At 34.0% G+C, this 57,671-nt stretch carries 64 protein-coding genes and 1 pseudogene (2 of these 65 only partly in view); 64 read left to right on the top strand and 1 reads right to left on the bottom strand.

Annotated elements, in window-relative coordinates; translation table 11 throughout:
• From PF572_02440 to PF572_02225, 44 genes are all read left to right on the top strand, one after another.
• A protein-coding gene (locus PF572_02440) for a hypothetical protein (protein ID MDA3839924.1) crosses the window boundary here: on the top strand, positions 1–1,053 show its 3' portion. The gene continues 75 nt to the left of window position 1, outside the view; the window shows 1,053 of its 1,128 coding nt (coding positions 76–1,128); its start codon lies off the left edge, out of view; it ends in the stop codon at positions 1,051–1,053.
• A 3-nt stretch (positions 1,054–1,056) separates the two neighbouring features.
• Positions 1,057–1,464, top strand: coding sequence for an rRNA maturation RNase YbeY (gene ybeY / locus PF572_02435; protein MDA3839923.1), 408 nt, complete (start codon positions 1,057–1,059; stop codon positions 1,462–1,464).
• A gap of 2 nt (positions 1,465–1,466) precedes the next feature.
• Complete coding sequence (locus PF572_02430; GenBank protein ID MDA3839922.1) at positions 1,467–1,832, top strand: diacylglycerol kinase family protein; 366 nt, start codon at positions 1,467–1,469, stop codon at positions 1,830–1,832.
• 105 nt (positions 1,833–1,937) lie between these two features.
• Positions 1,938–3,197, top strand: coding sequence for a cell division protein FtsA (gene ftsA, locus PF572_02425; GenBank protein ID MDA3839921.1), 1,260 nt, complete (start codon positions 1,938–1,940; stop codon positions 3,195–3,197).
• 71 nt (positions 3,198–3,268) lie between these two features.
• Positions 3,269–4,462: a cell division protein FtsZ gene (ftsZ, locus tag PF572_02420; GenBank protein ID MDA3839920.1), complete on the top strand. Its 1,194-nt coding sequence runs from the start codon at positions 3,269–3,271 to the stop codon at positions 4,460–4,462.
• Between the two features lie 191 nt (positions 4,463–4,653).
• Positions 4,654–4,839, top strand: a complete 186-nt coding sequence (locus tag PF572_02415) for a hypothetical protein (GenBank protein ID MDA3839919.1) — start codon at positions 4,654–4,656, stop codon at positions 4,837–4,839.
• A 65-nt stretch (positions 4,840–4,904) separates the two neighbouring features.
• On the top strand, positions 4,905–5,048 hold the full coding sequence (locus PF572_02410) for a hypothetical protein (GenBank protein ID MDA3839918.1): 144 nt from the start codon (positions 4,905–4,907) through the stop codon (positions 5,046–5,048).
• A gap of 181 nt (positions 5,049–5,229) precedes the next feature.
• Complete coding sequence (locus PF572_02405) at positions 5,230–6,390, top strand: AAA family ATPase (GenBank protein ID MDA3839917.1); 1,161 nt, start codon at positions 5,230–5,232, stop codon at positions 6,388–6,390.
• On the top strand, positions 6,380–6,586 hold the full coding sequence (locus tag PF572_02400) for a hypothetical protein (GenBank protein ID MDA3839916.1): 207 nt from the start codon (positions 6,380–6,382) through the stop codon (positions 6,584–6,586). Before PF572_02405 ends, PF572_02400 begins: the two co-directional genes overlap by 11 nt.
• A gap of 120 nt (positions 6,587–6,706) precedes the next feature.
• On the top strand, positions 6,707–7,417 hold the full coding sequence (locus PF572_02395; GenBank protein MDA3839915.1) for a hypothetical protein: 711 nt from the start codon (positions 6,707–6,709) through the stop codon (positions 7,415–7,417).
• On the top strand, positions 7,414–7,800 hold the full coding sequence (locus PF572_02390; protein ID MDA3839914.1) for a hypothetical protein: 387 nt from the start codon (positions 7,414–7,416) through the stop codon (positions 7,798–7,800). The genes PF572_02395 and PF572_02390 overlap by 4 nt, the downstream gene beginning before the upstream one ends.
• Positions 7,790–9,028, top strand: coding sequence for a DNA methyltransferase (locus PF572_02385; protein MDA3839913.1), 1,239 nt, complete (start codon positions 7,790–7,792; stop codon positions 9,026–9,028). Before PF572_02390 ends, PF572_02385 begins: the two co-directional genes overlap by 11 nt.
• Positions 8,991–9,410, top strand: coding sequence for a hypothetical protein (locus PF572_02380; GenBank protein MDA3839912.1), 420 nt, complete (start codon positions 8,991–8,993; stop codon positions 9,408–9,410). The genes PF572_02385 and PF572_02380 overlap by 38 nt, the downstream gene beginning before the upstream one ends.
• Positions 9,373–10,737, top strand: a complete 1,365-nt coding sequence (locus tag PF572_02375) for a phage terminase large subunit (protein MDA3839911.1) — start codon at positions 9,373–9,375, stop codon at positions 10,735–10,737. Before PF572_02380 ends, PF572_02375 begins: the two co-directional genes overlap by 38 nt.
• Positions 10,734–12,785 carry a phage portal protein gene (locus PF572_02370; protein ID MDA3839910.1) on the top strand — a complete coding sequence of 684 codons (2,052 nt, stop codon included), beginning with the start codon at positions 10,734–10,736 and terminating at the stop codon, positions 12,783–12,785. Before PF572_02375 ends, PF572_02370 begins: the two co-directional genes overlap by 4 nt.
• Positions 12,786–12,802: 17 nt before the next feature.
• Entirely contained in the window at positions 12,803–13,552 is a 750-nt protein-coding gene (locus PF572_02365; GenBank protein MDA3839909.1) for an HK97 family phage prohead protease, read from the top strand.
• A 26-nt stretch (positions 13,553–13,578) separates the two neighbouring features.
• The gene (locus tag PF572_02360) at positions 13,579–14,649 is read left to right on the top strand and encodes a phage major capsid protein (protein ID MDA3839908.1); all 1,071 of its coding nucleotides are present in this window, start codon (positions 13,579–13,581) and stop codon (positions 14,647–14,649) included.
• A gap of 96 nt (positions 14,650–14,745) precedes the next feature.
• The gene (locus PF572_02355; GenBank protein MDA3839907.1) at positions 14,746–14,982 is read left to right on the top strand and encodes a hypothetical protein; all 237 of its coding nucleotides are present in this window, start codon (positions 14,746–14,748) and stop codon (positions 14,980–14,982) included.
• Between the two features lie 6 nt (positions 14,983–14,988).
• Complete coding sequence (locus PF572_02350; protein MDA3839906.1) at positions 14,989–15,528, top strand: hypothetical protein; 540 nt, start codon at positions 14,989–14,991, stop codon at positions 15,526–15,528.
• Entirely contained in the window at positions 15,525–15,833 is a 309-nt protein-coding gene (locus tag PF572_02345) for a hypothetical protein (GenBank protein ID MDA3839905.1), read from the top strand. The genes PF572_02350 and PF572_02345 overlap by 4 nt, the downstream gene beginning before the upstream one ends.
• 1 nt (position 15,834) lies before the next feature.
• Positions 15,835–16,296, top strand: coding sequence for a hypothetical protein (locus PF572_02340; GenBank protein ID MDA3839904.1), 462 nt, complete (start codon positions 15,835–15,837; stop codon positions 16,294–16,296).
• Positions 16,293–16,703: a hypothetical protein gene (locus PF572_02335; protein MDA3839903.1), complete on the top strand. Its 411-nt coding sequence runs from the start codon at positions 16,293–16,295 to the stop codon at positions 16,701–16,703. The genes PF572_02340 and PF572_02335 overlap by 4 nt, the downstream gene beginning before the upstream one ends.
• Positions 16,704–16,716: 13 nt before the next feature.
• The gene (locus tag PF572_02330; protein MDA3839902.1) at positions 16,717–16,896 is read left to right on the top strand and encodes a hypothetical protein; all 180 of its coding nucleotides are present in this window, start codon (positions 16,717–16,719) and stop codon (positions 16,894–16,896) included.
• Between the two features lie 5 nt (positions 16,897–16,901).
• A complete protein-coding gene (locus PF572_02325) occupies positions 16,902–17,876 on the top strand; it encodes a phage tail tube protein (GenBank protein ID MDA3839901.1) in 975 nt (324 codons plus the stop codon).
• Positions 17,877–17,880: 4 nt separating this feature from the next.
• Complete coding sequence (locus PF572_02320; GenBank protein ID MDA3839900.1) at positions 17,881–18,198, top strand: hypothetical protein; 318 nt, start codon at positions 17,881–17,883, stop codon at positions 18,196–18,198.
• A 153-nt stretch (positions 18,199–18,351) separates the two neighbouring features.
• Positions 18,352–19,992, top strand: a complete 1,641-nt coding sequence (locus PF572_02315; protein MDA3839899.1) for a hypothetical protein — start codon at positions 18,352–18,354, stop codon at positions 19,990–19,992.
• 1 nt (position 19,993) lies between these two features.
• On the top strand, positions 19,994–21,493 hold the full coding sequence (locus PF572_02310) for a hypothetical protein (GenBank protein MDA3839898.1): 1,500 nt from the start codon (positions 19,994–19,996) through the stop codon (positions 21,491–21,493).
• A gap of 4 nt (positions 21,494–21,497) precedes the next feature.
• A complete protein-coding gene (locus tag PF572_02305) occupies positions 21,498–22,064 on the top strand; it encodes a hypothetical protein (GenBank protein ID MDA3839897.1) in 567 nt (188 codons plus the stop codon).
• Positions 22,061–22,279 carry a hypothetical protein gene (locus tag PF572_02300; GenBank protein ID MDA3839896.1) on the top strand — a complete coding sequence of 73 codons (219 nt, stop codon included), beginning with the start codon at positions 22,061–22,063 and terminating at the stop codon, positions 22,277–22,279. Before PF572_02305 ends, PF572_02300 begins: the two co-directional genes overlap by 4 nt.
• The gene (locus tag PF572_02295) at positions 22,248–22,661 is read left to right on the top strand and encodes a hypothetical protein (protein MDA3839895.1); all 414 of its coding nucleotides are present in this window, start codon (positions 22,248–22,250) and stop codon (positions 22,659–22,661) included. The genes PF572_02300 and PF572_02295 overlap by 32 nt, the downstream gene beginning before the upstream one ends.
• An 11-nt stretch (positions 22,662–22,672) precedes the next feature.
• A complete protein-coding gene (locus tag PF572_02290; GenBank protein ID MDA3839894.1) occupies positions 22,673–24,397 on the top strand; it encodes a hypothetical protein in 1,725 nt (574 codons plus the stop codon).
• Positions 24,398–24,416: 19 nt separating this feature from the next.
• A complete protein-coding gene (locus tag PF572_02285; GenBank protein MDA3839893.1) occupies positions 24,417–24,581 on the top strand; it encodes a hypothetical protein in 165 nt (54 codons plus the stop codon).
• Between the two features lies 1 nt (position 24,582).
• A complete protein-coding gene (locus PF572_02280) occupies positions 24,583–24,810 on the top strand; it encodes a hypothetical protein (GenBank protein ID MDA3839892.1) in 228 nt (75 codons plus the stop codon).
• Positions 24,811–24,812: 2 nt separating this feature from the next.
• Positions 24,813–25,328, top strand: a complete 516-nt coding sequence (locus tag PF572_02275) for a peptidoglycan recognition family protein (GenBank protein MDA3839891.1) — start codon at positions 24,813–24,815, stop codon at positions 25,326–25,328.
• 72 nt (positions 25,329–25,400) lie between these two features.
• Positions 25,401–25,571 (top strand): hypothetical protein, encoded by a 171-nt coding sequence (locus PF572_02270; protein ID MDA3839890.1) that lies wholly within the window; start codon positions 25,401–25,403, stop codon positions 25,569–25,571.
• Complete coding sequence (locus PF572_02265; protein MDA3839889.1) at positions 25,540–25,887, top strand: hypothetical protein; 348 nt, start codon at positions 25,540–25,542, stop codon at positions 25,885–25,887. Before PF572_02270 ends, PF572_02265 begins: the two co-directional genes overlap by 32 nt.
• Before the next feature lie 185 nt (positions 25,888–26,072).
• A complete protein-coding gene (gene radC / locus PF572_02260) occupies positions 26,073–27,878 on the top strand; it encodes a DNA repair protein RadC (protein MDA3839888.1) in 1,806 nt (601 codons plus the stop codon).
• 1 nt (position 27,879) lies between these two features.
• Positions 27,880–28,785, top strand: a complete 906-nt coding sequence (locus PF572_02255; protein ID MDA3839887.1) for a Dam family site-specific DNA-(adenine-N6)-methyltransferase — start codon at positions 27,880–27,882, stop codon at positions 28,783–28,785.
• 4 nt (positions 28,786–28,789) lie between these two features.
• On the top strand, positions 28,790–30,319 hold the full coding sequence (locus tag PF572_02250; GenBank protein MDA3839886.1) for an AlwI family type II restriction endonuclease: 1,530 nt from the start codon (positions 28,790–28,792) through the stop codon (positions 30,317–30,319).
• 108 nt (positions 30,320–30,427) lie between these two features.
• The gene (locus PF572_02245) at positions 30,428–30,790 is read left to right on the top strand and encodes a hypothetical protein (GenBank protein MDA3839885.1); all 363 of its coding nucleotides are present in this window, start codon (positions 30,428–30,430) and stop codon (positions 30,788–30,790) included.
• A 139-nt stretch (positions 30,791–30,929) separates the two neighbouring features.
• On the top strand, positions 30,930–31,328 hold the full coding sequence (locus PF572_02240; GenBank protein ID MDA3839884.1) for a hypothetical protein: 399 nt from the start codon (positions 30,930–30,932) through the stop codon (positions 31,326–31,328).
• 228 nt (positions 31,329–31,556) lie between these two features.
• Positions 31,557–32,246 (top strand): hypothetical protein, encoded by a 690-nt coding sequence (locus tag PF572_02235; GenBank protein MDA3839883.1) that lies wholly within the window; start codon positions 31,557–31,559, stop codon positions 32,244–32,246.
• A gap of 838 nt (positions 32,247–33,084) precedes the next feature.
• Complete coding sequence (locus tag PF572_02230; protein ID MDA3839882.1) at positions 33,085–34,251, top strand: RNA-directed DNA polymerase; 1,167 nt, start codon at positions 33,085–33,087, stop codon at positions 34,249–34,251.
• Between the two features lie 12 nt (positions 34,252–34,263).
• Positions 34,264–37,194: a hypothetical protein gene (locus PF572_02225; GenBank protein MDA3839881.1), complete on the top strand. Its 2,931-nt coding sequence runs from the start codon at positions 34,264–34,266 to the stop codon at positions 37,192–37,194.
• On the opposite strand, the gene PF572_02220 is transcribed toward PF572_02225, so the two are convergent.
• Complete coding sequence (locus PF572_02220) at positions 37,187–37,615, bottom strand: DNA repair protein RadC (protein MDA3839880.1); 429 nt, start codon at positions 37,613–37,615, stop codon at positions 37,187–37,189. The genes PF572_02225 and PF572_02220 overlap by 8 nt on opposite strands.
• Before the next feature lie 708 nt (positions 37,616–38,323).
• On the opposite strand from PF572_02220, the gene PF572_02215 reads away from it, so the two are divergent.
• The 20 genes and pseudogenes from PF572_02215 to PF572_02120 form a co-directional block, all read left to right on the top strand.
• On the top strand, positions 38,324–39,232 hold the full coding sequence (locus tag PF572_02215; GenBank protein MDA3839879.1) for a tyrosine-type recombinase/integrase: 909 nt from the start codon (positions 38,324–38,326) through the stop codon (positions 39,230–39,232).
• A 280-nt stretch (positions 39,233–39,512) separates the two neighbouring features.
• A complete protein-coding gene (locus PF572_02210; GenBank protein MDA3839878.1) occupies positions 39,513–40,778 on the top strand; it encodes an ATP-binding protein in 1,266 nt (421 codons plus the stop codon).
• Positions 40,779–41,050: 272 nt separating this feature from the next.
• Positions 41,051–41,152, top strand: a pseudogene (locus PF572_02205) (modification methylase).
• Positions 41,153–41,277: 125 nt separating this feature from the next.
• Positions 41,278–42,477 (top strand): hypothetical protein, encoded by a 1,200-nt coding sequence (locus tag PF572_02200; GenBank protein MDA3839877.1) that lies wholly within the window; start codon positions 41,278–41,280, stop codon positions 42,475–42,477.
• A gap of 145 nt (positions 42,478–42,622) precedes the next feature.
• The gene (locus PF572_02195; GenBank protein ID MDA3839876.1) at positions 42,623–43,573 is read left to right on the top strand and encodes a hypothetical protein; all 951 of its coding nucleotides are present in this window, start codon (positions 42,623–42,625) and stop codon (positions 43,571–43,573) included.
• A gap of 500 nt (positions 43,574–44,073) precedes the next feature.
• Positions 44,074–44,553, top strand: a complete 480-nt coding sequence (gene nrdR, locus PF572_02190; GenBank protein MDA3839875.1) for a transcriptional regulator NrdR — start codon at positions 44,074–44,076, stop codon at positions 44,551–44,553.
• A 47-nt stretch (positions 44,554–44,600) separates the two neighbouring features.
• Positions 44,601–46,685 (top strand): ribonucleoside triphosphate reductase, encoded by a 2,085-nt coding sequence (locus PF572_02185; protein MDA3839874.1) that lies wholly within the window; start codon positions 44,601–44,603, stop codon positions 46,683–46,685.
• Between the two features lie 79 nt (positions 46,686–46,764).
• Positions 46,765–46,911 carry a hypothetical protein gene (locus PF572_02180; GenBank protein ID MDA3839873.1) on the top strand — a complete coding sequence of 49 codons (147 nt, stop codon included), beginning with the start codon at positions 46,765–46,767 and terminating at the stop codon, positions 46,909–46,911.
• Between the two features lie 25 nt (positions 46,912–46,936).
• Complete coding sequence (locus PF572_02175; protein ID MDA3839872.1) at positions 46,937–47,680, top strand: anaerobic ribonucleoside-triphosphate reductase activating protein; 744 nt, start codon at positions 46,937–46,939, stop codon at positions 47,678–47,680.
• A complete protein-coding gene (locus PF572_02170; GenBank protein ID MDA3839871.1) occupies positions 47,655–47,969 on the top strand; it encodes a hypothetical protein in 315 nt (104 codons plus the stop codon). The genes PF572_02175 and PF572_02170 overlap by 26 nt, the downstream gene beginning before the upstream one ends.
• A 141-nt stretch (positions 47,970–48,110) precedes the next feature.
• A complete protein-coding gene (gene prfB, locus PF572_02165; GenBank protein ID MDA3839870.1) occupies positions 48,111–49,217 on the top strand; it encodes a peptide chain release factor 2 in 1,107 nt (368 codons plus the stop codon).
• Positions 49,218–49,344: 127 nt separating this feature from the next.
• Positions 49,345–50,727, top strand: a complete 1,383-nt coding sequence (locus PF572_02160; GenBank protein MDA3839869.1) for a ComEC/Rec2 family competence protein — start codon at positions 49,345–49,347, stop codon at positions 50,725–50,727.
• A gap of 351 nt (positions 50,728–51,078) precedes the next feature.
• On the top strand, positions 51,079–51,717 hold the full coding sequence (locus tag PF572_02155) for a VTT domain-containing protein (GenBank protein MDA3839868.1): 639 nt from the start codon (positions 51,079–51,081) through the stop codon (positions 51,715–51,717).
• Positions 51,718–51,769: 52 nt separating this feature from the next.
• Positions 51,770–52,351 (top strand): RNA polymerase sigma factor, encoded by a 582-nt coding sequence (locus PF572_02150; protein ID MDA3839867.1) that lies wholly within the window; start codon positions 51,770–51,772, stop codon positions 52,349–52,351.
• Positions 52,352–52,355: 4 nt separating this feature from the next.
• Entirely contained in the window at positions 52,356–53,279 is a 924-nt protein-coding gene (locus PF572_02145) for a hypothetical protein (GenBank protein ID MDA3839866.1), read from the top strand.
• A gap of 131 nt (positions 53,280–53,410) precedes the next feature.
• Complete coding sequence (locus tag PF572_02140) at positions 53,411–54,055, top strand: hypothetical protein (protein MDA3839865.1); 645 nt, start codon at positions 53,411–53,413, stop codon at positions 54,053–54,055.
• A gap of 58 nt (positions 54,056–54,113) precedes the next feature.
• A complete protein-coding gene (locus PF572_02135; GenBank protein ID MDA3839864.1) occupies positions 54,114–54,695 on the top strand; it encodes a hypothetical protein in 582 nt (193 codons plus the stop codon).
• A 7-nt stretch (positions 54,696–54,702) separates the two neighbouring features.
• Complete coding sequence (locus PF572_02130; protein ID MDA3839863.1) at positions 54,703–56,571, top strand: efflux RND transporter periplasmic adaptor subunit; 1,869 nt, start codon at positions 54,703–54,705, stop codon at positions 56,569–56,571.
• Between the two features lie 6 nt (positions 56,572–56,577).
• Positions 56,578–57,288, top strand: a complete 711-nt coding sequence (locus PF572_02125) for an ABC transporter ATP-binding protein (GenBank protein ID MDA3839862.1) — start codon at positions 56,578–56,580, stop codon at positions 57,286–57,288.
• Positions 57,289–57,292: 4 nt separating this feature from the next.
• Positions 57,293–57,671, top strand: partial view of an ABC transporter permease gene (locus tag PF572_02120; protein MDA3839861.1) — the 5' portion only. Its footprint extends 815 nt past the window's final position; only the first 379 of its 1,194 coding nucleotides appear in the window; its start codon is at positions 57,293–57,295; its stop codon lies beyond the right edge, outside the window.

Below are 57,671 nucleotides of genomic sequence, written 5' to 3'. Positions count from 1 at the left end.
GATACTCATGTTTTCACAATGCCCAAGGGTTATAAGAAATCATCAGCTCACGTAGAGGGAGAAGCAGATAACGCAAAAAAGACAGGGTTTATTATTTTAATTTTTGGTTCCTTATTTCTAATTTTGTCTTTAGCTGGGTCTTATTATTATTTTATCATGAAGGGGGATGGTGCAAATGTGGCTAATCCTAGCATTGTCATCAATGAAGAGCAATCCAATAAGACAAATACGGAAACCAATATTGCAACACAAGACAAGGTGAATGACGAAGTCAGAGAGGGCGACCTGGGTCAAAAGGTTAAAGCTCCAGAAAAAACGAATAATCAGATTAAAGAAAATACCCCCGATACAGCAACCGTTAACTCAGAGAAAAAAAGAGAAGTTATAGCCGAGGAAATTGAGGGTGCAGTAGCTCAAGAAAAAGAAGTTGAAAACTTAATAGATCAAGATAGTGATATAGACTCAGAAGAGATGATTTCTGAGGAACAAGAGGTTCCTACTCCCACAATAATTTTAACAGATTATGATAAGGATGGCCTCTCGAAAGAAGAAGAAATAGCAGCAGGAACTAGTGATTCTTCCCCAGACACAGACAGCGACACTTATGCAGATTTAGCTGAAATGTTAAATGGATACAATCCTCTGGGAGAAGGTGAGATAAGTGATAACTTAAATTTTAAAAAATTTACAAACTCTAAATATCAATTTTCTTTTTATCATCCAGTATCTTTTACAGTAACCGCAAACACCAATGATGCTATAATTCTAGACTTAGGAGAAGAACAATTTTTTCAAATATTTATTGAAGCTAATGAAAAAAAACTAAGCATAGAAGACTGGTACAAAAGTCAATTTGGAGTTAATGTTATTGATAGCAACTTGGGTTTCGCTAAAGGTAGCTGGAGGGCAATAAAGAATGCAGATTCAAAAGCTATATTTTTTAAGAACAATATAGATAACTATGTTATTGCCCTGAATTACTCAAGCAATGATAACAATAAATATTTAAATATTTTTGAAATTGTTTTTAACACTTTCACGGTTCTGAATTAGAATATGCCTATTGATATTTCAAATAAGACTAGAACAAAGATAGATTTAAAGTTAGTTAAAAAAGTCTCTGAGCAATTTTTAACAAAATATAAAAAAAACAAATTTGAGTTGTCAGTGGTTTTCGTTGGTGACAGGCGCATGCAAACTATAAATAAAATATATAGAGGCTATAATAAAATAACGGATATATTATCATTTGAAGGAGAAGAAGAGTTCCTTGGAGAGTTGATTATTGATTATGCCCAAATAGAAAGACAGGCTAAGAATTTTAATAATAGCGTGAGGGAAGAGCTTGTTTTTATATTAGTACACGGTCTTCTTCATTTATTGGGTTATGATGATAAAACAGAGAAAGAGGAGTTTAAAATGATTGCTCTGGGGGAGAATTTTATTAAAACATTAAAATTATAACAATGATTAAAATACGCAGACTGTTTAAAAGTTTTAAATATGCCGTTAACGGACTGATCAAAATATTTAAGGAGGAACAGAATTTAAGAATTCAGTTTTTTTTAGGGCTTCTCGCTTTATCGCTTGCTTGGTTTTATAGAATAGACAAGATTGAATTATTGTTAATAGTTTTTTCGATAGGACTTGTTCTATTAATGGAAACCATAAACAGTGCTGTTGAAAGAGTAGCAGACGTCTTAAAACCGAGAATCAACACTTATGTTAAGGAAATTAAAGATATAACCGCTGCTGCAGTGATGCTCGCCTCAATTATTTCTTTAATAATAGGGATTTCTATATTTTGGCCTTATTTGATTGATACTTTGTAGTCTTTTCCTTAACTTGGCCAAAATCTATTGTTTTATTTTTCAATTTTTAGTATAATATATTATATAATTGTAGATGTATAAAAAATTTGTACATAATTTTTATTTATGAAAGATGACATAATTGCCGGACTAGATATTGGCTCAACTGAAGTTAGGTTAGTAGTAGGTCAAAGAATTAATAGTGACAGCGGTGACAAGGTTCAAATTATTGGTGCTGTCTCCGTTCCCTCCGAAGGAATTAATAAGGGAACAGTAAATAGCATAGAAGATGTTACATCTTCTATTTCTGCTTGTCTAGAAAAAGCTGAAAGGCTTGTCGGTGTCCCCATCTCAAGTGTTTGGGTGGGCATTAACGGCCCCCACATTAAATGTGAAAGAAGTAAGGGTGTTGTTGCTGTCTCAAAAAGTGATAATGAAATCGGTCGCGATGATGTAGAGCGCGCCATTGAGGCTGCTAGGGCTTTGTCGGTTCCTCCTAATTATGAAATATTACATGTTATCCCTGTAAAATATATTGTTGATAATCAAGAAGATATTAAAGACCCCATTGGGATGACTGGAGTCAGGTTAGAAGTTGAAGCTTTAATTATTCAAGGACTTTCATCTCAAATTAATAATCTAACAAAAGCGATATATAGAACTGGTCTTGGTATTGAAGATTTAGTTTTATCTCCATTGGCAGCCGCTGAAGCTGTTATTGGCTCAAAGCAAAAAGAGCTTGGTGCGATACTAGTTAATATTGGCTCATCAACAACTAGCTTGGCTGTTTTTGAAGAAGGTGAATTATTGCATACTGCAATCTTGCCTATTGGGTCAGAACACATCACTGCCGATGTTGCTATCGGGCTTAGGTGTCCTATCAATTTGGCTGAGAGAATAAAAATAGAACATGGTTCTGCTAATTCTGAAAAATTTGGGAAAAAAGACGAAGTGGATATTTCTGAAATGGCCAGAGAAGAAAACTCAGAAGAAGATTCTAGAGTAATTTCCAAAAAATATATTTCAGAAATTATTGAAGCTAGGGTCGAAGAGATATTTAAAAAAGTTGATATTGAGTTAAAAAAAGTTGATAGATCTGGCATGCTTCCAGCCGGAGTCTTCTTAGTTGGCGCCGGCACAAAACTGAATGATATTATTGATGTTGCAAAAAGAGAGTTAAGGCTTCCTGCTTGTATTGCTGTAAACAAAACAATCCCAACCGTTATCGAAAAAGTTAATGAGCAAAACTATTTAACAGCACTTGGACTTGTTGCTTGGGGTAACCAATTTATAGATGACGGTGGTTCTAGGGGTGTTGCCCTTAAAAAAACCCTTGATGGAGTGGTGAGAAATGTTCGAGATATTTTTTCAAAGTTCAAGCCATAAGATAGCTTGCCAATTTTAAACCTTTATATTAAGATTATATAGATTAAAAGATAAATTATTAATATTTTTATATGGCTGAAGTAAAACCAGCAATTGAAACTTTTGCTAAAATTAAAGTAGTTGGAGTTGGAGGAGGAGGAGGAACCGCTATTGATAGAATGATTGACGCCGGTGTTAAGGGTGTCGAGTTTATTGCGGTTAATACAGACGTTCAAGCACTGCACTACAATAAGGCAAACATCAAATTGCATATTGGAAAATCAATAACTAGAGGATTAGGCGCTGGAATGAATCCTGAATTGGGAGCACAAGCTGCCGAAGAATCACAAAATGAAATAAGAGACGCACTTAAAGACGCTGATATGGTTTTTGTTACCTGCGGTATGGGTGGTGGAACTGGTACAGGAGCTTCTCCTGTGGTGGCTGAGATTGCTCGTGACCTAGGTGCTCTAACAGTTGCTGTGATTACAAAGCCATTTGCTTTCGAAGGGGCACAAAGAAAAAATCTAGCAGAAAGAGGCTTAACAGAGCTATCTGATAAGGTTGATACAATAATTACAATTCCAAATGACAAACTTTTACAAAGCATAGATAAAAAAACATCACTTTTGGACGCTTTCCAAATAGTCGATGAGGTTTTAAGACAAGGTGTCCAAGGGATAGCAGAACTCATTACAGTTCCTGGTCTTATTAATGTTGACTTTGCTGATGTTAAGGCCGTTATGGCTAATGCAGGATCTGCTCTAATGGGTATTGGGCAGGCTAGTGGAGAGAATAAGGCTCTTGAGGCAGCAAAAGCAGCTATTAATTCACCTTTACTTGAAATGTCTATTGAAGGAGCTCGAGGAATACTCTTTACTATTACAGGGGGTCCTTCTCTCGGTATGGTTGAGGTTAGTGAAGCTTCAAAAATTATTACTGCCTCAGCAGACGAAGATGCCAAAATTATCTTTGGTACTGTAATTGATGAGAAAATGAAAGATGAAATTAAAATAACAGTGGTGGCTACAGGTTTTGACGGAAGGGTTGGGAGTAAAGGAGATTTAGGTTCTATTGATAGAGGATATACTCCAAGTGCTTTCTTGTCCAATGAACAAGATGAGGATGCAAAGCTAAAGAAAGAGGAGGAGAGCAAGCCATCTAAGTTTTCTCCTCTAAAAGAAGCTCAACAGGAGCCAGCCAAGAAAGAAACAATAGATACAGAAGGAGGCGAAGATGATGATGAAATAGGAATTCCAGCCTTTATTCGAAAAAAGATGATGTAAGGGTAAAATCGTTCAATATATTGCAATATTAGCATAAAAAAGGCTACAAAATAATATTTTGTAGCCTTTTTGATTGGTTTTAGAGCATTTTGGCACAAAATATTAGAGATACTATATTTTGTGGATAAAAACATAAATCCATAAGAAATTAATTAAAAAGGTGATTAATTAATTTTTTATGGATTTTTTTTATGGATAAGAAAAATTTACAATTCCATATTGAAAGTGATGATTATTTTGGGACCTTAGCCACAGTCATTGATTTGGTAAGACAGAATTTAAATCCATTCAAACAGAAGCAGGAAAAAAGTACATTGGAAGTAAAGGTTGAGGAATTAATATATTTACAGAAGAATTATAGGATAGTCAAAAAGTAGTTTAACAATTTAATAAAATAATTTATTTCGGCAGAGTCCGGGATAACTAGAAAGGGGGTGATTATATGAATCAAAAACCCCAAGAGGTCGCCGAAGTGGTTGAATGTTGCGAAGACTATCCATTAGGAGGATCTCTTGAACCTTATGATATTTGGCGTGATTTGCAAATGCTTGAAAACGCAAGACACAGGTTAGGTCAAATAAAATAAGACACCCGCCCTTTGTGGGAGCGGATGTCTTAGATGCGATGAATATCTCTTAGGAAAATAATGCAGTCTTCTCAAGAGATTTCAGTACAAACCTATCAATTTTGGCATTATTAGTCAAGCTAAAAATGATTTTAACAAATTAATAATATCCACCCTTTTAGGGGGTTGATCAAGAAAAATTATGCAAACTAAAACAATTACCAGAACTGCTTTAAAGCAGAAAACTGGTTATCTAGGTAACTTCTTTATGGAGGTTGCCAACACTAAACCGTATTTTAAGGCGGCGTTTGAAGGTTTTGCTGGGACAGGCAAAACATACACATCAGCAGTAGTGGCAATTGGTCTTCACAAAAAAATTAAGTCAAAGAAACCAGTTGTAATGTTCGACACAGAAAAGTCAGCTAAATTTTTAAAAACTATTTTTAAAGAAGCTGGCATAGAACTACTTGTAAAAGAATCAAGGACATTAGCAGACCTGAAAGAAACGATGAGACTATTGAAAGAAGAGCAAGTATCTGACATTTTGATAATCGATAGTATTTCTCATGTTTGGGAGGATACAGTTGAGGCCTTTAAAAGAAAGATGAAGAGGAATTATCTTCAATTTCAGGATTGGGGAATATTAAAGCCAATGTGGAAGTCTGAATTTTCCGATCCATTAGTAAGAGATCCATATAATATCATTATGTGCGGTCGAGCTGGGTTCGAGTATGAAAATGAGATAAACGCGGAAACTGGAAAAAGGGAAATCTTTAAATCTGGTATAAAAATGAAAGTTGAGGGTGAGACAGCTTATGAGCCTGATATATTAGTTTTAATGGAAAGATTTGAAGAAATTATGGGTAGAGATAAAAAAGTCTATAGACAGGCTACGATCGTAAAAGATAGATCAACTCTTATTGACGGCAAAACATTTATAAATCCTACCTTCAAAAACTTTGAACCGGCAATTGATGAGATGCTATCTGATCCTGATGAAAGAGAAGCTCAAGAAACCGATTCCAGCGGACTATTCAAGACAGAAGAGGATAAAAGAGATTATATCAGGAGTAAGGAAATAGTACTTGAAAAAATTACCAATGAATTAGTTAAGGCTTGGCCAAGCAGTGGTGCAGCTGATAAAAAATCAAGAATAGAAATATGCGAAAAGGTGTTTAACACAAATAGTTGGGAGGAGATTAAGCGGAAAGGATTAGCTGAGCTTGCACCCGGGCTTGAAAAACTAAAAGAGGCTATTATTAATTATTTTGCCGATCAATTTCCTGATAAAGCAGAAGAGAAGGTGATCCAAAAAAAAACGGTAAAAAGTAAAACTAGAAGGGGGGCAAAAGATGTTAAGTAAAACACCAAGCGTTCCGCATTTAATTTCGGAGAAGATTAGATTAAAATCAAGAATTCAATCAAGGAATTATTTGCTTGGTGAATTTAGGCAAATTGTGAAAAGAGAGAATGAAAGAGATAGTCAGCGGATTGCAGAAATTGAAAGAAAGCTTAATGTTGGAAAGCCTAGAACATATAAAACATTTTTGTTTTTTTAATAAAACACACAGGGCTTTATAGCCTTGTGAGGCAAGAGGTCGGCTTAGTCCGAGGATTCGGTTTCGACTGAATTCACCTCTTGTTTCATAAGTCTATAAATGTACTCACATGCTTGTCACATGAAATACAATATAAACATCAACCAAATGGCTTTAGCTAATACCTCGCTCGATATAGCAGATGGGGCGATTTTGGATTATTTGTATTATTTATGCTCATCACTTAGCGAAAGGGTGGAAAAACAGCGCAAGAACGGCTACACGTGGGTAAATTTTAACTATTTAATGGAGGAGATGCCGTTGCTTAGAGTTAAGTCAAAAAGCAGAATATCAGAAAGAATTAAAAAAATAAGCAATGAGGGATATTTAAAAACACAAAGGGAGGGAAATAAATTTTATGTAAAATTGACAGCTAAAGTTGATGAACTGTTCGTTAAATCGAACGCTTTATCCACACCGTTCGATAAAGCGAACGGTAGTGTTCGTCAAAACGAACGGATAACCCCCTCTACCGTTCGTGAAAAAGAACACAATCATTATACTAATAATCATATTATTAAATCCAACGTTAACGTTGTTAGAAAATATATAAAACCATTAACAGATATTAAAAGAGGACAACTGGAATATCACTTGGAAAGAATTAAAGATATAAAAAATATCAAGGCATGGGTTGAGGTGGTGAACCAGCTTGGATTTCAGACAACTATTAATATATTAATTGATGTCTCAGAAAGCACGGATGCAAAAAATAAAGGAGCATGTGCAATGGGGCTTGCTAAAAAAGCAGGTTATAAAAAGTTTTTTAGACCGAACAAAGACCGACTATGAAAAATTTAAAAACAATAATTAGAAATAATTTATATTTAAGAGTTGATTTCAACAATGAATATAAAAAGAAAAAAGGAGGAGTCAAACAGATCACAGATTTTTTCTTAATTGGCGTATTGCCGATTGCAATATTTTATAAGAATGGTGACCAAGAGAATGCGAGTATAAGCAAACATGTAAAAGTTAAACAGGATCCATTGCTTAGAGGGTTGCAAGGAGTCAAGGGCAATGACGGCAAAAGAGTTGGTCCTTATAAACCACAAGTTAGAGAGATAATAATTGAGCTTGAGAAAGTATTTAAAAACATATTAAAAGATGGAAAATTTAACAATAGAGAAATTGATAAACTCTTGGTTATAAAATTTACAAAAAATGAAAAATGAAAAATTGGTAAAAATTGAAGAGATTAAACCTTACGCGAAGAATGCAAAAAAGCACCCGGTTAAACAAATTAATCAGATTGCTAAAAGTATTAAAGATTTTGGTTTTAATCAGCCAATAGTTTTAGATAAAAAGAATATTATTATAGTCGGACATGGGAGGTATGAAGCAGCTCAAATTCTTGAATTAAAGGAAGTTCCTTGCATAGTTGTTGATTTAAACGAGCAAGAGGCAAGGGCTTATCGATTAGCAGATAATAAACTCAATGAGAGTGACTGGGATATGGATTTGGTTATTGAAGAATTAAAGTTGCTGGATAAAGAAAAGATTGAGATTACCGGCTTTGACATAGATTTAATTATTGAAATTAAAGAAGATGAGTTTGATGCACAAAAAGAATACGATGGCATAAAAGAGGCGGTTGCAAAATTGGGAGATATTTATCAACTGGGAGAGCATAGATTAATGTGTGGTGATTCAGCAATAAGGGAGGATGTTGAGAAATTAATGGATGGGAAACTGGGGAGAATGATTTTTACTGATCCACCATATAATGTTGATTATAAATCACCTGGAGGGCTTGATTATAGTTCAACTAAGTTTGGGGGAACTGGAGGAAAAATATTTAATGATAATAAAAGCGATAAAGACTGCGTTGATTTTTACACTGATGTTTTATTCAACCTTTCTCATTTTACAACTGACGATGTGACTATCTATTGGTGGTTTGCTAATAAAAATAATCATATTAATAGATTTGCCTTTGAGAATGCAGATTGGCACATGAGTCAAATCATAATTTGGCTTAAGAATTCAATGGTATTTAGTCGAGGACAAGACTACCACAGACAATATGAACCTTGCATGCTTGGTTGGAAGAAAAAGAAAACACATTATAAAAATAAGAAAATAACTAATTTAAAAGACGTATTTAATTTTGATTTTGATGATTATAAAGAGATGTTAGATGTTTGGTATGAGAAAAGAGATGTTACGCAGAATTATGTGCATCCAACACAAAAACCTTTGAGATTACCAGAAAGAGCATTAAAAAAGAGTAGTGAAAAAAATGATATTGTTGTTGATTTATTTGGAGGTTCTGGTTCTACCTTAATGGCTTGTCATCAATTAGACAGGAGATGTTACGTAATGGAATTAGACCCGAAATATGTTGATGTAATTATAAAAAGATATGAAAACTACACAGGACAAAAAGCAAAAAAAGCCTAAACTTGAAAACTTGAAAAAAAATTCAAAACCAAGGAAGAAAAAGAAGCATGGCGGAGCAAGGAAAGGTGCAGGCAGAAAGCTTAAGATAGACAATGAAAATGTTCGAAAAATGAAAGAATTAATCGAGGGACATGGGTTGGAAGTAGAAGAGGTAAATGGCAAAAAAGTGGAAAGGGTAGCAATATTGTTGACAGTTCTTTTTAGAGAGGGTGCCAAGGGAAATATTACAGCCATTAAAGAGTATTTAGATAGACAGTTAGGTAAAGCCAAAGAAAGTGTTGAGTTGAAAAATGAAGAAGGCAGAACGTTCAAGATAAATATATCGACTGTTGGAAGCAAACAAAATGGAAATAAATTGGCAACAAACAAAAAAACAGAGTGAGGCATGGAATTATTTGGTTGACCAAAGTACATTTGAGATTTTGTTTGGTGGAGGTGCAGGTGGGGGTAAGAGTTTATTAGGTTGTGCTTGGTTGATTATTATGTGCGGTCAGTATCCCGGTAGCAGATGGTTAATGGGTAGGTCAAAGTTGAAAAGTTTAAAAGAGACAACGCTACAGACATTTTTTGATCTTTGTAAAATGTGGGACATCAGGAACGAGGAGGACTTCAGGTATAACTCAATTGAGGGTGTTATCAGGTTTACAAATGGCAGTTCAATTTTGTTAAAGGATTTATTTTTGTATCCGAGTGACCCGAATTTTGATAGTTTAGGTAGTTTGGAAATATCAGGAGCATTTGTTGATGAGGTTAATCAGATAACATTTAAGGCTTGGAGCATTGTTAGGTCAAGGATTAGATATAAGTTGGATGAGTTTGATCTTATTCCAAAAATACTAGGAACATGTAATCCAAGCAAGCAATGGGTATATCAGGAGTTTTATAAACCGTGGGATGACAAAAAACTAGAGCCGGAGAAGAAGTTTGTTCAAGCCTTGGTGATTGATAATCCATACATTTCAAAGCATTACATTAATAATTTAAAAAGCATTAAGGATAAGGCAACAAGAGAGAGACTATTGCTTGGTAATTGGAACTATGATGATGACCCATCTTGTTTGTTCGACTATGACGTTATCAGTGATTTATTTACTAACAAGGCAGAGTTTAGTAAAGAGAGGTTTATTACAGGGGACGTAGCTAGAAAAGGCAGAGATAAAATGGTTATTACATACTGGGAGGGATTGCAAGTTAAAGAAATAATAGCCTTGGATTATGACATTAAGAAAAATACAGCTAAGTCAGCAGAGTGGATTATAAAATATGCTGAACGGAAACAAGTGAGACGGTCGCATATTATATTGGACGAGGATGGTGTTGGAGGAGGAGTAGTTGATCAGATTGATGGCAGTGTCGGGTTTATAAATAACTCGCAAGCAATTCAACCCGAAGAGGCTATGAGAGATAAAACAAAACAAGTAAATTTTAGTAATTTAAAAACACAGTGTTATTTCAAATTAGCTCAACTTGCTGAAGATGGAAAAATAGGAATTAATGAGCCAAGTGATATTCAAATTAAACATTTGTTGATTGAAGAGCTTGAACAGATTAAACAAAAAAACATTGATAGGGATAGCAAGATTGCGTTAGAAGATAAAGATAAAATTAGAGATAATATTGGACGGTCGCCAGATATTGCAGATGCATTGATGTTTAGAATGTATTTTGAAATAGCTAAACAACCACAACCCAAAATAACAAGTTTATGAATTTAGTAAAAAGATTTTACAATCAAATAATTGGAAAGCAGGCAGTACCGTATTCGTTTTTTGTTAATTCAGGAATTATGTCATCGGTGGTTACCAAAACTGATGCTTTGGATTTTTATAAGTCTTGGGTGTATGCCTGTGTGTCTAGACGAAGCATGGGATTAGCTCAAATAGAGTTTAAACTTTATAGACTTAAAAAGAACGGCGAAGTAGAAGAAATAATTGAACATGAATTACTAGAACTTTTGTATAGGATTAATCCAGAGATGACTAAATATAATTTTATTCAGTTGAGTGTGGTGTACAGAGATTTACTTGGAGCTAGTCCTTGGATTTTAAGCAAGACTAATAAAACAGATAAAACACCAAGTAATATTTATATAGCTAGACCAGAATATTTCAAAGTTAAAAAAGATGATAATGGAAATATTTTGGGATATACATATGAGATAGGATCATACAAAAAAGAATTTGAAAAAGAGGAGGTGTTGTTTTTAAAAAACTATAATCCAAAGAACCCAGATAAAGGTATAGGGATTATTGAGGCTGTGAGAATGACCGCACAAAATGATGATTATATTTTACAGTCAAACAGCAACCTCTTAAAAAACGATGCTAGACCAAGTGGTTTTTTGGAAATGGAGGGCAACGCAGATGCAAAAATGATTAAAAGATTAAAAAAGGAATTTAGAAAAAAATATCAGGGATATGAAAATTCGCACAATGTTCAATTGCTTGAGGGTGGAATTAAATTTAAACCAGTAACAATACCCCCTAAAGATTTAGATTTTATTGAAAGTAGGAAAATGAATAGAGATGAAATATTATCAATATTTGGAGTGCCTAAACCTGTACTGGGAGTATTTGAAGATGTTAACAGGGCAAGTGCTATCGCAGCTGAATATGTATTTAATAAATGGACACTTGAACCTTTGGCCACAGAGATGATTGAGCAGATTAATGAATTTTTAGTACCAATGTTTGGCAAGGATTTATGGCTTGGATTTGAGCATTTAGCAAAAGAAGATGAGGAAATGGATTTAAAGAAAAAAGAGGCATCTTGGAATAAATGGATGACCACCAATGAGATAAGAGAGTCAGAGGGATTTGAACCGATAAACGGAGGAGACTATATTTATATGCCGTTATCTAGTATGCCTATCATTGGAGGCAAAGAAACAAAGACTATAAAGATTAAAGCGTTAAGATCGGGAGGAGTAAATTTAAAACTGCAAAAGAAAATTAAAAGAAGAATATTAAACAGAGATGTAAAACTTAGAAAACTTGGAGAGAAAGCAAGCAATAAAATGGCAAACAGTTTGATTAATAAAAAGGGAATAGTTTTAAAAATTGTTGAAAAGAAAACATTGAGTGATGAGCAAAAAGAAAGGTTTTATAAAATCCGTATGGACAATGAGAAAAGAATGGAGAAGATATGGAAAAAGAAATTTATAGAATTTTTTGAAGATCAGAAAGAGAGATTTATAAAATCTATTGAAGATAACTATCAGAAAGATGTTTTAACAAAACACGGAATAAATATGACATATGAGCTAGAGACAGTAATTTCAGTAATTGATCCTTTGATTTATGAAACAGTTATGGCTGGAGTGGCTGGAGCAAGCGAGCTTATTGGGGAGAATATGGTTATTGATATGGAGTTTATAAAAGAGTGGTTGGGAAAAGTAAGCCGAGAGTCTGGGAGAATTATAACAGACACGACTATTAATGATTTTGAAAAGGAAATGAAAGAGGGAGTAGATGATGGGGAGAGTTTGGAGAAATTAAGGTTAAGAGTAGAGAAAGTATTTGATTTTGCAAAAGATTATAGAGCGGAGATGATAGCAAGAACAGAAACGGCCAGAGGAGTGGTTGAGGCTCACAGGAAGACATATGAGCATTATGGATTTACCAGCGCTGAATGGTTGTTATCGCCTGATGCTTGTGAGGTATGTATAGGTCAATCTGGTAAAGAGTGGACTATTAAATCAATCGAGGGAGAGATACCAGTTCATCCGAACTGTAAATGTGATTTTACCCCTGTTTAATAATTTAATTTATAAATATGAAGAATAAAGAAAAAAATAAAAAACATGATGAAATAACCAGAGTCAGAGTTAAGGCTAGATTTAAAATTATTGAAAAAAAGGAAAGCAAGAAAGAAAGCGAGAATGCTGGAATTATTGAGGCCTATGTATCCATATTCAATAATATTGATTTGGATGGAGATATTATAAAACGTGGGGCATTTGCAGACAGTTTAAAGGTTAAATATCCCAAGGGAGTGTGGATGCATGATTGGAGTATTCCAATAGCCAAGACTTTAAAAGCTGAAGAGGATGATGAGGGTTTATTGATCAGGGCACAGTTTAATTTGGAAACCCAGAGAGGCAAAGAGGCATACAGTGATATTAAGTTTGGAATAATTGATGAGTTCAGTATTGGCTTTAAGATTTTAGATTATGAATGGGATGAGAATGATAACAGAATTATTAAAAAAGTAAAACTTTATGAGTGGTCGCCAGTACTAGCAGGGGCTAATCCGAAGACAAGACTATTGTATATAAAGAGTTTGGAAAAAGTGAATTACATTGATGTTGATTACGAAAAAAAAAGAGCAAAGATTTATTTTAGTAACGGTAAGGCAGAGAGGGTTGAATTAAGTAATAAGTATATTAAACATTTAAAGTCCCTGGTAAATCAAAAAGGGACAAAGGTCGACGTCCTTGCGGATAATAAAAAAATATTCCGTATCAGGCAAGCAGTAAAGCAAGCAGATAAGGCTTGCGAATTTATACTTCGAATAACGAAGTAATTTAATTATTAATTTATTTCAAAATTATGAACAAAGAAAAAGAAACGATTCAAACTCAGGTTAAAGAAATAACTATGGATGACTTGAAAGGAATCATTAAAGATGGAGTTAACGAAATCTTGCCTGATTTCAAAAGTGAGGTATTAAAAGAAATTAAAACAGGAGTTAGGGATAAGAAAGAAGATACTACTGAGGAGAAAATGGTTAAAGCAGCTAAATTTATCCAAGATGTATGTCTGGGCAATGTTGACGAGAAAGCAGTTGACTCAAGCAATGCTTCATTCGGGCATACCGTTCCAACTGAATTGGCTGATTTTATTTTGACCAAGAGGGACAAGATATCAAAGATGAGAAAGTTGTCATTTGTCTTTAAGTTAAGCGGAGAGTTTAAACTTCCTTTAGAAGGTACTGGTGTAATTGCTTATTGGGTGGATGAGAATGAGGAAATAACTGAAAGTAACCCGACAATCTCAAAGAAGAACTTGTATGATTATTATCTTGCAACTAGAGTGTTGATTCCGAGAAAGCTGTTGAACACTTCAGCCTTTAATATTATTAATTTTATTGGAGAGCTTTGCTCAAGAAAGATGAGAGATGTTGAAGAGCAGTCGTTTGTTGCTGGAGATGGTGCTGGAAAACCAACAGGATTAAGAAGTGCTGGATTTAGTGAAATTGCTCAGGAAAAAGTAAAGTTTAGTTATGACGATTTAGTTAATCTCTTTTATGAACTACCCGAGCAGTACAGGCAGAATGCGGTGTTTATGACATCTTCAGAGGGTATGAAGTTGTTAAGAAAGCTTAAAGATCTGAATGACTTGCCGATATTTGACGTTAGAGATCAAACGGTATTCAATCGTCCAGTATATGAAAGTGTTGATATTCCGTCCAATCTTGGAGCGGGAGGAGATGAGACAGAAATTATGTTGTTTGACCCATGGTATTACTGGATTAAGGATGGAGAGCAGATGTTTGTGGATACTGATAAAATTATCAGCAAGTTACAGACTGAATTGGTTGTAGCCGAGGCTATTGATGGAGTTTATACTTTGCCAGATGCAGGGAAGAAGTTGACTGGGGTTGTTGATGCAAGTGTTTAGAAATAGTTATTTTACTATACTCTCCCCCTGTTAATTACTGCAGGGGGAGAGTAAGGAGAATAACATAATTAATTTAATCTATTAAGCAAAAAATTTATGTCAAAAGAAAACAAGACACAAGAACAAGGCGAAAATCAGGAGGAAAATAAAAATAAGGAGGAGAACAAAAACAACGAAGAAAACAAAAATAAAAAAGATAACACTAAGTCAAAAAAAATGACAAGCGTGGAATTTCTAAGAAGTTATACTCCTTATATCAAGGGAGAGAAAGCCGGGCTTGATCCAGAAGAGGCTAAGGAGTTAATTAAGAAAAAAGTTTGTCAAAAAATCTAAAGTACTATGCTAATAACTGCAGATGATTTCAAATTGTATATAAGCTTGAATACGAGTAACTATGACGATGTCATAGAGGTTTTGATTTCGGGAGCAGTTAGATGGATCGAGGCTATAGCTAACAATAAAATTAAGGAAGATGATGTAGTCGAATATTTTGACGGGTACGAAATAGATGATGATATTTTTCTTGAGAATAGCTTAAATATTAAGACTTTGGTAGTTCAACGGGAAAAAGATGGATCGTGGATTGATACTCCTGATAGTAAATATACCCTTTATCCGCGCGAAGGGATTATAAAACTGGATCAAGTTATCGGAGGTGAGAGAAATTACAAAATAAGTTATAAGGCTGGGTTTACAACAGCTGATCTGCCAAAAGATTTAAAACTGGCCATTCTTAGAATGGTTGGGGCCTTATGGAATAAAAGGAAGAGTGATGGAATTAAAATGGAAAATTTAGGAGATGCAGGTGTTACTTGGGAGAGTTATTTGTCACAGGATATTTTGGCAATATTATCAAAGTATAAAAAGTTCAATATATGAGATTTGCTTTTGAAAAGATTATAGCGGTTTATAGACTGGTAAGCGACGTAGAAAAGAAAACCGAGGAATATGAAAGAATAAATGATATCAATGGAGTCATTATGTCTATCAAGGCAGAAGATTTGATGATAAGCGAGGGAAACCCGGCCGAGATGTCTAAATTGTATGCAGAACTATATTCGGATATCAGAGAGGCAGATAAAATTGAATGCGATGGACAAGCGTATATAGTTAAAAATTTAAAAAAAATTGAATATCGTTCATTGTCCAGAATTGAGGCGATAATTATAAAGCCAAATAATTAATATGCCATTTGAGATTGAGATTGAAAATTTAAACGAGATTAGAGAAGTTTTTAAAATGTACCCGGTAGTTTCTAATCAGGAAATAAACAAAGGATTGTTAAAGTCGGGCAAGCTTATTGTCGGTACTGAAAAAAGGGAGGTTCCGATTGGTGTTAGCAACCATTTACGTCAAAGCATAGGAATGAGGCTAACAAAAAATAGCATAATAATAGTTCCAAAGAAAAAATATGCTATATCGGTTCATGAGGGAACAAGACCACACTATGTGCCAGTGAGTAGCCCTAGGTCACCGCTTAGAATTTGGGCAATAAAAAAAGGAATCAACCCATATGCATTACAAAAATCAATTATGCGTAAAGGAACAAAAGCTAATCCGTTTGTTGACAGGACTGTGAACATGACAAATATAAAAGTAAGAAAAATATTTGTTGATGTATTAGAAAAAATAATCAAAAGATTATGAGAAATAATATTTTAAACGCAATTTATAACAAGCTTAGTAGTATTGAGGATTTAAAGGAGGTCTACAAATACAATAAAGGTCATTTTACCAAATATCCTGTTGCAATTATTTTAGGCAGTGAAAATGAAAAAGTGAGAGAGAGCGTTAAAACAATAAAAAAGATTTATAAATTTAAATTGCAGATACTTCAAGAGATAAACGAAAACACAAGAGGTCAAGAAGACGGAGAAAATTTGCTTATAAACTTATCAGAAATAATTGATGATATGTTTGATCACGATGATACTTTGGGCGGAGCTTGCGATGATGTTCAGGTAGCCAGCAGTTTTACATGGGAGGATAGAGAACTTTTAATGAGGGTGCTGGAAATGGAAATAATTTGTATAAAACTTAAACAACTAACATAAAACTATTATGTCTATGAAAAAATCACAAATCGAGGACAAAAGTATTCGTCCGAATAAGCCAGACACTAAAATTGAGGATAAAGAAATAAATGGCTCAATAGAGCAAGAATTTAATTATCCTGGCAAAGTTACTATAAAAGCCAAATCAAAGGAGGAGGCAGATGAAAAGTTTAAAAAATTAAATAAAGAATAAAACATATGACAGAAACATTAAAAAGAAAATTTAATATTGGTATTGGTCGAGAAACTGTGCGAGGGACGGTTGTTGCCCCAACCTATTGGCTTAAACCATTGTCAGAGGATGTAAATGAAAAAATTGAAGTTGCAGTGAGTGAACGAGCTGTGGGGGTAATTGAGGATAGTGAAGATCAAGAGATTAGTAAAAAAATGAGCGGTGGCACCATTGCTGGTGAAGTTTTTGATAAAAGCTTTGGACTTATAATGCTGGCTACACTGGGTAGTGTTATATCAGTGGAGTCAGTAGATACTGGAGTTTATGACCATAATTTTGAGGTATTACAGTCAGCCAAACATCCAACTTTAAGCCTTGAGGTTAAAAGGGGAGATAATGAACAAAAGGTTTATACTAATTCAGTAATTGAAACACTTAAGTTGAACGCAGTTGCTAAAGACTATCTCAAGTTTGAAGTAGCAGTCAGAGGCAAGTCGGGCGTACCAGCGACAAATATACCAGCCTATGTTACAGAGAATTATTTTCTGGGCAAAGATATTAATGTCAAACTAGCAGATGATTTGGCAAGTCTTGGGGGTGCTAGTGCAATAGATGTACAAAGTGTAGAAATAAACATAAATAAAAACATTGAAGATGATGACAAGCTTGGGAGTATTGAGCCGAATGATTTTTTGAACAAGCAGTTAACGATTGAGGGTAATATTGAAATGTTTTTTAAGAATACTGATTTAATGGATTATGCTTTGAATGGAAATAAAAAAGTGATGAGGTTGGAGACTGTAAATACAGCGAATGTTATTGGCGCAAGCTCAAATCCAAAACTTGTTATTGATTTAGCAAAGATAAAATTTAGAGAACCATTAATTGCTGGAGACAATAACGAAATCGCTAAAGTAACGGTCGGCTTTAAAGCGTTTTATTCAAGTGCTGATGCCAAGAGCATTATCGCAGTATTAACTAACGAAGAAGCTAGTTATTAAATATATGCCAATACTTAAAGATTTAAGAGAAATAAAAAATATAAAACTTCCCAAAAGTGGAATTACAGTCAAAGTGCGAGATGGGGTGTTAGCTCAGGATATTGAGGAGATTGAAAAAGAAAAAAGCGATATAAGACAGATTTTGGTTTTACTTACTAGAATTATTGAGGATTGGGATGCAACAGATGATAATGATAAAAAATTGCCAGTAACTGTTGAAAATGTAAATTTGTTTAGCATTGATGATATTAAATTCATACAAGAGAGCTTAAATTTTGTAAAAGATTTTTTAGCACAAGCCAATCCGCAAGGTACGAGATAGCCAGATTCGTGCGGTTTGGTGATAGTAGCTTCAAGGCTATCAGGGCTTTCTTCTGTGCCGAGTTGGGCTGGACTGAACATGAGTTTAAATCACAGAGATGGGAGTTTATAAACGAGGTGCTAATTTATATTAGCGAAAGAAACAAAAAACAAAATGGCAAATAACAAGGAGTTGCAAATTATATTAAAAGCCGTTGACAATGCCAGCTCTGAAATAAAAAAAGTAGGCAAGGCAATGGGCGACATGACAGGTGAGGTTAATAAATCATCTGGCTCTTTTGGTTCTATGGCCAAGGCGGTTACAGTTGGTAATTTAGCTTATGGAGCAATAGTTGGCACGGTAAGTAGACTTGCTAGTGGATTGTCAGGGCTTATCAAGGAGAGTATAAGTTTAACTGGTCAATTGGGACAATCTAAAGCAGTTATATATAAATTAGGAGAAAATAATAACTGGACAAAAAAACAAATTGACGCACTAGTGAAAAGTATTCGAATGGAAAATAAAGACATGTTGACATCGATTGAATTAACCAAGACTGCGATCATGACGAACATGAGTGAAAAGCAGGCATTGGAAATTGTGGCCAGAGGTAGAGATGTTGCAGCCGCTTCAAACAAAAATTCAAATGATGCAATCAAGGCGATGATGCAAGCTGTTGTTAAGCTTAGGCCAGAGCTATTAAGTGAATATGGGATAGAGATGAATTTGATCAAAGTTTATAAAGATGTTTCAAGTGAACTGGGAATCAAAACTAGTGAATTAACATATGCTCAAAAAACACAAGCAATGTATAACGCTATTATAGGCGAAGCAACCAGAATGGAGGGATCATATACCGAGGCAATGGGTAGTTGGTATAAAATGTCTAATTCGGTAAAAGACGGAATTGTTAGTTTAAAACTTATTTTGGGAGACATGCTTGATAATGCCATGAAGCCGATGATTGAGTATGTCTATAAATCAATCAAGAGTTTTAGGGAATGGGCCTTTACTGAAGAAAATGAAATCAATCCGCAACTTAAAGAGACAGCTGACATAATCGGACAAGTATTATTAAAATCATTTGAGGCATTAAAGACCACTATTAAGACAGTTATTGATATTTCAAAAAGTTTTGTTGATATGGTAAAAACTGGAATTGATATTGTAACAAAGTATAAAAGCTTGCTTACAATATTTAGAACATCATGGGAAAATATTGCATTAGTTTTTAAGGAGAATTTACTGCCTGAATTACAAAAGTTGTGGGAGGCACTAGAACCGCTTAAGCCGTTTTTAGAAGTGTTTGCCCAAGTTATCGGAGTAATACTATTAGGTGCTTTAATTGCCGTGGTCAAAATACTGGAAGTTAGTTTAATTGTATTAATTCAGACATTAACAAGAATTATTGAGGGGGCTAATACAGGTATTGAAAAGTTTAAGGGAATTTGGGATGCAACCACTACCTCAATATCGAAAGTAGTCGGCTGGATAGATAAGCTTATTAATAGTATTAAGAGATTAAATATAGTGCAGGGTGCAAAAAATGCGATTGGCAATACCTTGGGTTTTGGTGGTGCTAGAGCGACAGGAGGTTTTGTAAGTCCAAGTAAAGCATATTTAGTGGGAGAGCAGGGCCCGGAGTTATTTGTCCCAGGGAATAATGGCAATATTATTCCAAATAATAGACTGGGAGGCAGGGGGAATATTATTAATGTAAATATTTCAGGTAATACAATAATGGACAGAAAAGGAGCAGAGAGAATTGGTGACTTGATGATCAGAAAATTAAAGACAAGTAATCTATTAGGTTGATATGAATATAGCAGTAAAAATAAACAATGAAGAAAAAACGAACTTAGTTGACTGGGAGAGCTTTGGGATTGAAGATAATATTAACGAACAGCCAAATTTATGCAATTTTACAATTAAGGTTTTTGAAGGGCAAAGCTATAAGCCAGAAATTAGTGACACCGTAGAAGTTTTTGACGGGTTAACAAAAATATTTGCTGGCAAGATTATTAGAGTGGGAAACTATGCCGAGGGTGATGTTGTTTATTATGAAATTGAAACCAAGGACTATACTTTGGATTTAGACAGGATTTTGGTTATTGATAGATTCGAAGATAAAACAGTCAATGAAATTATTTCATATATCGTAGACAATTATTTGGCTGGGTCAAGTATTACTTACAATAATGTTAATTGTAATTTAGAAGTTACGGTGGTTGTATTTAATAATTTGAGTGTCAGCAAATGCTTAAGTGAGCTTTGTGAATTGTTTAATTATAGCTGGTATATAGACTATGACAATGATATTCATTTTTTTGCTAAAAATGATGAGCCAGCACCATTTAATATTGCTGATGGTGGTAATAATTATATCCGAGACAGTTTAAGTATTGAGAATGATTTAAGTCAACTTAGAAATGTAGTAATAATTGAGGGTGGTGAAATTACTTCAGATAATGAAAGAACTAAAATTCATGATGGAGATGGGAATCAGAAAAGTTTTGCCACTGATTATAAGTTTTCAAAAAAGCCAACAGTTTTAGTGAATAGCGTAGAGGTGGCAGTGGGAGTTGAGTTTTTAAATAATGACGAAAATTATGACTGTCTTTGGAGTTATAACGAGAAATATGTCAGATTTGTTAATCCTCCAATTGGTGGAGATTCGATAGAGGTAAGCGGATATTATTTAATTCCGATTATGGCGCAGGTTGAAGACAATGCCAGTATTTCAAAGTATGGGAGATTTGAATTTAAAAAAATTGACAAAAGTATAAAGACAGCAAATGAGGCAAAGCAATATGGCGAGGCTCAACTGTCAGCATATGCCAATACAATCAGAGAGGGAGGATTTAGAACGTATGTAAGTGGTTTAAGTTCAGGGCAGACTATAGGTATCAATTTGACTAGCAGAAGTATAAATGAAAACTTTTTGATTATGCGAGTTAGCCTCAAAATGTTTACTGCTACCGAGGGAGAATGGACAGCTGAATTAGCCACACTTAAAACTTTAGGAATGATTTCATTTTTACAGAGTTTATTAGTGGGTGAAAATAAAAAAGTTTCTTTAAATGCTGATGCGGTTTTAAAAAAATATTATCTTGATTATCAGACGGCTCAAGTTAATGAGGAAGTAGGTTTAGCATCAGAGGAAATTGATCATCAGGCGATTGAGGTTGATGAGTCAATTGAAAAAGACCCATTTGGAGCAGGAGTTAGACCAATATTTGTTTTGGCACCGTATGTTCCAATAGGACACTCTGATTCAAAAAGAGAGTTTTGTTTAGACACGGGAGAATTAAGTTAAAAATATGATAACAAAAAAACACACAAAAGAAAATGCACATGCTGTTGGTGATATTACCGCCAGATTTTACAACCAGTCAAAATTAAGTAAAAAAGATAGGTTGTTTAATAAATTTATATCTAGTTTAAGATCAACTTTTCCGGGAATAATAAAATATTACATTTTGGGAGATGTAGTTCAGGAGCAAAGAAGATTTAATGTGATTTGTAATAATGGATTTAATGCTTTGATTAAAAGGCTAGTGGGAGATATTAGTTATACTGGGCATATTAATAAAGCCTTACTTGGCACGGGATCTGGTACAGCATCATCAAATGACACACAGCTCATAGCCGAGGATTATCGCAATGACATGGCCAGTGGAACAGATAGTTCCAATATTGTTATATTAACCGCTTTTTTTACAGAAACAGAATGCTCAGGCACTTATACGGAATTTGGAAATGCTATTGACGGTGATGGAAATCCCAACACCGGCAAATTATGGTCGCATTTAACAGGATTAAATTGGGCAAAAGATAGCAACACAGTTTTAGTTATTAGTCAGAAATATACTTTTATAAGCGTATGATTTTAAAGATTAAAATAAATGTTAAAGATAAGCTTGAGGCATATGACATAGTCAGTGTTTTAGGTTTAAGGCGTGATGTATTCGAGGCTGAATTTAATGGCAAGAAAGAAGTTTTTAATAAAAAAGATAAACCAGCATATTTTTTGAAAGACAAGAAAAAGAATATTGCAAAATATAGAAGCTATGAGTTTAGACAACAAGCAAAAACAAAATAAATTATTTGCATTTGAGATTAATGCAATAATGAAAGCTATCCGAAATTTGGCACAAAATATTATAAACCTAAATCAGGCAAGTCATTGGGATTATATTAGCTCAGGGGGTGGCTCAAGTATTGCAGTGCCAGCTAGTGCAAGATTTGTAATTGTAAATTTTAGCTGGTATCCAAGTGGATATTCAGAACAACATTATGGACAAGTTGTGTTGGCAAAAGAGGGTGCAACGTCAGCCGTGCATAGAGAAGGAAAGCTTTATACTTCATCAGGTAATTCGAACAGTGGCGTATCATTAAGTTGGAGTGGATCGACTCTTTCAATTTCATCTTCAGGTGGAATAATTGCAACGTCAATGTCTATGAATGCAAAATTTTATACGTAATATTTTTAAATATGCCAAGTAAACAGTTAATAGGAATAAAACAGGATAATTTGATTGATAATTCAGTTGTAGATGAATTATTTGATAATTTAGCAGTCGATGCTTTAAGTGGACAAGCTGATGCACAAGTAAGTGATGGATCACAATTTAGTGTTGGTGAGATGATTATAGTCTATGACGGTGAAGATACTTTTGAAACAGCAGTTATTCAATCAATAAGTGTAAATACTTTAACAATGACGGCTAATTTAGCTTATTCATATCCTTTAGGGTCTTTGATTGGCAAATATTTGGGAGTATTAGATACTGGCAATAATAAATACACAAGAGCATTGGCACCAAATTTAGGCGATGGAAGTGATGGAGTGTTTGTTAGTTCAGGGAATGTAACATGGTCTAGTGAGAAGAATTTTAGCAGTGTTTTAATTCAAAACGGCCACACTGTTACCGTAAGTGGAAATTTCGAGATTAAATGCCAAGGAGCTTTTGAGATTGAACTAGGTGGAAAGTTAACAGCGAAAGGCAGGGGACATGCTGGTGGCGGAGGTGGTAATTATGGATCAAGTGGAGCAGGCAATGGTGGGGGCAGTGTTTATCAATTAAAAAATACTGGACATGGAGGAGGAGGTGCTGGTGTGGCATCAGGTACAAACGCAGCTGGCGGTGGAGGTGGAGGGTATGGCAGTAATGGAGGAAGTGGTAGTTATTCATATTATTCAAGCGACCGTGGGATTGGTGGAATACCATACAATAATGCAGCGATTGATGATAAATCAATTGCTTACCTCAAAGGATCAGGAGGTGGCGGTGGTGGTTCTGCTTTATCTAATTCAGGATCAGGGGCAACTGGCGGAGGAATTATTAGAATAAGTTGTAAAAACTTTGTTATGGCCGGTGAAGTTGATTGTGACGGAAATAATGGTAGCAATGGAAGTACAACAAACTACAAAACTGCAGGCGGAGGCGGTGGTGCTGGTGGTACGATATTTATTGTTTGTTTATTAGGTGCAACCATGGGAGCAAATATAATTCATGCAAGAGGAGGTATTGGTGGTCAAGGTTATAACGGATCAAATTTTGGTTATTACCCTGGCGGAAATGGAGGAAATGGTCGAATAAGAATTGAGGCTGGGGCTATATCAGGCACAAGTTCACCGACACTTGCCACAGGTTATTCTTCAGGAGCTGATGGTCGGACAAAATATGGCTGGTATTTCATAAAAAATATTGAAACAGAAAATGAAACGATAAATGTCAATTGTTATGTTGAGCAGAATATTGTTGAAAAGAAAAATCTCGCCAGTTTGGCAAATGCTGATCAGGTAGATGTGGAGATTAGTGATGCATTACAGTTTGAGGTTGGAGACAATGTTTTAATTAGAGAGAATGAAAAGTTGGAAATAAAAACTATTGATAATATTGTGGGTAATATTTTAACAATGGGCAGTGATTTGAAATATAGCTATACAACTTTGGCTGAGGTATTAAGAATTGATGTTCAAGGAATAATTAGCCTAGTTGAGGCTGGAGAAAACGAAAGTTTGCAGGATATGGTTATAAAGGATATTGAAGACAAGGGGAATGATGTTTACAAGTTTTCATTTGTAAAATGTATTAAAAATAACGCCGAAGAAAGTGGAGGAATGAAGTTAGTCGGTGTAGTCAGACTTAAGGGCAGGAACACAGGTGAAACAGTCGATGTCTCATTTAACGAAGTCAGTTGGATGTGGTTTTAATTATTAATTTTATAATCGTATGAATTACACAAAAGAATTATTATTATCAGTGGCGACAATATTTGTCAGCACTGGAGTGGCAGTCATTCAAAGCAATGTTTGGCAAGGTACAGTTTTGCTTTTGATTGGCGTGGGAGTATTTGTCTTGAGAGGGTTTTACAAAAAGTTTTTAGATAATAAGTAATATGGATAAACTGGATTTGATTCTTGATAAAATCAAGGACTTAAAACATGACAATTCGAATGGTCACAAGGGTATTATTAAGAGATTGGACGAGACCAATGGGAATGTAAAGAAAAATACCCAGTTCAGAATTGAAGTGGCAACAACAATTAAAAACCTTAAATGGTTTGTTGGTTTACTTGGGATTGGGAATATTTTAAATTTTATTTATATGGTAATAAGCAAATAATTATGGAAAAACCAAAATATATTATGATACATCACAGTGCTGTGTCATATAACAAAAATTCTGATCAATTTGAGGCAAATAACAGAGTCCACAAAGGGAGATGGGGGCTTGTCAGCTCTCTAGGATACTATTTGGGGTACAACTACGAAATTGCCAAGAATGGTCGCATTAGACAAGCTCGTAAGGATGGAGAGAAGACAGTGGCATGCTATCAGGGAGATATGAACAGTGGGCAGTGTATTCATATTTGTTTAGATGGAAATTTTGATATTGAAAAACCAGCGTCAACACAAGTATTCGCTTTGCGTGATTTGCTCAAGAAATTAGTTCAGCAATATCAAATTAATAAAAACAATATTATCTTTCATCGAGATTTTGCGAGCAAGTCTTGCCCGGGTAAAAACATGGATATTAATTTTATTCGTAGCTTGGTGCAAACTGTTGAAGTTGGGAGTAGCGACAAGGAGAAGTTAATTAAATTATTAGGAGAAGTATTGGAATTAGCCAAAAAGCTATAAGAAAAGCGTTTAATATTGGTGAGAATAAATGACTTGCCATGTGGTTTTTATTACGTTAACATCCAACACAATATGAAAAATATAACCAAAGAACAATTTATTTGTTATGAAAATGTTAGATTGTCGGGTGCAACTAATATGTTTAATGTCGGAGAAGTAGCTAAGTTGTCTGGGTTAAGTGTAAAGATTATTTTAATTATCATGAAAGGATATGAAAAACTTAAAAATAGATTTCAAAATTAAAAGTGCAACCAAGAAGTCAACTATTGGAACAAGTCGAATTGGCACAGTCCACGCAAGTTTTAAAGAACTAAAAGAAAAATTTGGTGAGCCACATGATTGTACTAAGGAGGGAGAATGGGAGTCGAGAGATAGCAAGGTTAGAGTAGAGTGGGCGTTTATCATGAAGAACGATAAGCGATTAGTATTTACTATTTATGATTACAAAAATAATCAACCACTCGAAATAATTAAAAGTTGGAATTTAGGTAGTAGAGGGAAAGATAAACGGATAATAGAATATTTTAAAAATAAGCAGTTTGAAATAGAATTTTGTTGAAAATTGATAAATTTTTTATAAGAAGTTATTGAGATAGGTTTGATTGGACCTATCTTTTTGACTTTTGGGGATAATTGTGGTCTATTTTTGATATTTCTACTTGTATTTAAATGCTAAAAATAGTAAAATATAAATATAATTAATTATCGTAAATTAGCGATTTTTATGTAGTATATTCAAGTATAATGACAAAAATAAAAAATATACCAAAAATAGACAGACCAAGAGAAAAGTTTTTAAAAAAGGGGCCAGAAGCTCTTTCAAAGTCTGATCTTTTGGCTATACTACTTGGAAGTGGAATAAAAGGTAAAAATGTTAAAGTTTTATCCCAGCAAATAATCAAGAAATTTGGAAAGAATTTTTTAAATATTAAAGTTGATGATTTGCTGACTATCTCAGGAATCGGGCAAGCTAAAGCATTGCAGATAGTATCTGCAATTTCTTTAGTTAGGAGATATTATGAAGAAGAGAACGGTGACGAAATTGTAATTAAGAGCTCAAACGATGCATTATCCTTAACTTTAGATTTAAGAGATAAAAAAAAGGAATATTTAATTTGTTTATACTTGAATGCTCGAAATGTAGTGATTAAAAAAGAAGTAATAAGTATAGGTCTTTTGGATAAAAGTTTATTGCATCCCAGAGAAATATTTCAACCAGCAGTAGAGCTTAATTCAGCTAGTATTATATTAGTGCATAATCACCCCTCAGGTGATCCTACGCCAAGTGAAAAAGATATAAAAATAGTTGAGAAGATCACTCAAGCAGGAGAGTTAATGGGAATACCAGTTACCGATTTCATTATAACAGCTAAGAATAACGGAGGTTATAGTTTTTATGATAAATTAAAAGGCCAAGATAAAAACTTGGATTACGTTTCTGATGGAGTGCAGGGCACATTGTTTAATTCAATGGAAACTGAAAAACCATCTTATGAAGTTAGCGCGGAAAAAATTCAAGAAACTTATTTTTATACCCCTCAAATTAAAAAAAATCATCTCCAGTTGCAAAACAGAAGATATATTGGTAGTAAGTATAAATTAATTGAATGGATTTTTTCTATACTTGAAAAAGAGTGCAAGGGTGATTCATTCGCAGACGTTTTTGCAGGTACAGGCGTTGTATCTGCAGTTGCAACCAAACATTTTAAAGAAGTGATTTTAAATGATTTTCTTTTTTCAAACTATGCAGTTTATCAGGCATTTTTTGGTAACGGAAAATGGGATAAAAATAAAATTGATAATATAATCAAGGACTATAACAATATATGCGGGGATGATCTGGAAGACAATTATTTTTCAGAGAATTTTGGTGGAAAATATTTTAGTCAGAATTCAGCAAAAGTGATTGGTGCAGTCAGGGAAAATATTGAAGAGAACAAAGCTAACTTAACGAGCAAAGAGTATCACATGCTTATTGCCTCATTGCTGTATACTATCGACAAAATAGCTAATACGGTTGGCCATTATGATGCTTATTTTAAGAAAGACAATGTTGAAGATGCATTTTTTATGCGACCCATTGATCCTATAGAAATAAATAAAGTGTCAATTTACAGGGAAGATACAAATGAATTGGTTAAAAAAATAAGAGCAGATGTGGCCTATATCGATCCACCGTATAATTCCAGACAGTATAGCCGTTTTTATCATGTTTTAGAAACTCTTACAAAATGGGATAAACCAGAATTGCATGGAGTGGCCCTTAAACCGGAACCTGAAAATATGAGCGACTATTGTAGAGTTAGTGCCAAGCATAGATTTGATGATTTAGTAAGGGATATAGATGCAAAATATCTTGTGGTTTCATATAATAACACCTACGAACCAAAGAGTAATTCATCAAAGAATAAAATTACACTTCAAGAAATTAAGGATATATTAACTAAAAAAGGCAAAACTAAAGTTTTTGAAAAAAATCATAAACACTTTAACGCTGGTAATACAAATTTCAATAATCACAAAGAATATTTATTTGTAACCAAAGTTTGACATGAATAAAACTATTAAAAGATCGCCACTTTTTTATGTGGGAGATAAATATAAGTTAATGAAACAGTTGATTGATTTTTTTCCAAAAGAAATTGATAATTTTTATGAACCCTTTACTGGCGGCGGAACTGTTTTTTTAAATATTGAAGCTAAAAAATACTATCTAAATGATATAGACAAAAATTTAATGGGCATTCATAAATTTTTAATTGAAAGCTCTAAGAATCCAGATAAATTTTTTAAAGATGTAGAAAAAATAATTTATAAATATAATCTATCTAGGTCATACAAAGAGGACGTAATACCAGCTTTGCTTAGGCAAGAATTCAAAAAAACCTATTTTGCAAAATATAATAAAGAGGGGTATGAGGAATTAAAAAAACGTGTTAATAAGAATATAAAAAATGACCCGCTGATTTTATACATATTGCTTATATACGGATTTAACAGAATGCTTAGGTTTAATGGCGGTGGTAAATTCAACTTACCTGTGGGTAACGTTGATTTTAATAAAAATGTATTGAACGCCCTAAATAATTATTTCAATATTGTTAAAGAGAGAAAAACAATAATAAGCGTAAAAGATTTTAGGAAATTTTTTGCCAGTAAAAAAATTACAGAAAATGATTTTGTGTATTTAGACCCACCATATTTAATTACGTTTAGTGAGTATAATAAGATATGGAATGAAGAATCAGAAAAAGATTTACTAAAAACAATTGACGAATTAAATAAGAGAAAAATCAGGTTTGCATTGTCTAATGTAACACATTATAACGGAAGCACTAACGGACACTTGATTAAATGGATGAAAAAATATAAAGTATATAAGATTAAAAGTAATTATATTAGCTACCATAATAATGGTAAAAAAGATATAAAGGAGGTCTTGGTTACTAACTATTAATTGTATGACAAAACGAAATTCGGAATATAAACCTTTATTATTTACAACCACCATGAGAAACCCTGAAAGGTTGAAGTGGTTTTTGGCAGTGCTAAAAGATTATGACAATCAAGTTCTTGACGATCAATTGGCTGAAAAAATTTCAGGAGAAATAATAAGAGTTGGTTTATACAAACCAATGAATTTAACCACAACTGTAAAAAATAAGATTTTAGAAAAAAATCCATTAACCGACACGGAAGTTTCAAGAGTATTAAGAGACAATCCTCAAAATCATAAAGAGGCTGGATTTAACAAGGGGTGGCCTTCAAGATTTGATACATGGTTTAAATTTGCCAAAGAGCTTGGTTTTGTTTATTACAAGAGTGGCGAAAAAATAAGATTTTCTGAAATAGGATTAAAGTTAGTTGATAGCGAACATCCTGAATTTGAACAACAAGCTTTTTTGAATGCGTTTGTAAAATACCAAAGCAATAGTCCGTTTAGGCGAGTGCTCAATGAGAATGTACCGCTTGTTTTGTTACTTGAAGTAATTTCGAAATTGAATAGAGATGAAGAGTGTAATGATGCAGGTATATCAAAATTAGAACTCCCTCTGATTATTTTTTGGAAAGATAACGATTCAGAAAAACTTTATCAATTAATTAAGAGGATCAGAAAGGAACATGGTTATAAGCCTAGCTGGGAGGTTATTGTTGAGATTTGTGTTGATGAAATAATGGAAGGTAATTTTAAAAAGTTTAAACCAAAATCAATAATGTCAGAATACCCTGATGAGTTTATAAGAAAAATGAGGCTTACGGGGTTAATTTCATTGAGAGGCGGTGGTCGCTTTGTTGATATTAATAAGAATGAACAAAAGAAAGTAGATTATGTGCTAGAAAATTATTCTGAATATAAAAAATATGATTCAGGGGAAGAGTACTTTAAATACATGTCCGAGATAGATGATAATTTAATATTAGCTGAAGCCAAACTTGTAACTATTGATGAAAGAGATGAGTTATTAATCAAATGGGTTAATATTTATAGTTGGGACCAGATAAAGGAGGAGATGATGAATCTTGCCCAAAAAAGAATGTCCAAGGATGATATTTTGAAATATTTATCAAACCCAGTTAGATTAGAATTTTTATCAGCACTTGCAGTAAAGACTAAATTTCCAGATGTGAGAGTTATTCCAAATTATCCGACTGATGATGAAGGGCTACCAACATCTACTGCTGGTGGAGTTGGCAATAAGGGAGATATTGAATGTCATGAAGATGACAATGGAATATTGATTGAAGTTACGATGTCTGAGGGACGATCTCAAACTATGATGGAAATATGGCCGATAACTAGACATCTTGAAGAGTTTAGTAAAACAGCCAGAGAATCAATGTGTTACTTTATCGCACCAAGTATATTTAAAGATTCAGAGCGACAGATTGATTTTGTAAAAGAAAAAGATAATCTCGATATTTTGCCAAAAACTATTGAGGAATTTTTGATGCATTTAGAGAATAAAGAAATTTTATATTGTAAAGCATAGCCAATTAAGTATGTTTATTAATACACATAACCAGAAAATAAATCAGTTATTATTTTTTATCCAGGAGCTGATGGAAGTATTGAGGGGTATAATCGTAAATATACAAAATTGGCCAACATGCTCCAGGCGAAGAATATCGCTACAGTAATAAGGATAGATAATAAATATTGCTCTACTAATTTGCCGTATGCAGAAACTATCATTGGGAGCAAGGAAATAGAGGTGAGCTTAGCTGGTGTTTCAGCTGGGGCAAGTGCTATAGCAATTATATTGGAAGAATTTTATAAATTAAAAAAGGTTTTACTTGTCGCACCAGCCGATAGTGTAAACAAGGAGAATGTGGTCAGGGGATTACGAAATTATGCGAGAGAGATATATTTAGTAGCTGGAGCGGATGATGAAATTGGCACAGGAGAGATTGCTAAGTTTTGTTTTGATGAAAGTAATTCAGCCACAAAAAAAACAACTTAAAATTATACCTGAATGTGATTATCAGTTTACCGGCAAGAAAAACGGGAAAATCTTGTCTAATGCATTTTTGTGGGCATTTTCCAATTCGGGTAATTTTCCAAGTCACAGAGGCGGAATTGAATTATATAAATAATTATTAATGAATATATATTTAGACATTGATGGAGTATTAATTACAAAAGACGGGAAACCCGCAGAATGTGTAGCGGAATTTTTGGATTATATAACTAATCATCATAATGTTTTTTGGTTAACGACTCATTGTCGTGGTCAAGAGAATAATGCTAAATTTCATCTTTCTGATAAATTACCAGAGTCTTCTTTATCCACTCTTAATAAGATTAAAGTTACAGATTGGAATACTCTTAAAACCGAAGCAATTGATTATAGTCAAGACTTTCGTTGGCTGGATGATTATACAATGCAAGCTGAGCTGGATGTTCTAGCTAAACATAATGCTAAAGATAAAATTATATTAATCAATCTTAAGTCAGAGCCTAATATATTGAAGCGATTGATTGAGTCAGGAGAATTATAAATAATTTAAATATATGCCAAATACAAAGCAAATAACCTATGAAGAATTTTTTTGATATTTTCATCTTTTGCTTTCGCTGTTGGCCGTTTATGAATTTGCTAGGGTTTGAAATAAAAATTAAATAGTTGTATAATAATATTATAAAATAAGTAAATAATTAAAAATATATAATATAATTTTGTTTACTGTAAAATTAATTTTTTTCAGTGCGAAGTAAGTATAAAATATATGAATAAAGCCAAGAAAGATACAGATGTTGGTTTTTTGAGAAAATTTTTTATTACAAGCAAGAAAACAAAAATTGCAATTGTGGGCATATTGCTTTTAACACTCGTGATTTTTATTTGGGGTAAAAGTTTTGTAGCTTTGGCCGGCGAATTGATTGACAGTTTTACTGATACATCTCGGGTATCTGACACTTGGCAGGTAGATGTTGATACAGGTGCCGGAGAGGTTAAACTTTCGGTACGTACATGTGATAGTGCTGTTTGGATTTGTGCTTCGGATGATGTTTGCGAGAATGATTTCGGCGATGGTGCGTATATTGTTGTCGCCTCGACAACTATAAGCGGAACAAAACAATGGAAGAATGCCAATACGGCTTGTGATCTACCTGAGTGTCTACAAGATGGCGGACAGGATGGAGATAATCTAGATGCGGATAATACGATAAATTATACAGATTATCCAGCTAGGCAGGCATGCAAGAATATCGGTGGCCGATTGCCGACTGTTTCTGAATTGCAGTGTATTTACGCTAATCAGGCTAGTTTTAATGGTAATTTTGGGACGGGCGCCCACTGGTCTAGTACTGAGGCCTCTGACACGTACGCCCGGCTCGTGGTCTTCACAGACGGCTATACGGACTACTACGGTAAGACGACTAGCTACTCAGTGCGTTGTGTCCGAGGGTGGTAGAATTGGGATATTTGGTAATTTGGAATTTTTTTAATTTGTAATTTGAAAAATTTGGATATTTTGCCAGAGCCGTAAAAGCGCTTTTTTATAAAAAGACTTTTGCGGGAGTGAGCGCTAAAATTTACCACGATTCCTGCCACTCCTTTTTTACGGGGAGTATTGTAAGTCAGCCAGTCTTTAACCCGAATTTGCATGCAAATTATGGAATCAGACTAGCGGAGAATTAATTAGTGCAGGGATATATGTTTTGGGACGGGCAACCACTGGTCTAGTACTGAGAACTCTGACACGAACGCCCGGAACGTGAACTTCACAGACGGCAATACGAACAACAACAATAAGACGAATAGCAACTCAGTGCGTTGTGTCCGAGGGTAATCAATTTTAGCTCAAATGGATAACCTGGTTTCATCTGTGGAAGCCGGGTTTCCAGCAAAATTTCCATGTTTCATCAAAATAAATTACCTTTGTATCGTAAGTTATATCAATTGATAAAAATACTATACAAAATATTCCAAAATACACCAAAGCAATACAAATATTCGTTGGCCGAGGACGCGTTGACTTTATGTTGGCAGTGTTTGGATTTGGTGTTTGATATTAATGTTCTTGAAAATTTAAAAAAACATGAAAGAATACTTTGTCTGAGTTCATGTTTTGACAAACTAAAACTACGCTTGCGTATGATGCAGGAGTTGAATATAATTTCGCAAAAGCAATTCGTTCATCTCCACGGCTGTTATTTAAAGGAGATCGGTGAAATGATCGGAGGCTGGCTAAAATGGGCGGAAAAAATCCAAAATCCATGCAATAATTCAGTCGATCAGCAACCAGATATATGAATGAAATGTTTACCTATACTAAGCTATTTCAAGCTTATCTTGATTGCCGGAAGACTAAGAGAAAGACGATCAATGCTTTAAAGTTTGAGTGGGATTATGAGAAAAACCTTGATTTACTTTTGAGTGAATTGAAAGCTAGAGTTTATCGACCCGGACGATCAATCTGCTTTGTGGTTACCAGGCCAGTACCAAGGGAAATATTCGCAGCTGATTTTCGAGATAGAATCGTCCACCACTTGCTAATCAGAGAAATTATAGATAAAGGAGAACGGATTTTTATTCATGATTCCTTTGCCTGTCGTCCAGGAAAAGGCACGCATCGTGCAATCAAAAGATTACGAGATTTTATTCGGCAGATTACAGTTAATCATAAGAAAGAAATTTTTTACGCTCAGTTGGATATCAGAGGGTTTTTTATGTCTATTGATCAGCGGATTTTATTCAAGTTGGCCGAAAGGCTAATCATGAAACATAAACGGAGTAAAAAATGGCAAGAAGATGTGTTGTGGCTAGCTAAAACGATTATATTCCACCGACCGAAAGATAATTATTATGCCAAGGGTGACCGAACTTTATTTAGCTTAATACCACCGCATAAATCACTACTGCATCAAGATGAATTCAGGGGCTTGCCGATTGGTAATTATTCATCACAGTTTTTTGCCAATCTTTATTTGAATGAATTGGATTATTTTGTAAAAAGAACATTAAAATGTCGTTATTATATCCGTTATGTAGATGATTTTATTCTGCTTCACGAAAACTGCGATCAGCTTAAAAAGTGGCGAGTAGAGATCGATATATTTTTAAGCAAGACTTTGGGGATGTCGCTTAACAAGAATAAAACCAAGATACAATCTATAAAAAAAGGGATTGATTTTATCGGTTATTTTATCAAGCCGAATTTAATATTATCCAGGCAAAAAGTGGTTCGGCGCTTAAAGAATAAGCTGTATCAGGCAAATAAAATATTTAAAGATAACAGGAGAGTTGAAAAAGAAGATTTGGTTGATATTTTGTCCCAGATTAATTCATATTATGGACATTTCAGCCACTCGTATTGCTTTAATCTTAAAAAAGACATTTTTGAGAATCATTTGGGTGTGTTTAAGAATTTTCTGAATTCGGACAAAAAAATAAGTTATTTAAAATTGAAAAAATGAAAGTTTATATAAATGCATAAATTAAAAATATTTACATTTTTAGGAGTTTTTTTTAGCCTGACAATTTTGGTCGGTGTTTTTGCTTGTAATTCAGCTAAGGCAGAAAGCTATTATGCAAGCGGAATACTCAAGTCAAATAATGTTTTGTCGGGAGCTGACATAAGTGATATTAACAATTTTCATGTTACAGCTTCTATTCCAGCCTCAACAAGCGTGGCAATCAGTTTTTCTCAAGATAAAACTGTGTATTATAACGCTTCAAGTACCAAAGGCGCTTGGACAGATGTTGCAAGCGGAACAACAATTATTGATATGTCTGATCTAGCATGGACTGGGGCGCTACTTTTTTATAAATTAAAACTCACTACGACCGACGCAAGCTCTACTCCGACAGTGGGGGAAATAAGAGTTAATTATGACGGCACAGATGTACCGACCGCTACTTCAAGCAGATATGGCTCATGGGGGATAATTTTATCTAACAATTTGTTATCAGGCGCTACTGTTAATTCGATTACAAATTTTTACGCTACCACTTCTTTGCCATCCGGATCAATGGCGCGGGTTACTTTTTCTCAGGACAAATCTTCTTTTTATTCGGCCAGTGGAACAAAGGGCGCTTGGACAGATTTGAGTGACGGTGACAACAATATCGATTTGACCGGTCTTTCTTGGATCGGTGCCAGTTTTTATTATAAAATACGTCTGGAAGCGATGATTGATCCAGCCGTTCAGCCAAAGCTTACTGAGGCACGTGTAGTTTATGATGGTACGGATGCTCCACCGCTCACCGGCTCAGATTATAATTGGACTGGTGTTCTTGTTTCATCGGATTTTTTGGCGTCCACTACCGATCCACTAACCGGTTATGAGTGGTTTGGATATGCGATTTCGTACATGCCGTATGGGGCGAGTGTCAAAGCACAGTTTTCCAGTGATGGCAGTAATTGGTATTCGTCAGATGGCACAGCCTGGTCTTGGGATGATTTATCTTTTGGTGACAACATAACAGCTGGTCGGGCAGTCAGTCTGTCTGGGCTGAATTGGGGTGGCGAAACAAACTTTTACTATAAGCTAAAATTTTCATTGGTAAATGACAATAGCTACTCGCCAGTATTAAAATCAATAGGTTTATATTCTTATAGTGCTTATATGTTAAACGGCACTAAAGGGAGCGCTCCAGTGGCACATTGGAATTTTAATGAGGGTTATGGTTCCTTGTGTCACGATTTTAGTTTAAATGGTAAAAACGGATCGTTGATTGCCTCGACCAGCGGAAGCAACACATCGGCTGTTGATATGTGGAGTCAAAATGGAAAAATGGATGGTGCGGTAGAATTCGACGGAACTGATGATTGGATTGATGTGGGAGATATAAATCAAGCTAGCTCTACAGCGTTTGGTTTTTGGATTAAGGCAAATGCTTTGACGGACAGTGTGATGGATTTTGATAATGGAACGCATACTGTCACTTTAAATTCAGGTTCTATCCAGGCAAATGGATTTTCAAGCACTACAATTTATGTTGACGGATTTGAATCTTCCGTCATTGACACTGCTTGGCATCATGTTGTTATTGTGAGTTCTGAGCAAATCGATGTGAATGATTTTGATATTGGTCGGGTCGGCAATGATTATTTTTCCGGCTTGTTAGATGAAGTTAAAATTTGGGATTATGCCCTAACGACGGATAATATAAAAATAGAATTAAATCAAGGGAAAGCCGTAATAATGGGAAGCGTGTCTACTGAAGCGGATGGTAAAACTCCGAGCTACTCTAAATCTCGGAAATATTGCGTACCCGGTGACACCTCTGTTTGTGATCCACCGGTATTGGAATTAAAATTGGATGAAAAAGTTGGTACAACTACTTTCGATAAGAGTGGACAGGGAAGTGACGGAGTATTTGTAAGTTTGGCAAGTTCTCCAAAGTGGTGGGGGGCATATAAATGTAAACTGGGTAATTGTCTAGAGTTTGATGGTGCCAATGACTATGTTTCTGTGGGGAATGCTTATGACGGAGTTAAAACAATAGCGTTTTGGCTAAAAACGAACAGTGCTAATGAGAAAGTGTTAGACTTGAATGGAACAGCAAACATTGAAGTGGTGTCAGGCAAGTTGACAGCAAATAATTTTGTCAATCCGTCGATTTATTTAGACAGCGTAGTATCGTCGACAACTGATACTAATTGGCATTATGTGACTATTACTACTGGGACAGGTATCGATGCCAGTGCGGTTGATATTGGGAGGATTAGCTCCGATTATTTCAAAGGCTTTATTGACCATATTTATTTTTACGATTATGATCGCACCCCGGCACAGATAGCTTGGGATTATAATAGAGGGAAGGCAAGCGCATATTGGCAATTTAACGAATGTCAAGGCAACAGTGTTTACGATTACTCAGGGAATGCTCATGATGGTAGTTTGATTGTTGGTGGAGGAGGAACTCAAACTGCTACCGGCACCTGCACAACTTTGTCGGCGGTAAGTGCCTGGTATAATGGACTAAGTGGAAAGTTTGAGTCAAGTTTGAGTTTTGACGGTACAGATGATTATGCTGATATAGGAGACACAGGAGTAATAACGAAAACTATCAGTTTTTGGATAAAGCCAGATAGTGCGACTGAAGATATAATAGATTTTGATGGCGGTACGCATACGGTTACAATATCGTCTGGAAATGTGAGCGCATTTGGTTTTTCCAGTCCGTCTATTTATGTAAATACAACGGCAGGCGGATCAGTTACAGCTGGTTCCTGGAATCATATTTTGATAACCACAAATACTGGCATAACAGCGAGCGATATGGAAATAGGGCGAATTGGATCTGGGTATTTTGACGGACAAATTGATGAGATAAGATTATATAATTATATTTTGACCGATGCTCAGATTAAGATTGACTATAATGGTGATAAGGCAATGCGTTTTAATTAGTTTTTCTTTGTAAATATTTTTTATATATTTGGTTTTCATTACAAAACGAATAAAACCGATCTCCTTTTTCAAATATCACATGATCCAAAACATTAATGCCGAGCAGTTGCCCGGCATTTTTTAATCTCTCAGTTAATTGAATATCAGCTTCAGAGGGGGAGACATCTCCACTAGGGTGGTTGTGAAGGACAATAATATCAGTTGATTTGTATTTGATAGCAGGATGGAAGACTTCTCGAGGATGTACAAGACAGGCGGTTAAGGTGCCGAGGCTGATCAGTTCACACTTTGGATTTTTCCGAGACGGGCATAAATAGATTACGATGAAGTGTTCCTTGTACGGATCAATGATAAACTTCTTGGCCGTCTGTACCGCATTAAAAGGAGTGATAATTTTTACACGTGATTCAAGTATATCCATAACAACCAACAACCTATCACATTAATGGGAGCAAGCCAAGCTAATAATTGCTTATTTTTAGCGAATATTCGCAAACTATGATTGACAAAAATGGCAAATGGTGGTATGGTATTAGGTTAACTTGAAAAAATGTATATATACACGCGATTAAAATCGAATAGTCTTGATTTTCTTAAGGCCCTCTCCGGAGGGCCTTTCGGCTTTATTGGGGTAATCAAGATTTTATCTTTTCTTTATCTTTTCTTTATTAAAATTTTATTTTCTAAACTTGACTTATCCTGACACGACGTTATTATACACCCCCATTAGGGTGTTTTAATATATTTATTAACCAAAAAGACGGCTAACAGCCCGTCTTTTCTAGCTCAAATAAAGGAGATGCAGTCCTTTGCTTGAGTTAAAGTAATTATAGCATGGATAAGTTAAATTATTGATAATTTTCTTATTCAGCTAACAGATGCGATGAATAAATCAAACCACAAAGCCGTGGGCAGGTATTGCTATGGCGGGAAAATCTACGCAGGGCAGTGTACTCACTGCGGAGGCGAACATCATTTAACAATCGAGCAGGTACAGGAGTTGGTAAACAGTAGTTATATCCGACCCCAAACAAAATTGCAACAAACAATGAAGGGTCGAGTTGCAGTTCTGCAAAAAGCATTTAGTTTATTCTTATAAGCCTCTATTCACGAGGCATTTTTTAAATCTATGAAATTATCAGAAGCAGGCTTAATCTTTTTTAAATGGTGTGAACTGGAAAAAGATTATTCTAAAAAAACCGTGTTCAACTATGAACATCACTTCAGACATTTTTTTGAATGGACTGGAGATATCAATTTAAAAGAAATTGACACTGATTTTGTCTTGAAGTATAAGAGCTATTTGCTTGATTCAGACAATGCTTATCAGAAAAACAAAAAAATAAAAAAGTCGACAGTGGGAGAAAAAATGAAAGTGATTCGTAATTTTCTCACATGCATGGATCTCAAAGGTATAAAAACATTGCATCCATCTAGGGTGCCAAAAGGGGTGAGGGCGGATGATAGAATGGTATTTTTTACTCAAGGTGAGTTTAAAAAAATGATTGCAACAATTAACACCGAAAATGTTGAAGGTAAAAGAAATAGGGCAATACTCGAAGTACTTTTTGCCACAGGCATGAGACTAGAGGAAACTATTAAGTTAAATAAGGATATAGACATAGATTGTGGAGAAGTGATTGTTCAGGGTAAATTTGATAAGATCAGAACAGTGTATCTTAACAAGAGAGCAATGTATTGGATTAATGTATATCTTAAAACTAGAGACGATGACTATCCGGCACTTTTTACATTTGTCAGAAAAAGGAATGAATGGACAGAACTCAATAAAGGCAGAATTGGAAAAAGGTCACTTCAGGAGGTGGTTAAGAAATATGTGAGACTAGCCGGGCTTAGGGGTGATATCTCTACGCACAGTTTCAGACATTCATTTGCCACCCACATGTTAAAGCAGGGAGCTGACTTGAGGGCTGTGCAGATGTTCTTGGGGCATAGTGATTTGAGGAGTACTCAAATATATACCCATTACGTAAATCCAGAACTTAAGCAAATTCATGGAAGGCTCATGAACTTTTAGTTTATCGTTTGGTGGGAGAATGCCTTGCATTTCCCCACCGTTATGGTAAAGTATTAGTAGATTTACAATAGAATAAGTAAAGAATATTATTTTGAAGCAAGAACGGAGAATAACCCATACATCCAGCATTTATTCGGAAAAAAATGATGTAATATTAGCTAAAATATCTCAAAATATAGAAAAATAGGGTAAAAACCCTGTTTTTTTATACCATGATTGATAGTTTTCTATTGTATTTTTATCAATAGTATGATATAATTCTAGTGTAAATGAAAAATATATGATAAATAGAGAAATATTAGAGAAAATCAGTCCTTGGTTAGACAAGGAAAAGATTTTAATTATCAAAGGAGCAAGACAGGTTGGTAAGACTTATTTGCTCAAAGAGATAAAAAAAGATTTAGAGGCTGACGGCAAGAAGGTTGCGTATCTGTTCGCCGACGATATTGATAACACGCCAATGTTGAAAAGTTTGGCTACCGTAGAACTGTATTTGGAGCAATATCACAATTTTCCCAATGAATTTATTTATTTGATGATTGATGAGTTTCAAGTATTGGATGAGGCTGGCATGTTATTAAAAAATATCTTTGACAAACACAAGGATAAAATCCAGTTGATTGTTAGTGGTTCAAGCGCCTTGGAGATAAACAAGAACTCAGAATATCTAACTGGTCGAGCGATTCATTTCAATGTTGATCGAGTAAATTTTAAGGAGTATTTTGATTTTAATGAGAGTATAGACACAAGTAGATATGGATTTGATAAATTCGACGAGCTTGAAGTATTTTATAATACTTTTAAATCAAAGCTGGAATTAGGTTTAGGACAGTACTTGTCCTATGGCGGTTATCCGGAAGTTTTAACCACTCAGGGCGTAGTAGAAAAAGAAGAAGTTTTGAAATCGATTATTAAGACCTATATAGACAAAGACATTATCAATCAATTGAATGTTGAAAATGTAACTGGTTTTAATAATCTGATCAAGATATTGGCTGGTCAAATCGGTCAATTGGTAAATAGTCACGAGCTTTCCAATACGGCGAATGTTTCAATTAATACTTTGAAAAAATATTTAGAAATTTTAGCCGGCACTTATATTATTGACTTAGTAACGCCATATTTCAAGAATATCCGTTCAGAGATTTCTAAGATGCCCAAAGTTTATGTTCTTGATATCGGTATTCGCAATTATCTTTTGCGCTCATTTAATATTGGCACCGATGAACAAGGCGGGGTAATGGAGAATTTTACTTACAACACCTTGCTAACACAATATGCCAAAGAGTATATTCATTTCTACCGCACTAATGGTGGAGCAGAAATTGATTTTGTGATTGAGGACAAGAATAATAAATTGACTTTGTGTGAGGTGAAATATCGAAATAAAGTCAGCGTGCCGATGATAATGAAGAATTTTGAGGAGCGATATGATAATGTGGAATTGAAATTAATTGTAACTAAAGATGTTTTGAAAAAAGAAGGTGAGGTTTATTTTGTGCCGGCCGTGGTTTTGCCATTCGTGGATTTTAATAAAGAAAAATAAAATGCTATGAAAAAGGAGATAATAAAATCTAATCTGTCAGATGGGAGTATAAATCCTAATTATTTGGAAATGCTATAAAGAAAAACACTTATTCTTATTGAAAGCACGGGCGCGTCGCTCCGGCTTTCCGGACGAAAGATTTTCGATGAGCAGGTCGTGGTGATTTTAAAGAAGATGGAGGAATAAGCTTTTTGGATATAAAAAAGATTGAAAGGTCAGGGGCGGGGAGAAGTATGAGATATAGAGTATTGTAATCTAATAAAGTAAAAATTATGATAAAGAAATCGTTAAACAAAAATTTACATAAAGCAAACAAAGCCAAGAAAGATGAGTTTTATACTCAGCTTGTTGATATTGAAAAGGAATTAAAACACTAAATAAAAAACAAGTTTTTATTTTGCAGGATGTTTTGGCAGGCACATTGTCTAATTCACACTTGGATAAATCTCAAACTATTCGGGGGTGTATAGAATTATTTGAAAATCTTCTTAATATATCTTTGAGTAATAAAGATTTGGCGAATATTTTTAGAAATGATTTCGCCAGTGATATTTTCCTTAAATATTTTTCTGAATCTTATTTTGTTTTTGGTCGCACGGTTGATTTTTATGTAGAAAAGAAAAAAGCAAGTAAGCATAACTTAGACCACATAGAATTTTTCTTGAAGCGACTTATGACCAAGTCTCTAGAAAATAGCGAGTCATTTTTGAATATGCTTATAGGGCAAAAAATTTATCCAAATGCACTGTTTTGTCTTGATGATATAATGATAAAAGAGAAAGACGGATCGTTATTGCGAGTACTATTTGGAGAATATAGATTTAATGGTTTAGATAGCGTCGGACAGTTGAATTACATCACTCTTGTTACTAGATACTTCAAACTGGTATATCAAAAGAATAATCACGTTAGCTTAGAGGATGACTATCAAAAAAATTACGAACTCAATGATGAATTGATTAGTATTTTCTTCAAAGAAATCGCCGATTTCCTTGAATCATGTTTTGATCAAAAACAACTTGAAATCCTTTTGGACAAGATTGAAGGATTTGGGTGGTATTATGAATGGGGTGTAAGAACGAAGGATAAAAGTGAGGAATTGAGAAAAAATACAGGAGCATTTTTACATCACCTTTTTTATAATTTCATAAGTAAATATAAGATCGAAAACGAGGAAATATTTAGAATAAAAGTTCATCAGCTATATGATCATTTTTTGGAAATGCAAGAAAATGGATTTGAGAATAATGTTGCCTATGGTGTTTTTGTTGCAAAATTAAAAGAAAAAATACTTGGCGAAGGAAAAGACGGATTTATGCCAAACTACAAAGGCTACTTTCCTGCAATGATTTTAGTTTATTTCTATATGTTTGGTTTTTATGCTTTTTCTGAAAATCAAAATGAGGCACAAGCGAAAGATATGCATGTCCCGATTTTTTCAAAATTAGCTGAAGCATTTCCTAAAATATATCAAGGTTTCAAACAAGAATTTTACGACGCAGACAAATTGCCAGAAGGCAAAAAAGAGTTGCTTGAAAAACAAGGGCGAGAAATTTTAGATCAGTTTTTGAAAAAAAATATGGTTTATAATTTTGAAGAAAATTCATTGTCATATTATTACAGTGGAAATATCCATAGTTCAAAAATATTTCTGAATGATGTTAAAACAAATCAAAAAATTGAACCAAAGAAATTATAAAAGCCCCGCAAAAAAATCTGGCGATGCCTAATAAACAAAGGTATAAAAGGTATGGTTTTTTGGAGGGGTCCACTTTTTCTTTTTGAAATCAAAATGAGGTCAGTTCTTGTTTGTACAGTGCATTATTAGATATAAAAAAATTTCAATGAAAGTTTATCTAAAAAACTTAATCCAAACTATCACCACCGGCACACCGGCCGAGGTTAAAGTTGCGCAAAAACAGGTCAAGAAGTTTTGGCATGATTTTTATATTCCCAACCGCAAGGAAGGGCGTTTAGCTTTTAGAGTGTTTCTTGAGAAAATAAAGACATTTGATCAAATCAAAGATATTGACCATCAAGCCTATTTTATCAATACTTTGAAATGGCCTCTTTGGGGCGGAGTGGGCGAAGACTATTTTGAAGAATGGGCAGAATTTTTTTTGAAGCACATTCAAAATTCATCTGGTAAAATACGCCAAGCTGTGATTTGTGCGACTGAATATTTGATTCATGATTTAAGATTGGACCGGAAGCGTGACTTTGAAATTATTCGTAGTCAGGGCTTAGAACGTAAAGAGTTTGAGAAAATTGTTGAAAGTAATATCACACGCTTTGGCAATTTTGTGATGGATGTAGAGGATTTGATTGATCGAAATTTTGAAGCAAGGTTTAAAAAATATAAATATATCAGTAGTCTGCCAGTTAGCGTGTATAAAAGTTTGAATATACTCATCACTGAAGTCCTATTTAGAAGTGATTATTATAAAAGCATATATCAAGATTTTTTAAATGGTTTGCGTGCGAAGCGCAAAGGGTTTGAGTCACCTAAATTAACAAACATAGAGATATTGGAAAGACGGCGGGAAATGGAAGAGAATTTAGCTGAATTGATAAAAAGAACTAATAGTGTTTTGACCATGGAGGAAATAAAAGAAATGATTTATAATGAAGACGGACAGGATTGCATGCGTAAGTTGATGGCGAATTTTATGAAAGACCAAGGTATTGAGCAAATAAATAAAGATTGGCAAATCGTTTCCAGTGCTTGGAATTATTGGCCCCATAAAAAACTCGGTGGTTTGTCACCGGCAGAAAAAGTGTTGGAATATCAATAATATATTTTTTATTATGACAAATTAAACGGCAGAATACCCTGCATTATCCCACCGTTATGGTAAAGTATTAGTAGATTCACAATAGAATAAGTAAAGAATATTATTTTGAAGCAAGAACGGAGAATAACCCATACATCCAGCATTTATTCGGAAAAAGATGATGTAAATATTTTTGAAAATATAGTCTAAAAAACAGATTTTAATCTGTTTTTTTATTTGTTATGCACTTATCCACAAGGACTTTTGTATATTTGCTAACCACTTTATTGGAAGTTTAATTATTGTTTATTTGACCCTCTAAAATTAGGCAATATAGTGATTATTGACAGTCGAAACAGCTGTGATATAATATAAATATAACACAATATGTAGTAGTATAAAGAACTCTAAGTATACTATATATAGATTAAGTCCAGATAGCAGATTTAGATCTATTTAAGCCCCCCCAAGCCTCATTTTTAGGGGGTTTTTTATAAGAAACATGCTTGTAAACCAATAATATGATATGTCCTGTTTGTTATCATCAAGATACAAAAGTAATAGATTCTAGAGTGGCGAGCGATGGGCTGTCTATCAGAAGAAGAAGGGAGTGCTTGAAGTGTAATTTCCGATATTCTACCTTTGAGGAAATAGAGATACTAGATCTCACAGTTCTCAAGAGAGATGACAAAAAAGAAAACTATAGTCGCGAGAAGATTATTAAAGGACTTAAAAAATCATTAGAAAAAAGACCAGTAAATGAAGACAAATTTAAACAATTAATTCACTTAATAGAGAGAGATATTCAGAAATTAAGAAAAAATGAAGTAAAATCAGATGAGATAGGGCAGATTATAATGAATCAATTGAAGAAAGTAGATCAAGTCGCCTATATAAGATTTGCTAGCGTTTATCAAGCATTTGAAGATGTTGATACCTTCAAAACAGAATTAGATAAATTGTTCGCTAAGAAAAAGACAAATAATAAAAATAAGAAATAAAGAGTTGTTAGATTGAGTCCCCAATAATTCTTTAATTAAAAACCCCCATGCCAAAAAATACCGCCGCAAAGCCGATCAAGCAAATTATTAAAAGATCGGGTAAAATTGTTAAGTTTGATCAATCTAAGATTGAAAGAGCTATTTATAAGTCAACAGAAGCAATTGGAGAAGCTGACAAGAAGCTTGCCAAAAAATTGTCAGAAGATGTTTTAAAAGAAGTTATAAGAAGATTCCATGAGAGAAGTATTCCAGCAGTTGAAGAGATTCAGGATGTGGTGGAAGAGGTTTTAATAAAAAAGAAGAAAATTAAAATAGCTAAAGCCTATATTCTCTACAGAGATCAACACAGACAGTTGAGGGATATAAACAATGAGCAGGCTGAAGCGAAGTTGATGGAGGATTATCTTGGAAGATCCGACTGGAGATTGAAAGAAAATTCCAATATGAGTTTCTCAGTTCAAGGACTTAACAATTATTTAGCTTCAGCAATTTCTGCTAAATATTGGTTGAATAAACTGTACCCTGCAGAAATTAGAAATGCTCATGTTGACGGGGAGTTCCATATTCATGACCTAGGAATGCTTGCTCCATATTGTTGCGGATGGGATTTGAAAGATATTTTAACAAAAGGGTTCGGAGGAGTTGGAGAGAAGGTTCAGAGTAAACCACCAAAACATTTTAGATCAGCCCTTGGACAAGTTATTAATTTCTTGTATACATTGCAAGGAGAGGCAGCTGGAGCACAGGCATTTGCTAATTTTGATACATACCTTGCTCCATTTATTAGATACGATAAATTATCATATAAAGATACGAAACAGGCTTTGCAGGAATTCATGTTTAACATCAATGTACCAACCAGAGTCGGGTTCCAAACACCTTTCACAAATGTTACGCTCGATGTTACTCCATCAAAGCAAACAGGGAAAGAACACGTAATAATTGGAGGAGAGGTAATGAAAGAAACTTATAGTGATTTCCAAAAAGAGATGGATATGTTCAATCAAGCATATGCTGAGGTGATGATAGCAGGAGACGCTACTGGAAAAGTGTTTGCCTTCCCAATACCAACATACAATATTGATAAAAATTTTGATTGGGATAAAAAAGAGTTAAAACCAGTTTGGGAGATGACAGCAAAATATGGTATTCCATATTTCTCAAATTTTATTAATTCTGATATGGATAGAGACGACGCCCGTTCAATGTGCTGTAGACTAAGGCTCGATAATAGAGTATTAAGAAAAAGAGGAGGAGGTTTATTTGGAGCGAACCCTCTAACCGGGAGTCTTGGTGTTGTAACCATAAACTTAGCAAGAATTGGATATATATCTAAAGATAAAAAAGAATACAAAAAAAATCTGTTAAGATTGATGGATTTAGCCAAGGAAAGCCTTGAAATAAAAAGAAAAATTATTGAAAGATTTACAGACGATGGTTTGTATCCGTATTCAAAATTTTATCTCGCTGATATTAAAAAAAGATTTAATACCTATTGGCAGAATCATTTCAATACAATTGGAATAAATGGAATGAATGAATCTTTAATTAATTTTCTTGGAAAAAACATAACCACCAAGGAAGGAAAAGAGTTTGCTTTAGAGGTGCTAGATTTTATGAGAGATACTTTAATGGATTATCAAAATGAAACCAATAATCTCTACAATCTAGAAGCCTCACCGGCTGAGGGCGCAACCTACAGATTTGCCAAGAAAGACAAGGAAACATTCAAAGATATAATAGTAGCCAACGAAGAAGCTTTTAATAATGACAATGCTAATCCCTACTATACGAATTCAAGTCACTTGCCAGTAGGTTATACAGATGATATCTTTGAAGCACTGGAGTTGCAAGATGACTTACAAACCAAGTATACAGGAGGAACAGTATTACACGGGTTCATTGGAGAGAAAATTGATAATCCAGAGTCTGTTAAAAAATTAGTTAAAAAAATTGCAGAAAGTCACAAGTTGCCATATTTTACCATAACACCAACTTTTTCAATTTGTCCGGTACACGGCTATCTCTCAGGAGAGCATAAATATTGTCCAAAGTGTGATCAAGAGAATGGTTATAGCATTGAGGTTGAAGATGCAGTCAAGACTAAAGTAGCAGCTAGAAAAGCAAAATAATTTAGTATTTATATAATAATAAAATAAGGAGCTTTGTTGAGTTAATTTAAAATAAATTTCTCAACAAAAAAACAAAAATATGTCCCCTAAACAAACTCAAAGACAAGAATGCACAGTTTACTCAAGAGTAGTAGGTTGGATTACGCCAACAAATAATTGGAATAAAGGGAAACAAGCGGAATATGTTGATAGAAAAGAATACAAGATGAACGAAAAATCTTGTTAATTAAGATAAGAAACAAAAACAAAAAATGATAATTGGCGGATTAGAAAAATTCAGTTTAATAGACTATCCAGAACACCTTTCTTGTATAGTTTTTACCCAAGGATGTAATTATAGATGCCAATTTTGTTACAACCCTATGCTTGTCTGGCCTGATAATAGTGCTAGTGAGTCAAAATATGACCACAAATCTCCCCTTGAGGGAGATCAGAGAGATCATCCCTTGAATGAAGATGATCTTTTTGATTTCTTAAAAGAAAGAGTTGGTAAGCTTGATGCTGTTGTAGTTACTGGCGGAGAACCAACGCTCCATAAAGATTTGCCAGATTTTATTAAAAAAATTAAAAAATTAAAGTTTAAAGTTAAACTAGATTCCAATGGAACTAATCCAGAAATGATGGCTTCATTAATAGAAGACAAGTTGATTGACTATATTGCCATGGACATAAAAGCTTCAGAGAAAAACTACGATTTAGTTACCGGAGTAGACCCTGATATGGGAAAATTAAAAAAAAGTATAAAAATTATAATGAAATCAGGACTTCCATATGAGCTTAGAACAACTTTGGTTCCTGAACTTCACAATAAAAAAGAAGTAAAATTAATGGGCGAAATGATAAAAGGAGCCGAAAAATGGTTCTTACAGCCCTTTAAATCAGATACTAAATTAGTAAACGACACATTTGAAGGCGCCTCTTCTTTTACCGACAAGGAAATGGAAGAGATGTTTCAAATTGCAAAAATCTATGTTAAACAGTGTGCAATTAGATAATCAAAAAGATGACGAACTTAAAGATTTGATAAAAAAAAATATTAAATTGTCAGAAGATATTCATGAGATTGCGATTTATGTTAAAAAATATATTTTTTGGTCAAGAATTTTTAGTTTTTTCAAGCTGTTTATAATTATTATTCCAATCATCCTAAGTATTATTTATCTACCACCGCTTCTTGGCCAGGTTTTAGATCAGTATAAAACAATTCTTAATGTGAGTTCAGGCGTAAACAATGTTCCAAATATTGAAAGTCTTTCTCCTGATTTGCTGAAGTTTATAAAATAAGAAATGGACAGTTTGGATAAAATATCTTAAGATTAAGAAAGTATTGATAAAATACTTTCTTTCCTTATATGAGAAAGAAGGCAATAAAAGTAATCTCAAATGAATGTCTATACACAAGTATAGACATATATATAGACTAATATGGAAAATTTACTTAAAAAAATTGAAGATTTGCGCGAAGAAATCCTAAATACTTTTAAGTTACTTGATATTGAGAGGCAAGAATCAGAAGTGACACACTTAAAAATAGAGGTTAGTAAGCCTGATTTTTGGAACAACCAAGAGAATGCTGTTATTGTTTCAAAGAAATTAGAAGATCTTGATAGTGAAAATTTAGTTTGGAGAGCCCTACTGAACGAGACAAGAGAACTTGAGGAATTGGTGGCTGTAGCAGGCAAAGAGGAGGACAATTCGATGGATACTGAAGTTAGAAAGAACTTTGATGAATTGACAAAGCGATATAAAAAGCTTGAATTTTTTGTTTTATTCTCAGGAAAATTTGATAAAAATTCTGCCATTATTTCAATTCACGCCGGAACCGGTGGAGTTGATGCTCAGGACTGGGCGCAAATTATAGAGCGTATGTATCTTCGCTTTGCAGAGAAAATGGGCTGGAAGGCTGAAATAATTGATAGAAACGTGGGGAATGAAGCCGGGATTAAGAACTCTTCAATTCATATCACGGGGCGCTGGGCATTCGCTTATTTGAAAGGTGAGGCCGGTGTTCATCGTTTAGTGAGGATATCTCCTTTTGATGGCGATGCGAGTAGGCATACTTCGTTTGCTCTTGTAGAGGTTTTGCCAGAACTTCCCCCAGAAGAAGAGTTAGATATTAAAGATAGCGAATTAAGAATTGACGTTTTCCGGTCTTCTGGTCCAGGGGGGCAAAGTGTAAACACTACAGATTCAGCAGTCAGAATAGTCCATCTGCCAACAAACATTACCGTAATTTGTCAAAGTGAAAGGTCTCAACATCAAAACAAAGAAAAAGCGATGAAGGTTTTGCAGGCGAGATTATTACAAAGGAAAGTTGAAGAAAGAGCTGAAGAAGAATCAGAATTGAAGGGAGATATCAAAAAAGCTGAATGGGGAAAGCAAATCAGGTCATATGTCATGCAGCCCTATAAAATGGTCAAAGACCATAGAACAAACGAAGAAACACAACATATAGAAAAAGTTCTAGATGGAGATTTGGAGAATTTTATGGAAGCCTATTTGAGAGATTTGAAAGATAGAAATAAAAAATAAAAATATAATTTTATCTAAATCAAAACAATTTATAATTTTTCAAATTGTTTTTCTATCTACTATATTTATATCTAGTTTTTTTGATAATTTTTTAAGAGGAAAAGATATTATTTTTTTCTCTTTTTTTATTATATCTTTTCTATTCTTAATATTCTTTTGGGAGAAGAAAACATTACGAATCATCCTGTTTATGATTCTTTTTTTATTTCTAGGTGTTTGGCGATATAGTTTTTCAATTCACAGCTCGAGCAAGAATGAAATTGCCAGCTTAAATGGAACAAAGCAAGCAGTTGAGGGAATGATAAAAAATAATCCAGAAATTTCTCAAAAAAATCAGCAGTTTGTTTTAGAGGTCGATAAGACGGGGAAGAAAAGATATTTTGGGAATTTACTTGTTTTTGCAGATATGTACCCCAAGCTTTCTTATGGTGACAAATTGACCCTAGATTGTAAATTAAATACACCAGAACCGATTGAAGATTTTTCTTATGACAAGTATTTAGCAATGAAAAATATATTCTCAGTTTGCTATTATCCTAAAATTGAAACATTATCTAATAATAATGGCATAAAAATTCTTTCGCAAATTTACAAAATAAAGAACAATTTTAAAAAATCTATAAATCAAAATCTAGGAGAACCAAGCTCCCAAATAGTGAATGCAATGATTTTGGGAGATAAAAAGTTTCTAAGCGATGAAATCCAACTTAAATTTTCAAAAGCTGGCTTAAGCCATATTATTGCAATTTCTGGGATGCATATAGGAGTTTTTATTATAGGGCTTGGACTTTTGTTTTTCTTTTTTGGATTTAGCAGAAATATTTCTTTTTATTTAATAATATCTTTTCTGGTTTTTTATAATATTTTAATTGGTTTCCCCGCTTCAGCCTTGAGAGCAAGTTTTATGGGAATTTTGATACTGTATGCTTTCAAGATTGGGAGATTAAATAAAATATATAACTCAATAGTCCTCGCCGCAAGTATGTTAGTTTTAATAAACCCAATGCTCATTCGTTATGATTTGGGTTTTATTTTTTCCTTTTCAGCTCTTCTTGGGATAGTATATTTCTATCCAATAATTAGCTCCAATTTCAAGGCAGTCAATAATAAATTTTTAAAATACTCAAGAGATATAATTATAGTTTCGATTTCAGCTCAAATCTTTATCCTACCTCTAATTATCAAAAACTTTGGTGTTTTGTCTCTTGTCTCTCCATTGGTTAACCTTTTTGTAGTCTGGACCCTTCCTTTTATACTAGTCGGAGTCGTAAGTGCTTTTATCTTGTCACTAATTTTTCCTGTTCAGGGATTTTATTTATTTTTACCAGTTAAATTTTTAATAAGTTATATATTACTTACGGTCGACTTCTTTTTAAATATCCCATTTTCTAGTTTTGAATTAAAAGATATATCAAATTATTATTTCGTTTTTTACTATCTAACTCTCTTTTCGTATATTATTTATAGAAATATCATTAAAAGCAAGGAAATACCGGGCAATAAAATATAATTTATCTTTAATCTTATTTGTGATATAATACAAATATAAGAAGAAAAGTCTTCTTATCTGAAAATGCTTCACCTGGCTACTCAAGTTTTGGATCAAAACTTTATTATTGGTTATTCGTGTTTCTCCTGCCCGTGGGCAAGAGAATAGAATAAAGGGGTAAATTGCTTATTTTTTGTTTAATATGTTTACATATATAACAAAAATTCTTGCATATCTGATTTTGTCAGTTCTCATTATTATATACAGACCAATTCTTGAATAGCGCCGATGGTGGGGCGTTTTTTATTGGAGAAATAGGCAAATTGAATTATTATTAATATAATACTAATCTACGTTAAATATAATGCTAATATGAACAGAAAAGTAAAAGAAATTTTAGTATTCACATTGATAGTATTCTTGTTTGTTTTAGCATCTTTTTTGGCCAGGGATTTTTATGAGACAATAGCTGAGGTAGAAATCTTGGAAAATTGGTATGGTAAGATTATCTATATAGTAATTACTCTCCTTGCAGTTTTAGTGGCGCCAATTTCAACTCTTCCTCTTCTTCCTTTCGCAGTGGTTCTTTGGGGCCCAATTCAGGCGGCAATACTTACAATGCTTGGGTGGACAGCTGGTTCATTTTTAGTTTTTTATTTATCCAGAAGATATGGGAAAAAAATAGTAGGGAAGTTTGTTGACATTCAAAAAATTGAAAGCTGGGAGGAAATGTTGCCAAAAAAGAATATATTCTGGACTGTGGTCTTTCTTCGTTTTATTTTGCCTGTTGATGTACTCAGCTATGCTCTTGGATTGTTCTCAAAAATGAGTATTCAAACATATCTACTCGCTACGGTCATCGGTTTAATTCCTTTTGTTTTGTTTTTTGCCTACTTTTCAAAAATACCAATTGTTTTTCAATCAATTGCTATTGTGTTTATAGTATTAATATTATTTAAATTTTACAAAAAAATTAGGGAAAAATTTTTGATAAATCACAGAAATAGCTAGAATGAAAGAAATTTTCTTTTTTTGCGTATTACATAGTGTATAATACAGGCATATGAACGAACAAGATTGTTTGGAAAAATCAGATGAGGAATTAGCTCTTTTGACGGCTGAAAACCAGAGCTATTTTTTGTGTATTATGAAAAAATATGAGACTCCACTAATGCGATACATTAGAAGAATCTCTAATTTCAGTTTAGAAGAGGTAGAAGATGTTTTACAAGAAGTTTTTATTAAGGTCTATCAAAATATTAATGATTTTGATAAATCTTTGAAATTCTCGTCTTGGATATATAGGATTACCCATAATCATGTTATTTCAAAATTTAGAAAATATAAATCAAGACCAGAAGGATCAATTCTCGAAATAACAGAAGATGAGCTTAATAATATATCATCAGAACTAGATATCAGCAGTGAGGTGGATGCCAAAATTAATAAAGAAAAACTTTCAGAAATTTTAAACAACATTGATCAAAAATATAGAGAGGTGCTTATTCTAAAGTTTCTTGAAGAACGCGATTATAAGGAAATATCAGATATTATAAAAAAGCCGATGGGTACAGTTGCAACATTAATAAATAGGGCAAAAAAGAAAATGGCAGAGGAAATTGAGAAACAAGAAATAAAATTTTAAATATATGGACGAAAAAACTTTAAGCGAGCGAGTGCTCGCCAAAATAAAAGAGAAAAAAATTGAGCGAAAAGCTAAATGGACTTTCCTTTTGCGTAATTATGTCGTTTGGGGAGCCGGGATTATTTCTTTGCTTGTTGGAGGTTTAGCCTTGTCAGTCGTTATTTATATGATGCGTCATAATGGCTGGGGAGAATATTCGTATGTAAGTGATAGTTTTTTGCAATTTATTTTCTTAACACTTCCATATTTTTGGTTAGTATTTTTAGGGCTATTTGTTTTTATCGCTGATTACTACATAAAGCACACAAACAAAGGGTATCGTTATCGTTTGCCCGTGGTTGTGGTTGGAAGTATCTTTGTCAGTTTTCTTTTGGGAGGGTTATTTTATAATCTTGGAATGGGTCAGGCAATAGATGATGTTCTGGGTAGACAGGCCCCATTTTATAGACAATTTATAAATCCAAATATGAAAAGATGGAATAATCCTGAAAAAGGACTATTGTCTGGAAAAATTATTTCAGTTAATTCTGAATCAGAGTTTTTTCTAAGAGATATAGATAATACTGAATGGATTGTATTCTATGAAGAGACATTAGTCCACCCAATTTTTGGAGTAAAGGAAGATATGCAAATAAATATTTTAGGGAAGATGATTGGTCAAGATAGTTTTAAAGCAGACCATATTAAGCCAATGGGGCCGGGAAGAGGATCAGCTGATAGAAACATGCAAGAAATGAGAAGGGCTTTTGAGGAAAATCCAGATGTATTAAGGGAAAGAATGAAAAGAATACCTTTTCTTTTAGAAGAAAATCCAGAAATGAAAGGAATGTTCGAAGACCACATGAGAAGAAATAAAAATGAGATTGATCAGCTATTAAAAGAAATGCCTGAACTTAGGGAAGACTTTGATAGCTTTGATTTAGAATAAATAAATATTAAAATAACTCATAAAATAAGGTATTTTAATTTGAAAAAAAATATTATTTATTGCGTATTACTTAATGTTCGGGCCCGGACAAGCTAGCATTGAAAAATAATAAGTAATATAATTATAAACTTATGGAAAAAAGTAAAAAATCATTAAAAAATATTATCGCCCTATCAGCCATTATCGCAACATTCGGAGTAACAGCTTATGCAGGTGCTAGTTTCGGAGGATTCGGCTTAGATCAAGTTCAGCGCGATGCCATGAAACAGGCAGTTGAAGAAGGTGATTATGAGTCTTGGAAAAACATTGAAGATTCAAAAGTAAGAATCACAGATATTATTACAGAAGAAAATTTTGATCAATTTAGTCAGATGCACAATTTAATCCAATCAGGTGATGTTGAGGCTGCTAAATTAATGAGAGAGGAGCTGGGCCTTCCTGAGAGAGGTGGAGAAAGAATGGGCGGTATGATGGGCTCTCATGGGATGAGGGAAGGAGATGAAGGAAGAAACGGTTCCCATAATGTTGGAATCGAGGCTATCGAATCAGCTGATTATGATGCCTGGAAAGAAGCTGTTGGTGACACCAGGATGTCAGAAGTGATTGAGAATGAAGCAGACTTTCAAAAGCTAATTGAAGCTCACACTCTGATCAAAGATGGAAATTTTGAAGAAGCTAATATTATTCACGAAGAATTGGGCCTTGAGAGAGGTGGAATGGATAGAGAAGGAAGAATGGGTGGAAAATGGCAAGGGAGAGTTAATTTAAATAACTAATTTGAAATCAGAAGAGGCGTCAACTGGCGCTTCTCTTGATTTTAAAAAAAATAAAACTATGAAAAAAATAATTTTTCTTTCAATATTTTTGTTGTCTGGAAGCATTTTACTTTCCGGGTGCACAGATAAAACGGTAGATTCATCAGGCGATCAAGTTCGCAGAGGTGATATGAGTAGACCTGATTTTGGGCAACCAGATAGACCAGCTGATTTAAGAGGATTAGTTAAGTCAGTAGTTGGGAACGAGGTTACAATACTAAAAATTGAAAGACCACAAGAAGGAGAAGAGGGAGAATTTCAAAGAACAGGGGATGATAATGGAGAAGAGAGGGCAGCGTCTTTTGGAGGGATAACAGGAGGAAGAATACCAGGAATGGGTGGAGGAATAAGAGGTGGTTCAGGAGGAGGAGATAGAGATGAGGACGCAATGATAGAAATGATGAAAAGCAGATCAAGTGGTGAAGAAAAAATATTGGTTCCAGTTGGGATTCAAATGCTTGCTCCAGAATCAAGTGAGATTAAAGCAGAGATGATAGAAGCGAACATTGCAGATATTAAAAATGATAAAATGATACAAATATGGTTAAATGAAGATGTTAATGACAGAAACATCGCTGAGTTTGTATTAATAACTAGATAAAAAAAATATGACATCAATTATTGAAGAAAGTAGCAAAGCAAAGCAAAGCGGAGTGTTTGGTTTTTGGAGGAATAAAAAAGTTATTTATGGGTTTGTTGTTTTGATTATTATTGGAGGTGGATATTATTTTTATCCCAAGGGTGGCTCATCTTCAGAAACACAAGAAGTAGTGAAGAAAGATTGGACCGTAAAACAAGGGGACATAACAGTCTCAATCGAATCAGATGGTCAGGTTGTGGCAAAAGATGGTGTAGAACTTAGTTTTTCTGTCTCAGGGGACAACTTGGAAGTAGACGAGGTTTTTATCAAAGAAGGCGACATGATCTCCAAGGGAGATAAAATTGCCTCTGTAAAAACAGAAAGTCTTGATTTTAGTTTGAGAAGTGCTTGGAGTTCATACCAATCTTCCCTTGCCGACTATAATGAAACCATGGATGGTGCAACAAAAGAACAAATTTCAAGTGCACAAGATAAAATAACTAATGCTGAAATTTCCTTGGAACAATCTAGAATTAGTTTGGAAAATATTAAGCAAAATACGGAAGACAGTATTTACACAGCTCAGCAAAAAGTAGATGATGCAAAAGAAAGATTAGACGATAATTCAAATATTAATGAGAGTGAAGATGTTAGAGATTCTTATGAGAGTTTAGTCGATATGATAAAAGCAATAAACATTTCACTGGATAGCATGTTAACAGATTCAGATGAAATCTTAGGTGTTGATCAAAAAAGTTTGAACGATGATTATGAAAATAATCTAGGGGCAAAAGATACAGTCTCTCTAGGGAAAGCAAAGACTAGTTACCTCACTTCAAAATCAGCAAGCATAGAATTAAATTCCCTTGTGCTCCCAGTTAATATTAGAAGTGATTATAATGAGATAGACAATGCAGCTGACCAAACAGTCTTGGCATTAGAAGAATTTGAAAAGCATTTATATGATATGAAAATAATGCTCAATGCATCTGTTACCAGTGTTGATTTTTCTCAAAATCAGTTAGAGTCATTAATATCACTAATTACCTCAAATAGAACAAATATAAATACAAAAATAACAAGTATTAATTCAAAAATTAGAAGTGTCGATGATATAAAGGATAATTTAAATGACTATTCGTCTGACTATAATGATACTTTGAGAGATTTGACTAACACTAAAGCTGATGGCGAAAGAGATATTAGAAATGCAGAGACCAGTTTAGTTAGCAGGGAAATTTCCCTAGATCAGGCAAAAAGAGATTACGATGATTTGGTTGCTCCATTAACAGAGGCTGAATTGGCATCAGCTAGGTCAAGACTAACAAGTTCTTCAATATCTCTCGAAAAAGCACAATATGAATTAGATAAATCTATTTTAACTTCACCAATTGATGGGCAAGTAGTTCAGATGAATTACGGGGCTGGTGATATTATTATTACAGCAGATAAAAAGGCGGTTGCTACTATCATAAACAACAATACACTGTTTATTGAGGTAAATATAGAAGAAGCAGATATTTCAACACTCGAAGTCGGTCAAAAAACTTATGCGAATTTTGATGCGCTAAATGATTTAAGACTCGAAGGAGAAATTAGTTTTATTTCCCTAACTTCAGAAACAAGCAATAACGGGATAGTAACATACCTGGTTAGAGTTTTATTCTCTAAGGGTGAAAATCAAATTAGGGAAGGAATGACAGCGACTATAGAATTTGTGACATCTGAAACCAAAGATGTCTTATTGGTCCCAGTCAGTTCAGTTAGAAATGTAGGAGGAAAACCTTCTGTTCAGATGGAAAGTGAAGAGTGGCAAGCTGTTGTAACTGGATTTACCGATGGAGATAAGGTTGAAGTCATTAGCGGTCTAAATAGCGGAGATAAGATAATATATTAAAGAAATATGAAAGAAAAAATAGCAATACAATTAAAAAATGTTCATAAATCATATTTTCTTAGTAATGAAGAAGAAATTCCTGTCTTAAAAGGGATAGATCTTGAAATAAAAGCTGGAGAGTTTGTAGCCTTGATGGGTGAGTCAGGTGGCGGGAAAACCACACTCCTGAATATTATTGGTTGTTTACACCCCCTGTCTGATGGCGAATATTATTTGGATGGTGAAAATATAGGAGAAGTTAGAGATGATTATACCTTAGCTTTTATTCGTAACAAAAAAATGGGATTTATTTTCCAACAATTTAACCTACTCACTAGGTCAAGTGCTTTAAAGAATGTCGCTCTCCCTGCTCTATACGCGGGAATGGAAAAAGCGGAAAGAATGCAAAAAGCTAAGGAGCTTTTGGAAAATGTTGGTTTAGGAGAAAGAATTCAACATAAGCCAACTGAACTTTCAGGCGGACAACAGCAGAGGGTTGCTATATCAAGGGCCTTGATAAATGATCCAGAGATAATACTGGCTGATGAACCAACGGGAGCGCTTGATTCTAGCTCTGGTATTGAAATTATGGATATTTTTAAGAAGTTCAAAGAAAGAGGAAAAACTGTTGTTATGGTTACCCATACCGCAGAGGTTGCTAAATATGCTGATAGGATAATCTATCTTCGAGATGGGAAGGTTGTCGATAATAATTATAAATTAAAATCTACTTACTAAGCATATGAAATTTGAAATATTAAAAATGGCATTCGAATCATTGCTCGCCAATAAAACCAGAAGTTTCCTTTCAATGCTAGGAATAATTATTGGAGTCTCAACCGTTATTGCAGTTTTCGCAATTGGTGAAGGCGCAAAGCAAGCGGTTGATGATCAGTTTGCAGGTCTTAGCGCAAAATCTGTTATGGTAATGGGTGTGGGTGGAAGAGGTGCTACTGCTAGCACAAAATTAAGTATCGATGATGTAGATGCCTTAAAAGAAGGCTCTGTCTATATCGGAGAGGCAACAGGGATGATTCAGTCCAATGGATCAATTAGTTACAATTCTATTGATAGCTCATACTCTATTATCGGGGTTGATGCTGACTTCTTTGGAATATCGA

The sequence above is a fragment of the Patescibacteria group bacterium genome (assembly GCA_027858235.1).
Lineage (GTDB): Bacteria > Patescibacteriota > Patescibacteriia > Patescibacteriales > BM507 > BM507.
This window is presented reverse-complemented; position numbering and strand designations above follow the sequence as displayed.

Coding starts and splice junctions, on each gene's coding strand:
- PF572_02230 (MDA3839882.1), top strand. CDS start 33,085: ATGAATGAAATGTTTACCTATACTAAGCTATTTCAAGCTTATCTTGAT.
- radC (MDA3839888.1), top strand. CDS start 26,073: ATGACAAAAATAAAAAATATACCAAAAATAGACAGACCAAGAGAAAAG.
- PF572_02300 (MDA3839896.1), top strand. CDS start 22,061: ATGATTTTAAAGATTAAAATAAATGTTAAAGATAAGCTTGAGGCATAT.
- PF572_02345 (MDA3839905.1), top strand. CDS start 15,525: ATGAGATTTGCTTTTGAAAAGATTATAGCGGTTTATAGACTGGTAAGC.
- PF572_02225 (MDA3839881.1), top strand. CDS start 34,264: ATGCATAAATTAAAAATATTTACATTTTTAGGAGTTTTTTTTAGCCTG.
- PF572_02395 (MDA3839915.1), top strand. CDS start 6,707: ATGAAATACAATATAAACATCAACCAAATGGCTTTAGCTAATACCTCG.
- ybeY (MDA3839923.1), top strand. CDS start 1,057: ATGCCTATTGATATTTCAAATAAGACTAGAACAAAGATAGATTTAAAG.
- PF572_02255 (MDA3839887.1), top strand. CDS start 27,880: ATGAATAAAACTATTAAAAGATCGCCACTTTTTTATGTGGGAGATAAA.
- PF572_02175 (MDA3839872.1), top strand. CDS start 46,937: ATGATAATTGGCGGATTAGAAAAATTCAGTTTAATAGACTATCCAGAA.
- PF572_02170 (MDA3839871.1), top strand. CDS start 47,655: ATGTTAAACAGTGTGCAATTAGATAATCAAAAAGATGACGAACTTAAA.
- PF572_02400 (MDA3839916.1), top strand. CDS start 6,380: ATGTTAAGTAAAACACCAAGCGTTCCGCATTTAATTTCGGAGAAGATT.
- PF572_02350 (MDA3839906.1), top strand. CDS start 14,989: ATGCTAATAACTGCAGATGATTTCAAATTGTATATAAGCTTGAATACG.
- PF572_02310 (MDA3839898.1), top strand. CDS start 19,994: ATGAATATAGCAGTAAAAATAAACAATGAAGAAAAAACGAACTTAGTT.
- PF572_02195 (MDA3839876.1), top strand. CDS start 42,623: ATGAAAGTTTATCTAAAAAACTTAATCCAAACTATCACCACCGGCACA.
- PF572_02210 (MDA3839878.1), top strand. CDS start 39,513: ATGATAAATAGAGAAATATTAGAGAAAATCAGTCCTTGGTTAGACAAG.
- PF572_02130 (MDA3839863.1), top strand. CDS start 54,703: ATGACATCAATTATTGAAGAAAGTAGCAAAGCAAAGCAAAGCGGAGTG.
- PF572_02320 (MDA3839900.1), top strand. CDS start 17,881: ATGCCAATACTTAAAGATTTAAGAGAAATAAAAAATATAAAACTTCCC.
- PF572_02360 (MDA3839908.1), top strand. CDS start 13,579: ATGAACAAAGAAAAAGAAACGATTCAAACTCAGGTTAAAGAAATAACT.
- PF572_02155 (MDA3839868.1), top strand. CDS start 51,079: ATGAACAGAAAAGTAAAAGAAATTTTAGTATTCACATTGATAGTATTC.
- PF572_02415 (MDA3839919.1), top strand. CDS start 4,654: ATGGATAAGAAAAATTTACAATTCCATATTGAAAGTGATGATTATTTT.
- PF572_02410 (MDA3839918.1), top strand. CDS start 4,905: ATGAATCAAAAACCCCAAGAGGTCGCCGAAGTGGTTGAATGTTGCGAA.
- PF572_02125 (MDA3839862.1), top strand. CDS start 56,578: ATGAAAGAAAAAATAGCAATACAATTAAAAAATGTTCATAAATCATAT.
- PF572_02430 (MDA3839922.1), top strand. CDS start 1,467: ATGATTAAAATACGCAGACTGTTTAAAAGTTTTAAATATGCCGTTAAC.
- PF572_02305 (MDA3839897.1), top strand. CDS start 21,498: ATGATAACAAAAAAACACACAAAAGAAAATGCACATGCTGTTGGTGAT.
- PF572_02375 (MDA3839911.1), top strand. CDS start 9,373: ATGGAAATAAATTGGCAACAAACAAAAAAACAGAGTGAGGCATGGAAT.
- prfB (MDA3839870.1), top strand. CDS start 48,111: ATGGAAAATTTACTTAAAAAAATTGAAGATTTGCGCGAAGAAATCCTA.
- PF572_02335 (MDA3839903.1), top strand. CDS start 16,293: ATGAGAAATAATATTTTAAACGCAATTTATAACAAGCTTAGTAGTATT.
- PF572_02380 (MDA3839912.1), top strand. CDS start 8,991: ATGAAAACTACACAGGACAAAAAGCAAAAAAAGCCTAAACTTGAAAAC.
- PF572_02340 (MDA3839904.1), top strand. CDS start 15,835: ATGCCATTTGAGATTGAGATTGAAAATTTAAACGAGATTAGAGAAGTT.
- PF572_02275 (MDA3839891.1), top strand. CDS start 24,813: ATGGAAAAACCAAAATATATTATGATACATCACAGTGCTGTGTCATAT.
- PF572_02370 (MDA3839910.1), top strand. CDS start 10,734: ATGAATTTAGTAAAAAGATTTTACAATCAAATAATTGGAAAGCAGGCA.
- PF572_02215 (MDA3839879.1), top strand. CDS start 38,324: ATGAAATTATCAGAAGCAGGCTTAATCTTTTTTAAATGGTGTGAACTG.
- PF572_02365 (MDA3839909.1), top strand. CDS start 12,803: ATGAAGAATAAAGAAAAAAATAAAAAACATGATGAAATAACCAGAGTC.
- PF572_02330 (MDA3839902.1), top strand. CDS start 16,717: ATGAAAAAATCACAAATCGAGGACAAAAGTATTCGTCCGAATAAGCCA.
- PF572_02250 (MDA3839886.1), top strand. CDS start 28,790: ATGACAAAACGAAATTCGGAATATAAACCTTTATTATTTACAACCACC.
- nrdR (MDA3839875.1), top strand. CDS start 44,074: ATGATATGTCCTGTTTGTTATCATCAAGATACAAAAGTAATAGATTCT.
- PF572_02145 (MDA3839866.1), top strand. CDS start 52,356: ATGGACGAAAAAACTTTAAGCGAGCGAGTGCTCGCCAAAATAAAAGAG.
- PF572_02390 (MDA3839914.1), top strand. CDS start 7,414: ATGAAAAATTTAAAAACAATAATTAGAAATAATTTATATTTAAGAGTT.
- PF572_02270 (MDA3839890.1), top strand. CDS start 25,401: ATGAAAAATATAACCAAAGAACAATTTATTTGTTATGAAAATGTTAGA.
- PF572_02355 (MDA3839907.1), top strand. CDS start 14,746: ATGTCAAAAGAAAACAAGACACAAGAACAAGGCGAAAATCAGGAGGAA.
- PF572_02295 (MDA3839895.1), top strand. CDS start 22,248: ATGAGTTTAGACAACAAGCAAAAACAAAATAAATTATTTGCATTTGAG.
- PF572_02290 (MDA3839894.1), top strand. CDS start 22,673: ATGCCAAGTAAACAGTTAATAGGAATAAAACAGGATAATTTGATTGAT.
- PF572_02315 (MDA3839899.1), top strand. CDS start 18,352: ATGGCAAATAACAAGGAGTTGCAAATTATATTAAAAGCCGTTGACAAT.
- PF572_02135 (MDA3839864.1), top strand. CDS start 54,114: ATGAAAAAAATAATTTTTCTTTCAATATTTTTGTTGTCTGGAAGCATT.
- PF572_02385 (MDA3839913.1), top strand. CDS start 7,790: ATGAAAAATGAAAAATTGGTAAAAATTGAAGAGATTAAACCTTACGCG.
- PF572_02265 (MDA3839889.1), top strand. CDS start 25,540: ATGAAAAACTTAAAAATAGATTTCAAAATTAAAAGTGCAACCAAGAAG.
- PF572_02220 (MDA3839880.1), bottom strand. CDS start 37,615: ATGGATATACTTGAATCACGTGTAAAAATTATCACTCCTTTTAATGCG.
- PF572_02285 (MDA3839893.1), top strand. CDS start 24,417: ATGAATTACACAAAAGAATTATTATTATCAGTGGCGACAATATTTGTC.
- ftsZ (MDA3839920.1), top strand. CDS start 3,269: ATGGCTGAAGTAAAACCAGCAATTGAAACTTTTGCTAAAATTAAAGTA.
- PF572_02185 (MDA3839874.1), top strand. CDS start 44,601: ATGCCAAAAAATACCGCCGCAAAGCCGATCAAGCAAATTATTAAAAGA.
- PF572_02325 (MDA3839901.1), top strand. CDS start 16,902: ATGACAGAAACATTAAAAAGAAAATTTAATATTGGTATTGGTCGAGAA.
- ftsA (MDA3839921.1), top strand. CDS start 1,938: ATGAAAGATGACATAATTGCCGGACTAGATATTGGCTCAACTGAAGTT.
- PF572_02405 (MDA3839917.1), top strand. CDS start 5,230: ATGCAAACTAAAACAATTACCAGAACTGCTTTAAAGCAGAAAACTGGT.
- PF572_02240 (MDA3839884.1), top strand. CDS start 30,930: ATGAATATATATTTAGACATTGATGGAGTATTAATTACAAAAGACGGG.
- PF572_02235 (MDA3839883.1), top strand. CDS start 31,557: ATGAATAAAGCCAAGAAAGATACAGATGTTGGTTTTTTGAGAAAATTT.
- PF572_02140 (MDA3839865.1), top strand. CDS start 53,411: ATGGAAAAAAGTAAAAAATCATTAAAAAATATTATCGCCCTATCAGCC.
- PF572_02180 (MDA3839873.1), top strand. CDS start 46,765: ATGTCCCCTAAACAAACTCAAAGACAAGAATGCACAGTTTACTCAAGA.
- PF572_02150 (MDA3839867.1), top strand. CDS start 51,770: ATGAACGAACAAGATTGTTTGGAAAAATCAGATGAGGAATTAGCTCTT.
- PF572_02280 (MDA3839892.1), top strand. CDS start 24,583: ATGGATAAACTGGATTTGATTCTTGATAAAATCAAGGACTTAAAACAT.